This window comes from Nocardia aurantia (assembly GCF_009604425.1).
Lineage (GTDB): Bacteria > Actinomycetota > Actinomycetes > Mycobacteriales > Mycobacteriaceae > Nocardia > Nocardia aurantia.
Genome location: NZ_WEGI01000006.1, coordinates 171,823 through 229,493, shown reverse-complemented (window position 1 = coordinate 229,493; position 57,671 = coordinate 171,823). Strand labels below are relative to the sequence as shown.

At 69.9% G+C, this 57,671-nt stretch carries 42 protein-coding genes (1 of these 42 running past the window's edge); 18 read left to right on the top strand and 24 right to left on the bottom strand.

The window, feature by feature from the left end; translation table 11 throughout:
- Nucleotides 1–456: 456 nt before the first annotated feature.
- From NRB56_RS15115 to NRB56_RS15105, 3 genes are all read right to left on the bottom strand, one after another.
- Complete coding sequence (locus NRB56_RS15115; protein WP_153342584.1) at nt 457–1,581, bottom strand: hypothetical protein; 1,125 nt, start codon at nt 1,579–1,581, stop codon at nt 457–459.
- Between the two features lie 149 nt (nt 1,582–1,730).
- Entirely contained in the window at nt 1,731–2,360 is a 630-nt protein-coding gene (locus tag NRB56_RS15110; protein ID WP_153342582.1) for a hypothetical protein, read from the bottom strand.
- A 448-nt stretch (nt 2,361–2,808) separates the two neighbouring features.
- On the bottom strand, nt 2,809–3,648 hold the full coding sequence (locus tag NRB56_RS15105; protein WP_153342580.1) for an SDR family oxidoreductase: 840 nt from the start codon (nt 3,646–3,648) through the stop codon (nt 2,809–2,811).
- An 86-nt stretch (nt 3,649–3,734) separates the two neighbouring features.
- Between NRB56_RS15105 and NRB56_RS15100 the strand changes: the two genes are divergently transcribed.
- Nucleotides 3,735–4,208, top strand: a complete 474-nt coding sequence (locus NRB56_RS15100; RefSeq protein WP_319943027.1) for a MarR family winged helix-turn-helix transcriptional regulator — start codon at nt 3,735–3,737, stop codon at nt 4,206–4,208.
- A gap of 90 nt (nt 4,209–4,298) precedes the next feature.
- Here the strand turns inward: NRB56_RS15100 and NRB56_RS15095 are convergent, their stop codons facing one another.
- Nucleotides 4,299–5,060: a 3-hydroxyacyl-CoA dehydrogenase gene (locus NRB56_RS15095; RefSeq protein ID WP_153343046.1), complete on the bottom strand. Its 762-nt coding sequence runs from the start codon at nt 5,058–5,060 to the stop codon at nt 4,299–4,301.
- A 456-nt stretch (nt 5,061–5,516) separates the two neighbouring features.
- Here NRB56_RS15095 and NRB56_RS15090 point away from each other — a divergent pair, with 456 nt between their 5' ends.
- The gene (locus NRB56_RS15090) at nt 5,517–7,145 is read left to right on the top strand and encodes an alpha/beta fold hydrolase (RefSeq protein WP_153342579.1); all 1,629 of its coding nucleotides are present in this window, start codon (nt 5,517–5,519) and stop codon (nt 7,143–7,145) included.
- A gap of 245 nt (nt 7,146–7,390) precedes the next feature.
- Nucleotides 7,391–8,518 (top strand): NDMA-dependent alcohol dehydrogenase, encoded by a 1,128-nt coding sequence (locus NRB56_RS15085; RefSeq protein ID WP_153342577.1) that lies wholly within the window; start codon nt 7,391–7,393, stop codon nt 8,516–8,518.
- A gap of 42 nt (nt 8,519–8,560) precedes the next feature.
- Here the strand turns inward: NRB56_RS15085 and NRB56_RS15080 are convergent, their stop codons facing one another.
- A complete protein-coding gene (locus tag NRB56_RS15080; RefSeq protein WP_319943026.1) occupies nt 8,561–9,541 on the bottom strand; it encodes an aldo/keto reductase in 981 nt (326 codons plus the stop codon).
- Between the two features lie 22 nt (nt 9,542–9,563).
- Entirely contained in the window at nt 9,564–10,580 is a 1,017-nt protein-coding gene (locus tag NRB56_RS15075) for a zinc-dependent alcohol dehydrogenase family protein (RefSeq protein ID WP_153342575.1), read from the bottom strand.
- Nucleotides 10,581–10,761: 181 nt separating this feature from the next.
- Here NRB56_RS15075 and NRB56_RS15070 point away from each other — a divergent pair, with 181 nt between their 5' ends.
- The gene (locus NRB56_RS15070) at nt 10,762–11,601 is read left to right on the top strand and encodes an LLM class F420-dependent oxidoreductase (RefSeq protein ID WP_153342573.1); all 840 of its coding nucleotides are present in this window, start codon (nt 10,762–10,764) and stop codon (nt 11,599–11,601) included.
- A gap of 43 nt (nt 11,602–11,644) precedes the next feature.
- Here the strand turns inward: NRB56_RS15070 and NRB56_RS15065 are convergent, their stop codons facing one another.
- Entirely contained in the window at nt 11,645–12,937 is a 1,293-nt protein-coding gene (locus NRB56_RS15065; protein ID WP_153342571.1) for a sensor histidine kinase, read from the bottom strand.
- Nucleotides 12,938–12,994: 57 nt separating this feature from the next.
- A complete protein-coding gene (locus tag NRB56_RS15060) occupies nt 12,995–13,456 on the bottom strand; it encodes a hypothetical protein (RefSeq protein ID WP_153342569.1) in 462 nt (153 codons plus the stop codon).
- A 240-nt stretch (nt 13,457–13,696) separates the two neighbouring features.
- On the opposite strand from NRB56_RS15060, the gene NRB56_RS15055 reads away from it, so the two are divergent.
- A complete protein-coding gene (locus tag NRB56_RS15055) occupies nt 13,697–15,538 on the top strand; it encodes an AMP-dependent synthetase/ligase (protein ID WP_319943025.1) in 1,842 nt (613 codons plus the stop codon).
- 196 nt (nt 15,539–15,734) lie between these two features.
- Nucleotides 15,735–16,412: a PAS and ANTAR domain-containing protein gene (locus NRB56_RS15050; RefSeq protein WP_153342565.1), complete on the top strand. Its 678-nt coding sequence runs from the start codon at nt 15,735–15,737 to the stop codon at nt 16,410–16,412.
- 12 nt (nt 16,413–16,424) lie between these two features.
- Here the strand turns inward: NRB56_RS15050 and NRB56_RS15045 are convergent, their stop codons facing one another.
- Nucleotides 16,425–17,273 carry an enoyl-CoA hydratase/isomerase family protein gene (locus tag NRB56_RS15045; protein ID WP_153342563.1) on the bottom strand — a complete coding sequence of 283 codons (849 nt, stop codon included), beginning with the start codon at nt 17,271–17,273 and terminating at the stop codon, nt 16,425–16,427.
- Nucleotides 17,274–17,349: 76 nt separating this feature from the next.
- On the opposite strand from NRB56_RS15045, the gene NRB56_RS15040 reads away from it, so the two are divergent.
- Complete coding sequence (locus NRB56_RS15040; protein ID WP_153342562.1) at nt 17,350–17,808, top strand: winged helix-turn-helix transcriptional regulator; 459 nt, start codon at nt 17,350–17,352, stop codon at nt 17,806–17,808.
- A 145-nt stretch (nt 17,809–17,953) separates the two neighbouring features.
- On the top strand, nt 17,954–19,945 hold the full coding sequence (gene ligA, locus NRB56_RS15035) for an NAD-dependent DNA ligase LigA (protein ID WP_319943024.1): 1,992 nt from the start codon (nt 17,954–17,956) through the stop codon (nt 19,943–19,945).
- Between the two features lie 58 nt (nt 19,946–20,003).
- Here ligA and NRB56_RS15030 read toward each other — a convergent pair whose 3' ends face one another.
- From NRB56_RS15030 to NRB56_RS14985, 10 genes are all read right to left on the bottom strand, one after another.
- A complete protein-coding gene (locus tag NRB56_RS15030) occupies nt 20,004–20,441 on the bottom strand; it encodes a roadblock/LC7 domain-containing protein (RefSeq protein WP_153342560.1) in 438 nt (145 codons plus the stop codon).
- Between the two features lie 388 nt (nt 20,442–20,829).
- The gene (locus NRB56_RS15025; RefSeq protein WP_153342558.1) at nt 20,830–22,254 is read right to left on the bottom strand and encodes a FadR/GntR family transcriptional regulator; all 1,425 of its coding nucleotides are present in this window, start codon (nt 22,252–22,254) and stop codon (nt 20,830–20,832) included.
- A gap of 165 nt (nt 22,255–22,419) precedes the next feature.
- Nucleotides 22,420–23,400, bottom strand: coding sequence for a TauD/TfdA dioxygenase family protein (locus tag NRB56_RS15020; RefSeq protein ID WP_153342556.1), 981 nt, complete (start codon nt 23,398–23,400; stop codon nt 22,420–22,422).
- Between the two features lie 182 nt (nt 23,401–23,582).
- A complete protein-coding gene (locus tag NRB56_RS15015) occupies nt 23,583–24,461 on the bottom strand; it encodes a mycofactocin-coupled SDR family oxidoreductase (protein WP_153342554.1) in 879 nt (292 codons plus the stop codon).
- 44 nt (nt 24,462–24,505) lie between these two features.
- On the bottom strand, nt 24,506–25,723 hold the full coding sequence (locus tag NRB56_RS15010; RefSeq protein ID WP_153342552.1) for a cytochrome P450: 1,218 nt from the start codon (nt 25,721–25,723) through the stop codon (nt 24,506–24,508).
- Between the two features lie 84 nt (nt 25,724–25,807).
- Nucleotides 25,808–26,713 carry an SDR family oxidoreductase gene (locus tag NRB56_RS15005; RefSeq protein WP_153342550.1) on the bottom strand — a complete coding sequence of 302 codons (906 nt, stop codon included), beginning with the start codon at nt 26,711–26,713 and terminating at the stop codon, nt 25,808–25,810.
- Nucleotides 26,706–27,833 (bottom strand): spirocyclase AveC family protein, encoded by a 1,128-nt coding sequence (locus tag NRB56_RS15000; protein WP_153342548.1) that lies wholly within the window; start codon nt 27,831–27,833, stop codon nt 26,706–26,708. Before NRB56_RS15000 ends, NRB56_RS15005 begins: the two co-directional genes overlap by 8 nt.
- 4 nt (nt 27,834–27,837) lie before the next feature.
- A complete protein-coding gene (locus NRB56_RS14995; protein ID WP_153342546.1) occupies nt 27,838–28,953 on the bottom strand; it encodes an ABC transporter substrate-binding protein in 1,116 nt (371 codons plus the stop codon).
- Between the two features lie 102 nt (nt 28,954–29,055).
- A complete protein-coding gene (locus NRB56_RS14990) occupies nt 29,056–29,886 on the bottom strand; it encodes a CbbQ/NirQ/NorQ/GpvN family protein (protein ID WP_153342544.1) in 831 nt (276 codons plus the stop codon).
- 184 nt (nt 29,887–30,070) lie between these two features.
- Nucleotides 30,071–31,729, bottom strand: a complete 1,659-nt coding sequence (locus NRB56_RS14985; RefSeq protein ID WP_153342542.1) for a nitric oxide reductase activation protein NorD — start codon at nt 31,727–31,729, stop codon at nt 30,071–30,073.
- A gap of 263 nt (nt 31,730–31,992) precedes the next feature.
- Here NRB56_RS14985 and NRB56_RS14980 point away from each other — a divergent pair, with 263 nt between their 5' ends.
- From NRB56_RS14980 to NRB56_RS14970, 3 genes are all read left to right on the top strand, one after another.
- Entirely contained in the window at nt 31,993–33,273 is a 1,281-nt protein-coding gene (locus tag NRB56_RS14980) for an amidohydrolase family protein (protein ID WP_153342541.1), read from the top strand.
- Nucleotides 33,274–33,292: 19 nt separating this feature from the next.
- Nucleotides 33,293–34,585 carry a TetR/AcrR family transcriptional regulator gene (locus tag NRB56_RS14975; protein WP_153342539.1) on the top strand — a complete coding sequence of 431 codons (1,293 nt, stop codon included), beginning with the start codon at nt 33,293–33,295 and terminating at the stop codon, nt 34,583–34,585.
- A gap of 156 nt (nt 34,586–34,741) precedes the next feature.
- On the top strand, nt 34,742–35,587 hold the full coding sequence (locus tag NRB56_RS14970; RefSeq protein WP_153342538.1) for an MBL fold metallo-hydrolase: 846 nt from the start codon (nt 34,742–34,744) through the stop codon (nt 35,585–35,587).
- A 54-nt stretch (nt 35,588–35,641) separates the two neighbouring features.
- Here NRB56_RS14970 and NRB56_RS14965 read toward each other — a convergent pair whose 3' ends face one another.
- From NRB56_RS14965 to NRB56_RS14950, 4 genes are read right to left on the bottom strand one after another with little or no spacing between them, the layout of a single operon-like run.
- Nucleotides 35,642–36,460 (bottom strand): carbohydrate ABC transporter permease, encoded by an 819-nt coding sequence (locus tag NRB56_RS14965; RefSeq protein ID WP_153342536.1) that lies wholly within the window; start codon nt 36,458–36,460, stop codon nt 35,642–35,644.
- A gap of 30 nt (nt 36,461–36,490) precedes the next feature.
- Nucleotides 36,491–37,432 carry a carbohydrate ABC transporter permease gene (locus NRB56_RS14960; protein ID WP_319943023.1) on the bottom strand — a complete coding sequence of 314 codons (942 nt, stop codon included), beginning with the start codon at nt 37,430–37,432 and terminating at the stop codon, nt 36,491–36,493.
- A 17-nt stretch (nt 37,433–37,449) separates the two neighbouring features.
- Nucleotides 37,450–38,829, bottom strand: a complete 1,380-nt coding sequence (locus NRB56_RS14955) for an ABC transporter substrate-binding protein (RefSeq protein ID WP_153342534.1) — start codon at nt 38,827–38,829, stop codon at nt 37,450–37,452.
- A 34-nt stretch (nt 38,830–38,863) separates the two neighbouring features.
- Entirely contained in the window at nt 38,864–39,988 is a 1,125-nt protein-coding gene (locus tag NRB56_RS14950) for an ABC transporter ATP-binding protein (RefSeq protein WP_153342532.1), read from the bottom strand.
- Nucleotides 39,989–40,316: 328 nt separating this feature from the next.
- Here NRB56_RS14950 and NRB56_RS14945 point away from each other — a divergent pair, with 328 nt between their 5' ends.
- From NRB56_RS14945 to NRB56_RS14935, 3 genes are all read left to right on the top strand, one after another.
- Complete coding sequence (locus tag NRB56_RS14945) at nt 40,317–41,264, top strand: LysR family transcriptional regulator (protein WP_153342529.1); 948 nt, start codon at nt 40,317–40,319, stop codon at nt 41,262–41,264.
- 163 nt (nt 41,265–41,427) lie between these two features.
- Entirely contained in the window at nt 41,428–43,002 is a 1,575-nt protein-coding gene (locus NRB56_RS14940) for a PfaD family polyunsaturated fatty acid/polyketide biosynthesis protein (protein ID WP_319943022.1), read from the top strand.
- A complete protein-coding gene (locus NRB56_RS14935) occupies nt 43,002–44,762 on the top strand; it encodes an AMP-dependent synthetase/ligase (protein WP_153343039.1) in 1,761 nt (586 codons plus the stop codon). Before NRB56_RS14940 ends, NRB56_RS14935 begins: the two co-directional genes overlap by 1 nt.
- Before the next feature lie 4 nt (nt 44,763–44,766).
- Here NRB56_RS14935 and NRB56_RS14930 read toward each other — a convergent pair whose 3' ends face one another.
- On the bottom strand, nt 44,767–45,297 hold the full coding sequence (locus NRB56_RS14930) for a PaaI family thioesterase (RefSeq protein ID WP_153342525.1): 531 nt from the start codon (nt 45,295–45,297) through the stop codon (nt 44,767–44,769).
- 259 nt (nt 45,298–45,556) lie between these two features.
- Here NRB56_RS14930 and NRB56_RS14925 point away from each other — a divergent pair, with 259 nt between their 5' ends.
- The 4 genes from NRB56_RS14925 to NRB56_RS14910 form a co-directional block, all read left to right on the top strand.
- Nucleotides 45,557–46,759: an NAD(P)/FAD-dependent oxidoreductase gene (locus NRB56_RS14925; RefSeq protein WP_153342523.1), complete on the top strand. Its 1,203-nt coding sequence runs from the start codon at nt 45,557–45,559 to the stop codon at nt 46,757–46,759.
- A gap of 13 nt (nt 46,760–46,772) precedes the next feature.
- Nucleotides 46,773–47,387 (top strand): GDSL-type esterase/lipase family protein, encoded by a 615-nt coding sequence (locus tag NRB56_RS14920; RefSeq protein WP_153342522.1) that lies wholly within the window; start codon nt 46,773–46,775, stop codon nt 47,385–47,387.
- A gap of 84 nt (nt 47,388–47,471) precedes the next feature.
- Nucleotides 47,472–54,932, top strand: coding sequence for a type I polyketide synthase (locus tag NRB56_RS14915; RefSeq protein ID WP_153342520.1), 7,461 nt, complete (start codon nt 47,472–47,474; stop codon nt 54,930–54,932).
- 1,268 nt (nt 54,933–56,200) lie between these two features.
- Nucleotides 56,201–57,671, top strand: partial view of a beta-hydroxydecanoyl-ACP dehydratase gene (locus tag NRB56_RS14910; protein WP_319943021.1) — the 5' portion only. It continues 422 nt past the right edge of the window; the window shows 1,471 of its 1,893 coding nt (coding positions 1–1,471); it begins with the start codon at nt 56,201–56,203; its stop codon lies beyond the right edge, outside the window.

The following is a 57,671-nucleotide window of genomic DNA, read 5'->3' as shown; positions in this document are numbered from 1 at the left end:
GCTTGGTGCGTGGGGGATTCGGGTCGATCTGGTCACGGTGGCGGGCTCGGTCGGCGCTTGGTGCGTGGGGGATTCGGGTCGATCTAGCCATGGTGGCGGGCTCGGTCGGCACCTGGTGTGCGAGGGATCGGGTCGATTCGGCCGCGGTGGCGGGCTCGGTTGGCGCCTGGTGTGCGGGGATTCGGGTCGATGTGGCCGCGGTGGCAGGCTCGGTCGGCACCTTGTGCGCGTGGGATTCAGGTCGATTCGGCCGCGGTGGCGGGCTCGGTTGGCGCCTTGTGCGTGGGGAATTCGGGTCGATCTGGCCGCAGTGGCAGGCCCGGTCGGCACCTGGTGTGCGAGGGAATCAGGTCGATTCGGCCGCGATAGCCGGAGATGGATCGTGGCTCGATCCAGAAGCGGACACGAGCTGGGCGGTCGCGGCCACGCGGCAGGTCGCCAGTGGCCGGATCATCGTCACCCGGCGGACAATTGCCGCCGGGTTCGCTCGGCGCGCTGCTCCAGGCCGGCCAATCGCTGTCGGCTGCGGCGCAGCGTCTCGCGGGCGGTGCGTTCGGCGGCAGCGGTGAAACGCCGCCGATCCTCCGCCCTGGTCAGTTCGGCACGGAGGTCGGTGATCCGGGATTCTGCCCCGGCCAGTTCGGCGGCGGCCGCGTCGTGCACGGATTCGGCGGAAGTGACAGCGGCACGGGCGGTTTCGATATCGGCGGCCAATCGTTCGAGCTCCCGCCGCGCTTCTTCCTGTGGATCAGGCCGGGACGCCCGCTCCTTGCGGCCGCGTCTCGCTGGCCTCGCCGTCGTCTCGGCCTTCGCGACCCCGGTGGCCTCCGCGACGCCGGCGGGTTCCGTGATCCCGGTGGCCTTCGTGACCCCGGTGGTCTCGGTGGCCCCGGTGGTCTCGGTGGCCCCGGTGGCCTTCGCAACCCCGGTGGCCCTCGCAACCCCGGTGGCCTTCGTGATCCCGGCTGGTTGCGCGGCCTCGGCGTCCCCCGCAACCCCGGCCCCCGCGCCCTCGGCGGCCTTCGCGGCCTTGGTGGCCCCCGTGCCCCCGGCGGCCCCGGCGGGTTCCGCGGGGATGGCGGCGTCGGCGGGGACGGCGGTGAGACCCGCCGGGCCGAACCCCTCGTAGCTCGCTGCGGCGGTGAGTGTCCCGCTGCGGACTCGCTCCGCGACCTCGGGGTCGGCGAGGGCCGCGTTCAGCGTGCTGCTGACATCCCGTAACACGGCTTCGCTCGATCGCGGCCCGGCCGCTGAGGCGAGCTCGGCGGCCTTGCGGGTGAGCGCGTTGATCACCTGTTGCCGCTGGGTGGTGAGGGTGCGTAACCGCTCACCCGACAGCCGTCGCTGCGCGTCGCGCAACGCGTCTCCCAGTTGCAGCAGCGCGCCGACCGCGTCGCTGTCCGCGCGGGCCAGCAGATTCACCGCCCAGGCCGCCACGGTCGGCCGCCGCAATTCGCCGATCGCCGCCGCCAGCGTCCTGTCCCCGGCGTCCCGTGCCTGCTTCGCTCGCTCGGTGCGCGTGGCGACGAACTCCGCGGGCGGTATCCCGTAGAGCTCGGCCGCGACCTCGTCGAGCGTCATGATGCCCTCAGCGTACGACCACCGCTCGGACGGTGGTGCCGACCAGTTGCCACCGGTCGGCTTCGCCGGAGCGACGGACGTGTCCTGCGGTCGGCGTCCCCGGTCACCGTGCCCGTACCTCGGCCGGTCCCGAGGCCGGGTCGGGGGTGCTACTCCAGGAGGGGGAGCCGGCCGGCGCCGGTGATCATGTCCAGGAGACAAGTCGGCCGGTGTCGGTGATCATGCTCACCGCGCGCACCGACGACGTGTCCGCGCCAGGCGTCCGGCGACAACGACTCGGCCCGCCCGCGCGCTGATCCGGCATTGCCATCCCCACGCCACGCCACCGGCATCGCCATCGCCACGGGCACCGGCATCGCCATCGCTACGGGCACCGGCATCGCCACCGGCATCGCCACAGCCACCGGCATAGCCACAGCCACCCGCCACCGGCAGCGGCACCGCCACGCCACCGGCATCGCCACAGCCACAGCCACAGCCACCGCCACCCGGCAGCGGCAGCGGCACCGCCACGCCACCGGCACTGGCACCGGCACTGGCACCGGCAGCGCCATCGCCACTGGCATCGCCACGCCACCGCCGCCACCGCCACGCCACCGCCAGCGGCACCGCCACACTACCGGCATCGCCATCGCCACGGGCGCCGGCGCCGGCATCGCCACGCCACCGGCATCGCCATCGCTACGGGCACCGGCATCGCCACCGGCACCGGCATCGCCCCGCCACGCCACCGCCACCGGCATCGCCACAGCCACCGGCAGCGGCAGCGGCACCGCCACGCCACCGGCATCGCCATCGCTACGGGCACCGCCATCGCCATCGCCACCGGCACCGGCATCGCCCCGCCACCGGCATCGCCACAGCCACCGGCATAGCCACAGCCACAGCCACCCGCCACCGGCAGCGGCACCGCCACGCCACCGGCACTGGCACCGGCACCGGCACCGGCAGCGCCATCGCCACTGGCATCGCCACGCCACCGCCGCCACCGCCACGCCGCCGCCAGCGGCACCGCCACACCACCGGCATCGCCACCGGCACCGGACGACGCGTCTACTGCGGCCGAACATGATGCGGCGCAGTCGGTCTCATCGCGGCGGCGGGCGGGGTGGATCCTGTGCCCGCAACCCGGTTCGGCGCACGAAAGTGCCGGGGCCGGAGATCGATTCGGGCAGCGCGCCCGAACGGCATTGCCGTGGAATCGGTCTCCGGTGAGTGATCGGTCGATCAGGCCAGGAAGGAATCCCGGTGTGCTCGAACCCATTCGGCGAATGGGCGTGGCGGGTGGCCGGTGATCCGCTCGACGGCGTTGGTCACGAGTGGGGCGGTGGTGACCGCGGTGGCGGCGATGTCGAGCAGGACCTCGAGGACGGGCTCGGGTAGGGCGGGCGGCCGCGCGGCGAGAGCGGCGGTGCGGTCGAGTTCGTCGATCGGGATCGGGCGGCCGATCGCGTCGGCGACGACGGCGACCGCGTCCCGGAGGCGGAGGATCGCCGGGCCGGTGAGGACGTGCCAGCGGGCCCGATGGGTTTCGCCGGTCAGCAGGGCGGCGGCGACCTCGGCGACGTCTTCGATGTGGATCGGGTTGATCTGCGAGTCCGGGTAGGCGATGCCGAGGCGTTGCCGTTCCCGGATCTGCGGGGCCCAGTCACGACGCGCGTTGGTGGCCAGCCAGCTCGGATACAGGATGGTGGCGGGCACGCCGCACCGCTGTACCCGCTCCTCGGCGGCGCGGTGGACGAGGCCGATCATGCGGTCGTGCTCGCCGGCCTCGAAGGAGGCCGGCGACGACAGCAAGACGAGGTGCCGCACGCCGTGATCCCGTGCGGCGGCGAGGAAGCGCTCGGAATTTCCCCTGGTGGGGTACAGGAATACGGTGTCGACGCCGGTGAGCGCGGCATCGGCCGTGTGAGGGTCGTCGATGTCCAGTTCCACGAGTTCCACGCCCGGTACCGGCGGGCCGTCGAGGCGGCGGGCGGCACCCCGCACCTCGTGCCCGGCGGCGGTCAGCAGCCCGGCGACCCGGGCGCCGATGTTGCCACGGACGCCGGTTACGAGAATGGCCATGTCACTCCTGCCGGGACGAATCGGCCGGGCCGACTCTGAGCACAACAAAATAACTTTGTAAACAAAGGTATTTGGAGGGTGGTGCGGTGTCAACCAATGCCGGGATCCGGAAGGACGGCGACGACGACCTGGATCGGTCGGTCCGGGATCTGCTGTTGCTGATGCCGCAGATCATGGGCCGGGTCAAGCGCCTGCCGGTGCCCCCGGACCTGCGGGACATGGAGTTGACGCCGCGGCATCTGTCGCTGTTGTCGCTGCTGCTGTTCGACGGGTCGATGACGGTCAACGAGCTGGCCGGCCGGCTGGGTGTGGCGCCGACGACGGCGAGCCTGATGATCGGCGACCTCAGTCGCAAGGGCATTCTCACCCGGCAGGAGAACGACGCCGATCGGCGGCAGAAGATCATCGGCATCGCCGAGGGGCACCGCGGGGCGATCGAGACGTGGCTCGCGCCCGGCGCCCGGGCATGGCATCGGGTGCTGGCACCGCTCAGCGCCGCGGAACGTCGCCTGTTCGTCGACACCATGGTGGCGTATCACGAAGCGACCCAAGACGTTTGATCGCCGGGCCGGGAACGGGACGGGCGGCCGTGGGATGTCCACGGCCGCCCGTCCGGTAGCGGCGGAGTAGGGGCCGCGAGGCCCGGTCCGTCAGCGCGGGGCCATGCGGATGGCGCCGTCGAGGCGGATGGTCTCGCCGTTGAGCATCGGGTTCTCCACGATGTGGCGGGCCAGGGCGCCGTATTCGACCGGGTCGCCGAGCCGGGACGGGTGCGGCACCTGGGCGCCGAGCGAGGCGACGGCCTCGTCGGGCAGGGACGCGAACAGCGGGGTGTGGAACAGGCCCGGCGCGATGGTGACCACGCGGATCTTCAGGCTCGCGAGATCGCGCGCGACCGGCAGGGTCAGGCCGACGATGCCGCCCTTGGACGCGGAGTACGCGGCCTGGCCGATCTGGCCGTCGAAGGCCGCGACCGACGCGGTGTTGATGATCACGCCGCGCTCCTCGCCCACCGGCTCGGTCGCCGAAATGCGCTCGGCGGCAAGGCGGATGACGTTGAACGTGCCGATCAGGTTGACGTTCACCACGCGGGTGAAGTCCGCCAGCGGGAACGCGCCCTGCTTGCCGACGGTCTTGATCGCGTTGCCGATGCCGGCGCAGTTGACCGCGATGCGCAGCGGGCCCAGCTCGGCGGCGGCGTCGAGCGCCGCGGTGATCTGCTCCTCGTTGGTCACGTCGGCGGGGGTGAAGATCACGCCGTCGCCCAGTTCCTTCGCGATCGTCTCGCCCGCCGAGGACGGCAGGTCGACGATCGCCACCTTCACGCCATGGGTGTGCAGCTCGCGAACGGTGGCCAGGCCCAGGCCCGAGGCGCCACCGGTCACCAGTGCGACCGCGCCGTTGAGTTCCATGGTCATTTCCTCCTCTGTGTGATCGGCCGGTGAGAGTTCGCCCGCCGCGGAGGCCACTCGCTCATCGACCGGCTGCCTGGGAGATTAGCGGCTACTTAGCGATCGTTAGATACACTGTGATCCATCTCTCTGTTCCCGGAAATCCGGGACACCGGGCCCGGCGGCGGGGGTTGTGCCGGGCGTCCCCGGGCTCGTGCCGGGCGGCAGGGGTCGTACCGGCGATCGGGGCATCGCGACCGCGATCGCAGCGGATCCGATGAACACTGTCCGGTTTGAAAATGGTTATGTAGCAAGATCGTTCGCGCCATTGGGCCCGTACGGACATCGGGAACACGGTACGATCATCCGTACGCGGGGTGCTCGAATTCGCTCGGTACTCTGCCCCGCGCTATCTGCCTTTCGTCGCGAATCCATTCTGTGGCAACGGAATACCTGCATTTTCGAAAGGACGAGATCATGTCCGAATACCGTCCGCTGCGCCTGCTCGCCCCCGATCAGGAGGTCGACGCCCGCGCCATCGTGCACGATCTGCTCACCGGCGACCCCACCGGAGTTCCTGCCTATCTGGCCGAGGACATCGCGGCTCTCCGCTCCCAGAGCCGGTTCGGTGCGGTGCTGATACCGGGCGCCGAGGGTGTCCTGCTGGATGCCATGGCCGCCTGGCCCCTCGTCGCGGGCCCGCATCCGGTGGTGGTGCTGCCCGCCGGCCTCGATCCCGCGGGCTGGAAGATGTACTCCGGGGCGCTGATCCGGCTGCTGCTGCGCGGATACGCGGTCGTCGCCTACACCGAACGCGGACTGCCGGGCTCGGAAGGCGAACTGACCGTGGCCGGTCCGGAGGATGTCGCCGACGCCCGGTGCGTGATCGACTGGGCGCTGGCACATCCCGAACTCGACGCGGATCCCGAGCGGATCGGCATGGTGGGGCTTTCCTACGGCTCCGGCATCAGCCAGTTGGTCGCTCAGGTCGATGATCGGGTGAAAGCCGTTGTCGCCCTGAGTACCTGGGCCGATCTCGCGGAATCGCTGCTGTACGACGACACCCGGCACATCCTGGCGGCCCGGACGCTGGCCTCGATCAGCGAGCATCCCAGCGCCGAATTGACGGCGGTGCTGGCCGATTTCGAGGCGAACACGAATCTGCCGGCGGTGCGCGCCTACGCGCGACCGAGATCGCCCGCCGCGGTGCCGGTCGGGCAGCGGCGGCCGGTGCCGACCTTCTTCACCAGCTACTGGCACGAGACGATCTTCCCGCAGAACCAATTGCTGGACTATTTCAGCGAATTCCCCGGTCCCAAGCGCCTCGACCTCGCGGTCGGTGACCACGGCGCGGTCGAGATCCCGGGCATGATCCTCGGCGTCTACACCCGGACCAGCGAAGCGGCCTACGACTGGCTGGACCGCTTCGTGCGCGGCATCGACAACGGGATCGACCGCGACGGCGTGGTGCACACCGAGACCATGTACAGCTTCACGATGGCCACGGCGCCGGATCTGGCATCCTGGGCCCAGCCGTCGCGCACCTACCACTTGGCGGCCCCCGCCGGCGGATCCGTCGACGGCACACTGGTTCTCCAGCCGCCGGGCGAACTCCGGCAGGCCATCCGCGCGGGCGATCCACACGTCCAGGCCGCGCAGCAACTGGTCTTCGACGGCTTCCTGGAACGGCTGCTGATGCCGGTCCGGCAGAAGTTCGCCGAGGTGGACCGGGCCACCGCCGCGGTCTGGGCCACCCCGAACCCGTTCCTGAAACCCCAGCACATCGCCGGTTTCCCCGAATTCCACGTCACCGTCACCCCGTCCACCGACGTGGCCACGGTCGTCGCGTACCTCTTCGACCTCAACCCGCTCACCGGTAACCTCCGCATCGTCACGCACGCGGCCACCACGGTGCACAATTCCGGGCCCGGGCAGCCCGCCACGATCGCCCTGCGGCTCCAGGCCACCGACTACCGAATACCGCTCGGCCACAAGCTCGTCGCGATCCTCGCCACCGAGGACCCGCTCTACGCGACCGAGACCGCACCCGACAGCACAGTGACACTGCAGGGCCCGGGCCGCCTGGAGATTCCCATCGCTCCCTGAGGCATGCCTCGCCGGAACCCGACCGCGACGGGTTCCGGTCGCCCGTGATCCGCTGCCGGTGGGCCGTGTTCGAACGGGTCGCCGGTGAACCGGCGCCGAGCGCGAAAATCTGTTCCCGGTGAGTGGAATCGGATCGCCGCAACCGATCTGCGCCGGACCGTACCAGCGTAATATCTGGGTGCGCGCAGCCCTGCACCCTGTGGAGATACCGGTGGTAGCGGTCGGTGCCGGAAAGAGAGCAGACGATGAAGTCCAAGGGCGCACTCATCTGGGAATTCGATCAGCCGTGGCAGATCGAGGAGATCGAGATCGGCGATCCCCGCCGGCACGAGGTGAAAGTCCAGCTGGAAGCATCCGGCATGTGCCACTCCGATCATCATCTGGTCACCGGTGGCATCCCGATGGCGGGTTTCCCGGTGCTCGGCGGCCACGAGGGCGCCGGGATCGTCGTGGAGATCGGGGAGGGTGTCGAGGACATCGCCGTCGGCGACCACGTGGTGCTGTCGTTCATCCCCTCCTGCGGAAAGTGCCCCTCCTGCCAGGCCGGGCTGCGCAACCTGTGCGACCTCGGAGCGCTGCTGCTGGCCGGAACCTCGGTGTCGGACGGATCGCACCGGGTCACGGCCCGCGGTCAGGACGTCTACCCGATGACCCTGCTGGGCACCTTCGCCCCGTACACCGTGGTGCACGAGAGTTCGGTGGTGAAGATCGACCCGTCCATTCCGTTCGAGGTCGCCTGCCTGGTCGGCTGCGGTGTGACCACGGGCTACGGCTCGGCGGTCCGCTCCGCCGACATCAGGCCCGGGGAGGACGTCGCGATCATCGGCCTCGGCGGGGTCGGCATCTCCGCCCTGCAGGGCGCGGTGCATGCCGGCGCCCGGCACATCTTCGCCGTCGACCCGGTGCCGTGGAAGCGGGAACAGGCCCTGAAATTCGGTGCGACCCATGCCTTCACGACGATCGAGGAGGCGACCGGCGCGGCCGCGGAGATCACGGCGGGCGGTATGGCGAAGAAGGTGATCGTCACCGTCGGGCACGCGCGCGGCGAGGATGTCGACAGCTGGCTCGGTATCACCGCCAAGGGTGGCACCTGCGTCGTCACCGCCATGGGCAGCCTGATGGACAATCAGGCCACGCTCAACCTGTCGATGCTGACGCTGATGCAGAAGAACCTGCAGGGCACCATCTTCGGCGGCGGCAACCCGCACTACGACATTCCGCACCTGCTGTCGATGTACCGGGTCGGCAAGCTCAACCTCGACGACATGGTGACCCGGCAGTACCGCCTCGACCAGATCAACGACGGTTACCGGGACATGTTGGAGGGCCGCAACATTCGCGGCATCATCCGCTACACCGACGCCGACCGCTGAGCCGGGCCGGCGGCGCCCGCCGGGGCGCCGCCGGCCACCGGATCAGCGTTCGATCATGCGCATCTGGGCCTCGTTGTGGTGATCACCCGCGGGCGGCGTGAGGCTGTCCAGGCGAGTGAGTTGCTCGGGGGTGAGGGTGAGGTCGGCGGCGGCGGCGTTCTCCTCCAGGCGGGACACGCGTTTGGTGCCCGGGATGGGCACGATGTCGTCGCCGCGGGACAGCAGCCAGGCGAGCGCGATCTGCGCGGGGGTGACGCCGGCATCGGTGGCGATCTGCCGGACCTCTTCGGCGAGACGGAGATTGGTGGTGAAGTTGTCGCCGGTGAAGCGGGGATTGGACTTACGGTTGTCGGTCGCGTCGAAGTCGTCGGTCGAATGGATCGTGCCGGTGAGGAATCCGCGGCCCAGCGGGGAGTAGGCGACGAAGCCGATGCCGAGTTCCCGTAGCACGGGCAGGGTTTCGGGTTCGGGGTCGCGGGTCCACAGCGAGTATTCCGATTGCAGCGCGGTGATCGGGTGGATCGCGTGGGCGCGGCGGATGGTGTTCGGGCCCGCCTCCGACAGGCCGATGTGGCGGATCTTGCCGGCGGCGACCAGGTCCGCGAGGGCGCCGACGGTGTCCTCGATCGGGGTGGCCGGGTCGACGCGGTGCTGGTAGTAGAGGTCGATGTAGTCGGTGCCCAGCCGGCTCAGGGAGCCGTCGACGGCCGCGCGGACACTCGCCGGGCTGCTGTCGAGGACGCCGGCGTCGCGGCCGGTGTGGGAGATCATGCCGAATTTGGTGGCGAGCACCGCCTCGTCGCGCCGGCCGCGCAGCGCCCGGCCGACCAGCTCCTCGTTGCGGTACGGGCCGTAGACCTCGGCGGTGTCGATCAGCGTGACACCCAGATCGAGGGCGCGGTGAATGGTGCGGACCGATTCGGCGTCGTCGCTGCCGGCGCCGGTGTAGGCGAACGACATTCCCATCGTGCCGAGCCCGAGGCGGGAAACCTCCAGTCGGCCACCGAGTTTCACATTCTTCACGGCGAAGGGATCCTTTCTCGGGTCAGGGGAGCAGGAGGGTCTTGATCGCGCGGCGTTCGTCCATGGCACGGTAGCCCTCGGCGACCCGGTCGAGGGGGAGCGTGAGGTCGAACACCTTGCCGGGGTCGATGCGGCCGCCGAGGACCCTCTCGATGAGGTCGGGCAGGAACCGCCGCACCGGCGCCGCGCCGCCGCGCAGCGCGATGTGGGAGCGGAACAGTTCCGTGGCCGGGAAGTCCGCGCCGTGCGGGACGCCGACGAAACCGACGCGGCCACCGGCGCGGGCGGCGTGCCGGGCCTGGGCGAGGGATTCGCCGGTGCCGACGCATTCCAGCACCGCGTCGGCGCCGACGCCGCCGGTCAGGTCCTTGATCATCGCGACGCCGTCGTCGCCGCGTTCGGTGACCAGGTCGGTGGCGCCGAAGTCCAGGGCCAGTTTCTGCCGGGACTCGTGGCGGCTCATGGCGATGACGCGTTCGGCGCCGAGTTCCTTCGCGGCCAGGACCGCGCACAGTCCGACGGCGCCGTCGCCGACCACGACCGCGGTGTCGCCGGGCCGCACGTCGGCGGCGACGGCGGCGTACCAGCCGGTGCCCATCACATCCGACAGGGCCAGCAGCGCCGGAATCATTGCGCTGTCGGGATGCTCGGGCAGCGCGATGAGCGTGCCGTCGGCCAGCGGAATGCGGACGGCCTCGGCCTGGCAGGTGTTGAAGAAGCCGCCGTGCACACAGGTGGACTGGTACCCGTAGCGGCAGTTGGGACAGGTGTTGTCCGAGTAGGCGAACCCGCCGACGACGAATTGACCCGGTCGTACGGTGGTGACGGCGTCGCCGACCTCCTCGACGACACCGACGTATTCGTGGCCCATCGTCAGCGGCCCGGTGACGTCGTTGATGCCGCGGTAGTTCCACAGGTCGGAGCCGCAGACGCAGGTCGCGACGGTGCGGATGATCGCGTCGGTGGGCTGTTCGAGGCGTGGATCGGGACGGTCCTCGAAGCGGATGTCGCCGGGGGCGTGCAGAACGGTGCCTCGCATATATCTCCTGTTCGAGGGCTCGGTGCGCTGTGTCCAGCAAACCGCGTGCTCGCCGGACGGGGGAGTCCCTGTTGTTCCGGGTACCGGCAGAACCCCCCGACCAGCGGCGACACGCTGCCGTAGCGGGCGGGCGGCGGTGTGTGGCCCGGCCCGGCGAGGCGCCGCCGCCTAGGCTGTGCGGATGCGCTTCGGTTTCAAGACATCGCCGCAGAATACGACATGGGCGGACATGCTGGCCGTGTGGCGGGAGGCCGACGGGATCGAGATCTTCGAATCCGGTTGGAATTTCGACCACTTCTACCCGATCTTCTCCGATCCGACCGGCCCCTGTATGGAGGGGTGGGTGACCCTGACCGCGCTGGCGCAGGCCACGAGCCGGTTGCGGCTGGGGACGCTGGTCACGGGCGTCCACTACCGGCATCCGGCGGTGCTGGCGAATATGGCGTCCACCCTGGACATCGTCTCGGGCGGCCGGCTCGAGCTGGGGATCGGCGCGGGCTGGAACGAGGAGGAGTCCGGCGCCTACGGCATCGAACTCGGCAGCCTGCGCGACCGCAGCGATCGGTTCGAGGAGGCGTGCGAGGTGCTCGTCGGACTGCTGAGCGAGCCGACCACCACTTTCGAGGGCCGGTTCTATCAGCTGACCGAGGCCCGCAACGAGCCGAAGGGGCCGCAGCGGCCGCATCCGCCGATCTGCATCGGTGGCAGCGGTGAGAAGCGGACCCTGCGCACGGCGGCCCGGTTCGCGCAGCACTGGAACTTCGTGGGCGGCACCGCGGCCGAGTTCGCGCGCAAACGCGATGTGCTGCACCAGCATTGCGCCGATGTGGGCCGTGACCCGGCGGAGATCACACTGTCCAGCCACATCCGGTTGGGCGAGGACGGCGAGATCGGCCCGGCGCTGGAACAGATCGCGGCGCTGGGGGCCGAGGGCCTGGATCTGGCGATTGTCTATCTGGCGCCGCCGCACAGCCCGGACGTGCTCGCCCCGCTCGCCGAGGGCCTGGCGACCCTGGCCTGACCGGTCAGGCGGGCGGAGCTCGAGGTCTGACCCCGGCCGCGGGTCAGGGCGTCGCGAGGGGGTGGTCGCCCGGGGTCGCGGGCAGGGTCGCGTGCACGCACCAGTCGTCGCCCTCGGGGCCGTACCGCAGTTCGCCGCCCAGGGCGTCGAGGCGTTCGCGCAGTCCGCGCAGGCCGGTGCCGGACGACAGGGCCGCCGGGGCGGGTGGCGCACCGTGGCCGCGGCTGCGGACGGTGAGGCGCAGGTCGGCCTCGGTCCACGTGATGCCCAGCGCCACCGACGCGTTCCGGCCCGCGTGTTTGGTCGCGTTGGTCAGCGATTCCTGGACCGTGCGGTACGCCGCCAGGTCGGCCTCCGGCGGTAGCGGCCGGGCCCGGCCGCTGACCTCGCTGCGTACTCGCAGCCCGGCTCGGCGCGCGGTGTCGAGCAGGTGCTCGACCTCGGCGAACCGGACCGGCGGCGGTTCCGCGTCGGACGACCGCAACAGGCCCAGCATCGAGTGCAATTCGGTCATGGCCTGGGCGCCCGCCTGCTCGATGACCTGCAACGCCCGGCCCACCCGGGGGTCCGCGCCGGTGGCCAGGGCGCGTGCGGCGCCGGCGTGCAGGATCATGCCGGCGACCGCGCCCGAGACGCTGTCGTGCAGTTCCCGCGCCAGCCGCAACCGCTGTTCGGCGAGGGCCTGTTCCGCGGCGGCCAGCAGTCGTTCCCGTTCGGCGCGAGCGTGCTGCTCGCGGGAGTGGACGAGCCGGCCGAGGCCCCACGCGACGGCGAGGATGATCGCCCAGAGGGTGAGGGCGGGCGCGAAACCGCCCACGCCGTGTTCGGCCGCGGATTGTTCGGAGCGATAGCTGAACAGGGTCAGCGGCAGGGCCGAGGCGACGAAGACCAGGCGGGCGGCCGGGCCCGGCACCCGCCGCGCCACCACATACGTCGCGACCAGCAGATAGGCGAACGGATAGTATTGCGGCACAAGCAGATTGACGCCGGTGTAGAGCCAGGTCGCCACCCACACCGTGAGCGGGAACCGATTCCGCAGCAGCAGGGCGCCGCACAGGACGACGGTGAGCACCGGCAGCAGCCAGCCCGCCACGCGGCCGCCGCCGGTCAGATCGCGGTGTGCCCCACCCCAGACCGCCATGTCCACGCCGCCGGCCACCGCGACCAGCAGCACATCGGCGAGCCGCCGGAGCAGGAGCACGGGCCGCGACGGCGCCGATGGTCGCGGCTCGGTCGCGGCCGGGCGATTTCGGTCGCGGGCGGCGCGAATTCGCGTGCGTGCCGAATCGCGCTGCGGCGCGGGCTCGTTCGCGGCCGCCGGCTCGTGCCCCCTCATGTTCCCGAGTGTCCCACGGGCCGGGCCGGGGTTCGCGGCTTCGGAGAAGGCGGCCGCTCAGTCGTTGCCGAACAGGTGCAGCAGCCACCGGATGGGGTCGTTGACGAAGGATACGGGCGATCCGGCAGGCGGTGGTGGCGGTGCGTCGGCGAGCACCAGGCGCAGGGCGGCGATGACCTCCGCCCGGGTGGGCTCCGGAGAGGGGACGCCGCCCTCGTTCCGCCCGGGTACGATCGGCATGTCGCGCGCCGGGGCGGCCGACGCCGAAACCAGTTGCAGCAGAACAAGTTCCGGAGCTTCGGGAATCACATGAATGTGGGCGATGTCGATCACCTCGGCGACGCCCTCCGCCGCGGCGAACACGCCGGCCCGCAGGGCCGGGAAGTCGTTCGCGAGTTGCCGATTCAGCGGCGGATCGACGAGAGCGTATTCCGGGTCGACCAGGGTGGCCGCGCCGAGCCGCTGTCCGGTGGCCCCACCCTCGCCGACCGCGTACACCGCAACGGTGGTCTGCGTCATGGACAGCAGTGTCCCACGGAACGCGGGTTGTTCTCGGCCGGTTCGGCTTTCCGTGGCGCCCCGGTACGGACGGCGCGATCGCGAATGTTGCCGATTCAGTGCCGAATGCGCTGATCCGGCCACGCCGCAGCCGGGTTAAGTTAACATGGATTCTACAAGATCGGATCGGCAGTGGAGTGGACGATGTTGCACCGGCGCGGTCCGTTGGTCACTTTCGGGCATGCGTCCGGTGCGGTGGTCGTGACTCTCCCGGAAGCGTTCCGGGCGACGGTGTCGATGCGGCCGGACGCGATCGCGCTGAGCGATCAGGCCGGGGACATCGTGGTGAGCTGGGCCGAATACGACGACGAAGTGCGCCGTCTCGCAGCGGGTCTCGCGGCGCTGCTGCGGGAATGGGGTGAGACGATCGGGTTGCTGCTGACCAATCGCATCGAGTTCCATCTCGTCGACACCGCGGCACTGCATCTCGGCGCGACGCCCTTCTCGATCTACGCGACCCTGCCCGCCGCCCGGATCGCCGACATCTGCGCGAACGCCGGGAACCGGATCCTCGTCACCGAGCGGCGATTCCTGGATGTGGTGCGGGACACCGGGATCGCGTTCGCGCACGTGATCTGTGTCGACGGGCCCGCGGCGGGGACCCTCGACCTCGCCGACGTGATGCGGAATCCACTGCCGCGCTTCGATTTCGACGCGACCTGGCGTCAGGTGCGGCCGGAGGATCTGGCGACGATCGTCTACACGTCGGGCACCACGGGCGCTCCCAAGGGGGTCGAGCTGACCCATGCCAACATCCTCGCGCAATTGGCCGGGCTCGCCGAGGAGTTGCCGACCGGGGGCACGGATCGCATCATCTCCTATCTGCCCGCCGCGCACATCGCCGACCGGGTCACCGCGCACTACGCGAACATCGCGCGCGGCATGCGGGTGGTGCCGATCGCCGATCCACACCGATTCGCGGAGGCGCTGGTCGCGGTGCGCCCCACGGTGGTGTTCGGGGTGCCGCGGGTGTGGCACAAGGCACAGGCCGCGATCGAGGGGGCCGTGGCCACCGATCCGCGCCGGGCGCGGCGCCGGCTGGCCCGATGGGCGCTCGGGGTCGGCGTCCGGACCGCGCGCGCCGAACGGGGCTCCGGGTGCGGGCCGCTGCTGCGGCTGCACCATCGGATCGCGGAAGCCCTTGTGCTGGGCCGCATCCGGCGCCGGATCGGGCTGGACGCGGTGCGGTTCGCGGCATCCGGCGCCGCGCCGATCTCCGCGGAGGTCCTGGAGTTCTTCCACGGGCTGGGGATCCGGCTGACCGAGGTGTGGGGGCTGTCGGAGGCGGCCGGGGTCAGCACCTCCACCACGGTGACCGATCCCGCGCTCGGTTCCGTCGGAAAGGTCGTTCCCGGAACGGAACTCGCGCTGGCCGCCGACGGCGAGATCCTGCTGCGCGGGCCGATGGTGATGCGCGGCTACCACCGGGACCGGGAGCGGACCGCCGCGGCGTTCACTCCCGGCGGCTGGCTGCTGACCGGCGATCTCGGGAGGCTGGATTCGGAGGGCAATCTGCGGATCATCGGCCGCAAGTCCGAGATGATCATCAACGACTCCGGCAAGAACATCGCGCCCGCGCTCATCGAGAACGCCGTGCGGGCGGCGTCGTTCCTGATCGGTTCCGTGGTGGTCGTCGGCGAGGGCCGGCCCTATCTGGTCGCGCTGATCACGCTTGACGGTGACGCCATCGGCAGCGACGCCCGGACCCAGGGCGTGATCGCCGCGGACGTCGCGGACCTCGTGCACCGGGCCGGCATCCGGGACCGCATCGTCGCCGCGGTCCGGGCCGCCAACGCCACCGTCTCGCGGCCGGAACAGATCAAACGGTTCGTCCTGCTCGATCATCTCTGGCTGCCCGGTGACGACGAGCTGACCCCGAAGATGTCGGTGCGCCGCGCGGTGGTCGAACGCAACTACGCCGCCGTGATCGAGGACCTCTACGCCGACGTGCCGACCGGTGATTTCCTGGAACCGACTGTGACGCAACAACTTCGCCGCCGGATCGGCGGGCGGCGGGCCCCGGCCCGCTCGGCCGGCCGGTGAGCGGCCGACAGCGGCGGCGGACCGCGACGGCAGTACCGGCGGGACCGGCCGGGCACTGTGCATAGAATGCTCCCTGAACATCGGCGACCTGCGCTTATCCAGTGCCGGTGCTCGACCGGCCGGTGTTCGCCGGCCCGTCGGTGGCAGACTCGACCGGTACGTCCACGCCCCGCCCCGCAGCCGGAGAATGAGCACGATGACCATACCGAACCCGCCCGAGACCCCCGCGCACGTCACGGCGGACAGTGACGCCGACAGCGGGCCGGTCGTCGGCGCGTTCACCTTCTGGTTCGCCACCCGGCGATGGGAATGGTCGCCCGAGGTGTACCGGATGCACGGCTACACCCCCGGCGACGTCGAGCCGTCGACGACGCTGCTGCTGTCGCACGTCCACCCCGACGATCGCGCCCGGGTCGCGGACCTGATCACCGCGACGGTCGAGCACGGTGAACCGTTCTCCAGCCGCCACCGCATGGTGGACACCGCCGGGGAGGAACGCGCCGTGATGGTCGTCACCGACCAGCTCCACCACGAGGACGACACCGCGGTCGGGGTCAGCGGTTACCACATCGACCTTACGGACACCCTGCTCGACACCGGCCTCGCCGACACCACCGACGAGAACCGGGCGATCATCGAACATCGCGCCGTCATCGAACAGGCCAAGGGCGTGATCATGCGGACCTACGGCATCACCGCCGATCAGGCCTTCCGGGTGCTCGCGTGGCGATCGCAGGAGACCAACGTCAAACTCCGCGACTTCGCGGCGCAACTGGTCGCCGAGCTGCCCACCGTCCCGCCGCCGCCGGCCACCACCGCCTTCGACCACCTCCTGCTCACCGCGCACGATCGCGTTCCGCCGCACGAGGATTGAGCGAGGTCCGGCCTACGGCTGCCGGGACCCGGCGGGCGCCGGGCCCCGCGTCCGTTCGATCAGTCGCTCCAATTCGAGCTCGCCGGAGCGGGTCTGCGCACCGGCCGCCAGAACCGCCGAAAAGCGTTGCCGGGCATCGTCTCCGGTGAACAATGGCAGCAGCAGTTCGGTCTCGCGGGCCAGCCCCTCGTCGAGTGGGAGTTCCGACGCGGCCCGGATCGCGCGCAGGGCCGCCACCACCGCGTCCGGTGGCTGCTCGGCGATGCGGCGGGCCAGATCGCCGACGAACTCGTCGAGTTCGGCGGCGGGCAGCGCGCGGTCGATCCAGCCGTATCGTTCGGCGGTGCGCGCGTCGTAGAGTCCGCCGCCCAGAACGACTTCCAGCGTGCGCGAGCGGCCGAGCAACCGTGGCAGCAGTTGGGTTCCGCTGCCGCCCGGGAAGATTCCGAGCGCCACCTCGGGCTGGCCGAACCACGCGTGATCTGTTGCGGCGTAACGCATGTCGAGCGACAGCAGGAATTCAGCGCCGCCGCCCCGGACCCGGCCCGCGATCTTCGCGATGGTGGGCCGGGGCAGGTCTCGGTAGCGCGCGAACAGGGTGGGGGCCGGGCCCCGCGCGTAGGCGGCCAGCGCCTCGGGATCCGTCACCAGCCGCATATCGCCGTGGGAGAGAAAGAATTCCGGGTCCGCGCTGGTGAACACGACAACCCGGGTGTCCGGGTCGTCGCGGATGTCGTGGTACAGCCGGTCCAGATCGGCGATCAGAATCTCGTCGAGCAGGTTGACCGGGGGATGGTCGATCGTGACGGTGGTGACGCCCCGCGCGGTGCCGACGGTCAGCGCGGCGTAGCGGTCGCTCATGGCCCTCCTGAGTTCTCTTGTAGAACTCAGACCCTAGCTGACTTCTCATGGAGAACTCAACCGGTAGAATCGCGGCATGGAGTGGACGTCGGTGGGCCTGGACAACTGTCCGCTGGTCCGGGCCCTGGAGGTCGTCGGCAGCCGCTGGACGTTGCTCGTGTTGCGCGAGATGTTCAACGACGTACGGCGTTTCGAGGACATGCAGCAGCATCTCGGAGTGTCCACCTCGGTGCTGAGCCGGCGACTCGCCGAGATGGTCGAGGAGGGGCTGGCCGAGCGACGGCCGTACCGGGTGGACGGCCGCCGGGAACAGCTGGAATACCTGCCCACGGCCAAGGCGTGGGAGCTGTATCCGGTGGTGGTGGGCCTGATGCAGTGGGGCGATCGGCACCTGGCCGATCCGGACGGTCACGCGGTCCGGCTGGTCGACCGCGACTCCGGGGCCGATGTGATCGCGGCGCTCGTACCGGCCGGTACCCGGACATGTGCCCCCGCCGACATCGCCGTCGTACCGGCGGGAGCCCCCTCTCCCTGAGCCCGTTCGGGCGATGCCGGGGCCGCGGCCGTCCGGGTGTCGGGGCCATCCGCGGTTCGGCGAACAGTGCCCTGGCGCGGCCTCGCCGACGGTGACGACCGGTCTGTTCCCCGAGTGTCGGTGGGGCTGGGTAGCGTCTGGTCCTGTGGAAACTGGGGAACGGATTCGAGAGCTCGCGGAGCGCATCGTGGCGCTGCGCGACGCCTACTATCAGGGCTCGCCGCTGGTCGCGGATGCCGAGTACGACGCGGTCGAGGACGAGTTGCGGGCGCTGATCGCGGCGCATCCGGATCTCGCGCCCGATCCGAATCCGCTGGAGCAGGTCGGCGCGCCGGCGGTGTTGCACGCGCCGATCCGGCATTCGCGGCCGATGCTGTCGCTGGAGAAGGCGACCAAGCCCGAGCAGGTCGCCGCGTTCTTCGATCGTTTCCCCGGTCAGCCGGTGGTCGTGATGCCCAAGCTGGACGGTCTGTCACTGGCACTGGTGTACGAGGACGGCCGGCTGGTGCGCGCGGTGACCCGGGGCGACGGCACCACCGGCGACGACGTGACGATGCTGGTCCGCGCCCTGGTCGACGGCGTTCCGGAGCGGATCGAGGTGCCCGGTCGGGTGGAGGTGCGCGGCGAGGCGGTGATGCTGCGCTCGACGTTCCTCGCGTACAACATCGCGCATCCGGACAAGCCGCTGATCAACCCGCGCAACGCGGCGGCGGGCACGCTGCGGGCCAAGGATCCGGCCACGGTGGCCGAACGCCGGTTGCAGTTCCACGGTTTCGACCTGGACACCTCCGCCGGCGGCGCCGCGGTCGATCTGGGCGAGGGGTTGCGCGCGCTGGGCGTCGCGGGGGCGGAGATGCGGGTGTGCGCCGACGCCGAGCAGGCGCAGGCGGCGATCACCACGATCGAGGCGGGCCGCAACGAGCTGGACTACGACATCGACGGCGCCGTGCTACGGCTGGCCGACCGCGACGCCTACGCCGCGGCGGGCACCCGGTCGAACAGTCCACGCGGCGCGCTGGCGTTCAAGTTCGCCGCCGAGGAGAAGACCACGCTGCTGGTGGACGTGGTGTGGGATGTCGGCAAGACGGGCAAGATCGTCCCGGTGGCGTGGCTGGAGCCGGTGTTCGTGGGCGGCACCACGGTCACGAAGGCGACGCTGGCCAATCAGGAGGTGATCCGCGCCCGCGACATCCTGGTCGGCGACACGGTGCTGGTGCGCCGCGCCGGCGACGTGATCCCGTTCGTGGCGGGCGTGCTCGACGCCTCCCGGCGCACCGGCGAGGAGCGCGAGATCGTCCCGCCGACGGCGTGTCCCTCGTGCGGGCAACCCGTGACCGAATCGGGCAACAGCCGGGAGTTGTTCTGCACCAACGCTTCCTGTCCCGCGCAGACGGTCCGGCGGCTGATCCACTGGGCCTCGCGCGCGGCCGCGGACATCGATGCGATCGGCCCGGTGTGGATCGAAAGGCTCGCGGAGGCGGGCATTCTGGAGAATCCGTCGGATTTCTACACGCTGACCCAGGAGCGCCTGCTCGAATTCGATCGCATCGGCGAGGTCTCGGCCGCGCGCATGATCGAGTCGATCGATACCAGCCGCGCGGTGGGCCTGCGCCGGGCGCTGATCGGTCTCGCGATCCCGATGGCCTCCGACGGTACGGCCGCGCGGCTGGCCCGGTCCGGATTCGGTTCCCTGGAGGAGGTCGCCGACGCGGGGGAGGAACGCCTCGTCGCCGTCGAGGACATCGGCCCGAAGGTGGCCGCGTCGCTCATCGAGCACCTCACCCGCCTGCGGCCGGAACTGGAACGGCTGCGGGCCGCCGGGGTGTCGCTGGACGTGCGTGCCGAGGATCTGCCGCCGGTGGTCGCCGCCGGTGCGCCGCTGGCGGGCAAGACGGTGGTGATCACCGGCGCGCTCACCGATCCGCGTTCCGGCGAGAAGGTCGCCCGGCCGACCTTCCAGCGGCTGTGCGAGAAGGCCGGCGCGACAACGGCTTCCTCGGTCTCGGCGAACACCGATCTGCTGATCACCGGCGCCGGAGTCGGCGACAGCAAACTCACCAAGGCGGAGAAGCTCGGTGTCGAGGTCGTCGACCAGGGCGAGATCTGGCGTCTGCTGATCGACGCCAAGATCGTCTAGGCGCCGTCCCGGCGTCCGCCGCCGTACCGGTTCGGCGCGGGTCCGGATTACGCCGATGCTAGGGGCGTGCCACCGGCGGCAGCTGCTGCGCCCACCGCTGACGGGTGCGGCTGCCCAGTTCGTTGCCCACCCGGAGGGCCAGTTCGTTCATCCGGTGGGCGATCAGGTTCACGTCGGCGTCGGGCGTGGTGGAGACCCCGAGCAGCGCGCCGTCGCCGACCGCGGTGATAAAGATCATGCCGTCCTCGTACTCGGTCATGTTCTGCCGCACGCTGGTGAGATTGCCCGCGAATTCGCCCAGCGCCTTGCCCAGCGAACGCAGCCCGGACGCGGCGGCGGCGAAGCGTTCCGCGTTGTCGAGGGTGATCTCGCCGATGTGCGCGATACGAAGTCCGTCGTCGGACAACAGGACCGCGAAACGGACGTCCGGTATGTCGAGTCCTTCCAGCATCCAGGCCGGCTTGTCGGCGTTGATCGCGCTCTCGAATGTGCTCATCAGGATGTGATCCCTTCGGTCGCTCGGCCTTTCCCGAAACTCCGAAATCGGGCACGACAGTGTGCCTTCGAATGCTGGAGTCCCCACTCGATATTTGAGCACGCGCCGTGCCCCGCCGGTAACTTGCTGTCCGATTCCTGCCGATTGTCCACGTATTCGCAGATGGGACCCGCGGCCGTGGTATCGGAGGCACCGGCGCCGGGAAAGTCCCGGAAACCGACCGCTGTGATTGCTCTCTTTGCCGCGGCGGGCGCGATTGTCATCCGTCCCAAAGCCGTGGCAGAGGTTTGCCTTACGGTGAATAGTGGCATTCGAATTCGTCCATTCGGTAAATTCCCGATCGAAACTCCAGCGGCCGGCACACACCGGGAATACGGTGGCATGCCGGTCAGCCGGTGCGGCCGCCGAGGTGCCGCCGCATGCGATGCCAGGCGAGGGCGGTGTCGCCCCGCCGGATGGCGTCGAGGATGCGGTGATGGGTGCGCGCGACCTCGTCGCGGGGCTCGTGCGGGCCGTCGGCCGGATGCCGGTGCGACAATTCCGTCACGATCGAAAGGAACAGCGTCAGAACCGGATTGCCCGCCACAGCGGCCAGTTCGGTGTGGAACGGGCGCGGCGGGCCCGAACACGGCTCGCCGGCCGCGGCGCCGAGCCGGTCGGGCAGTTCGCCGCCGGCTTCGGCGAGCCGCGCGGTCACCTTACCGACGACGCCGAGTTCCAGTGCGTCGCGCACGATCCGGAAATCGCCGGTGGTGACCCGTTCGTACTCCAACAGCAGTGCGATCGTGTCGACGCTGGCCTGCGGTTCGGGTTCGGTGACGATCAGCCCGCCGCCGGGGCCGGGCCGCATGCGGGCCACCGAGTGATATTCCAGCAGCCGCACGGCTTCCCGGAGCGCCGGGCGGCTGATGCCGTAGCGCGCGACGAGGTCGGTCTCCGAACCGAGTACGTCGCCGACCGGCCAGCCGCGCGCCGCGATGTCGTCGTGGATCCGGCTCGCGAGGACCTCGGCCAGCTTGCCGGTCGGCGCTGTGGCGCAATCGAATCCGGCGCCCGGTAGCGGCGGGCGGCGGTGCGCCCGGCGCGGCTCGACCCAGTCGGCGAGGTGCTCGAGGTGCGCGGTCAGCGCGACCTGCGCGCGGGCCCCGTCACCGGCGATCACCGCCTCGCCGATCGCGCGATGGGTGGTGTGCGAATCCTGCCGGGCCGCATCCAGTTCCGCGGCCGTCCGCCGGCTCGAGGCGTGCGCGTACCGGGTGGTGAGCCGGGTGAGCACGTCGATGAACAAGTGCAGCAACGGATTTCCGGACAACCGGCCGATCAGCGCGTGGACCGGGTCGTGCGCCCAGCACTCCGGGCCGTCGAGATGCGCGTGCTCCGCCCGCAGCGCGGCGCGCAGCGTGCCGATCCCGTCCTCGGTGATGCGGTCGGCCGCCAGATGCGCGGCGACCGGTTCCAGCAGCGACCGTGCCTCGATCAGATCCGTGCTGCCGGTGCCGACGTATTCGAGATAGATCACCATGGCGTGGGTGGCCGGTTCGGCGTCCGGGGCGCATACGAACAGGCCGCCGCCCGGCCCGCGCCGCATCCGGGCGACCTGATGGTGTTCGACGAGCCGCACGGCCTCGCGCAGCACGGGCCGGCCCACCCCGTAACGGGCGCGCAGTTCGCTCTCCGATCCCAGCGATTCGCCGACCGGCCAGCCCCGGCCGATCACGGATTCCTCGATCCGCCGGGCGATCTGGGTGGCGAGCCGGCCGGCGCCGGTCGCGATCTCGCCGTCGGCGGGATCGAACTCGACGGCGCTCGCCATGCGCGGACTCCTCGCGGATATTCGGGAACTCGATGCGGTCCGTCCGCGACCGAACCGGTACACGTCCCGGAAGCGAACAGTATCAAGGTTACTCATACCTGACCTGGGCATCGAGCGCGGCCGTGCGATCCGCGAGATCCGGGCGGGCCGGTTCCGCGCCGCCGGTCAGGCGGCGAACACCTCGAGCCGCGGCGAGGGTAGGATCGCACTGTAATGCGAGGCGTCGCCCTGGATCACCCGGCTGTGGGCGCCGTTGACGTCGACCGGGACGTCGCCGGCGAGGGTGATGCGATGCAGTTCGCGCTTCCGGTCGCCGAAATCCGCGATCCCGTAGTGCTGGGTGGCGCGGTTGTCCCAGATCGCGACATCACCGAGCCGCCAATTCCAGCGGAAAGTGTTCTCCAATTTGATGATCCGGTTCTGCAGCAACTGGTACAGGGTGTGGAATTCGGCGGTCGTGAGGCCGCGGAAATCCTTCGCGAAATGGCCGAGCAGCAGGGCGCGTTCACCGGTTTCCGGATGCACCCGCACGACGGGGTGCAGGGTCTGGTATTCGGTGCTGGTGAATTCCCGGTAGTGGTCGGTCTTTCCCTGATTGATCGCGTCGGAGGGGTCGGCCTGCCCGACGTAGTCGTACAGATTGCTGTGCGTGGCCCACAATTCCTCGGTCAGCGCGCGCAGCGATTTCGGCAGCTGCTCGTACGCCGCCACCGTCGACGCCCACGTGGTGGCCCCACCGTATTCGGGCAGGGTCACCGCCCGCAGGATCGACGCCTTCGGGATGCGGTCCACGAAGGTCACATCGGTGTGCCAGCTGTTCGCCGCACCGTCGATCGTCAGCAGCTGGGTGCCACGCGAGGTGACGGTCGGATGGGGCGTGGTCGGCGTTCCCAGCAGCTCGGCGAACGCGTATTGCGACTCGTCGTCGAGGTGATGCTGCTCGGTGAAGACCACCACCTTGTTGATCGCCAGCGCCAGCCGGATCGCCTCGACCTGTTCGGCGGGCACGTCGCCACCGAGTTGCACGCCGCCGATCCGCGCGCCGATGTGCTGCCCGAGCTTCTCGACGGTGATACCGGCCTCGCGATAGCCCCGCTCCGCGCTCGCCTCGCGATCCGCGCGATGTTCGATCTGTGCCAATGTCATGGTCGGTACTCCTCGTTCGTGTCCGGTCACGCGAATTCGACCACCCGCGGCCGTATTTCCCGGCCCGAGCGGCACGCCGCGGCGGATTCGACCGTAGGGACAGCGGATAGTGCGCGGAAGTAAAGAATTCACGGAGAGTCGAACGGTCATCGGAGTGGTGATCGAAGCAGGCGGAATTCCAGCTACCTGCCCGGGCCGTTGGGCCACTTGAGCAGTGAGCCACCGTCGACGCGGATCTGCTGGCCGGTGATGTAGCGGCTCTTGTCGCCGGCCAGGAACACCGCGAGGTTCGCGATGTCCTCCGGTTCGACATAGGGGATGGGCATGGCCTGGAAGATGGTGAACAACGGTTCGGCGTCCTCGCGGGTGGCCTGTTTGCCCGCGGCGGTGAGGTCGGGCCGGAACATGCTGTACATGCCGTCGTTCTGCAAGAGGTCGGTGTTGACATTGGTCGGGTGGATCGCGTTGATGCGGATCATCCGCGGCGCCAGATGCAGGCTCATCTCCTCGACGTATTCGATGACGACGCGTTTGCTCCAGCCGTATCCGGCCCCACCGGGCCCCATGTTCGGATTGTCGGTGGTGCCGCGGATCATGCCGGCGGTCGAGCCGGTGACGATGATCGAGGACCCGTCGGGCAGATGCGGCACCGACACCGCGACGGTGTTCAGGACGCCCAGCAGATCGACATCACTCGCGTCGACGAACTGCATCGGATCCGGTTTGCCCATCGCCATCGGGAGAATGCCCGCGTTGGCGACGACGATATCGATCTTGCCGAATTCGGTGACGCCCGCCGCGACGGCGTCCCGGAGTTCGTGGCGTTCACGGACATCCGCGATGCGGGCGACGATCCGGCCGCCGAGTTCGCCTACGGCGCGGGCGGTTTCGTCGAGGTCCTCCGGAGTCGCGAGGGGATACGGATTCGACTCGATCTGCCGACAGATGTCGACGGCGATGATGTCCGCGCCCTCGCGCGCCATGGCCACGGCGTGCGCGCGGCCCTGGCCACGAGCGGCGCCGGTGATGAACGCGACCTTGCCGGTCAGGCTCCCTGTCATATGTCCTCCGTCGATTCGAAGCCGGTAGCGGGTGTGTGTTCGGATCAGGTTGCCGGAGTGTCGAATACGACCGGCAGCGCGGCGGGCGAGCGGAACACCTGACCGCGGATGTGCACATCCTCGGCCGCCGGATCCAGCCGCAGATTCGGTAGCCGGTCGATCAGCAGATTCATCGCGGCCCGCATTTCCATGCGGGCCAGATGCATTCCCAGACAGACATGGACACCGTGGCCCCACCCGACATGGGATGTGCTCGACCGGAAGAGGTCGAACTCGTTCGGTCGCGGGTGCCGGTCCTCCTGCCGGTTGGCCGCGCCGAGCATGGGCATGACCGAACATCCCGCCGGGATCGGCACACCCGCCAATTCGGTATCGCGGGTCGTCACCCGGGTGATCGTGAGCAGCGGGGCGTCCCACCGGACCGCCTCCTCGATCGCCTGCGGCAGCAGGGACCGATCGGCCTTGACCGCTTCGAATTGCTGGGGGTGGGACAGCAAGGCGTACAACAGATTTCCCAGTGCGCGGTAGGTGGTCTCGATACCGGCCGGCAACAGCAACCGGAGGAACGAGTAGATCTCCTCGTCGGTCAGTTGCTCGCCGTCGATCCGCGCCCGCGCCAGGCTGCTGATCAGATCGTCGCGCGGTTCCGCGCGGCGGGCCTCGAGAATCGGCCGGAAATAGTCGACCAGGGCCGCCGAGGCCGCCTTGCCGCGTTCGGGATTCATGGTGAAACTGAGCAGGGAGATCGACCACCGCTGGAATTGCGGGAAATCCTCCCGGGGCAGGCCCAGCAGACCGGCGATGATCTGGGTCGGATAGGGAAAGGTGAATTGCCTGACCAGATCCGCCTTTCCCTGCGGCGCGAAACCGTCTATCAGTTCGCCGCCGACCCTGCCGACCAGATCGTCCTCCCAGCGGGCCAGGGCCTTCGCCGAGAACGCCTTGGACACCAGCGCGCGATGGCGGCCGTGCCGCGGCTCGTCCATGCCGAGCATGACCTGTTTGCCGAGGACGTCGCCGAATGCGCTGATGACGATCGCCGACGAGAAGGTCTCGTTGTCGCGCAGCATCGTGATGATATCCTCGTGCCGGTACACGATGAACACCGGTTTACCCTCCTCGCCCGGCATGCCGGAGAGGTCGATGCGCTGCACCGGCTCGTCGCGATTCTGCCGCGCCAATTCCGGATAGGGGTCCCGCACATTTCCCGACACCGCGTCGTCGAAGGCGCCGAAATCCGCGAGATCATCGAACAGTTGCATATCTGATTACTCCTTCGGTCGATCGGAGCGGCCGCGAGTTCGCCGCCGATCGGTATGGGCGGCTCGGGGGCGGCGGCCGAGGTGTCAGGTATCGGTGGCGTTCTCCTGGGTGGCGGGTTCCGCGGAGCGCAGGGCGCCGTGCCGCGGCAGGCCCATCGCCGTCCGGGACAGCTGGTGCATCCCGGACGGCGGCAGAAGCCGGTTGGCGAGCAACAGCATTCGGGCGTCGGGACCGACGGGGCGGCGGCGGAACGGAGCCCGGTGGTCGAGCGCCTTGGTGAGGCCGGCGGCGAAGCGGGCGGGCGGGCGGGCGAACCGGATGGCGAATCGGCCGCGTCGGTCGGTCGATTCGTGCAGGCGCGCATAGGGTCCGGCGAAGTCGCGATCGTCGGTGGTGCCCGCGTCGGTGATGATGTCGGTGTCGTAGGTGCCGGTCACCAGGATGGAGACGCCGAGCCCGAACGGCGCGATCTCCCCGGCCAGCGATTCGCCCCAGCGCTCGAGCGCGCCCTTGGCCGCGGAATACGGTGCGATGCCGGGCATTCCACGTACGCCACCGGCGCTGGAGACCAGGACGATCCGGCCGCGTCCGGCCGTGCGCATCGCGGGCAGCAAGGCCTGGGTGAGCGCCACCGGGCCGAGCACGTGGGTCGCGAACATCCTCTCCCACAACGCGAGTGACGTTTCCTCCACCATGCCGGCCGCCGAGATGCCCGCATTGTGGACGACCGCGTACGGCGCGCCGACTCGTTCGAGGACCGTCTTCGCGGCCGCGGCGATCGACGCAGGGTCGGTGAGGTCCAGCGGGACGCCGATCAGCCGCGGATCATCCGGTGCCGCACCGGTTTCGGCGCGTAGCCGATCCAGGCCGGTTTCGGGGGACCGCATGGCCGCCACGACGGTCCAGCCAAGGGCGTGGAGATGTGCCGCCGAGGCCAGGCCCAGCCCGCGCGAGGCGCCGGTGATGACGACGCTGCGTGTCTCAGCCATGGTTCGCCGCCGGTCCGCAGCGACCACCGCCGGCCGGGAGACTCACGTCGGGACGGCCGTGCGGCTGTCCGCTCATCCAGGTGGACCAGATACCGGCCGAATACGGCCCCGGCTGCCCGTTGCGCTCGTAGACCCCCTGCGGGTCGTACACCTTGGCCTCCGGATAGGGCCAGGGGCAGGCGACCGAGGTGGCCGCGCCACTGATCTTGATGAGCTGGAAGCCGAAACCGTAGGCGAGATAGGCGATGTTGACGATCACGAACATCACCGCGAACATGCCGAGCGCGGGCCGTCCGGGGAAAAGCCGTGCGCGGCGGGCGAGTTTCTCGGCGACGGTGCGGCCGGTGTCGTCGCGGTACACCAGGACGCCGGCCGGGATCATCACCAGGCACACCAGCGTCGATTCCCACAGCAGCGGGAATTGCCAAGGGCGGCCGGGGAATATCGATCCGAACGGGATGACCTGCGAATAGATGTACATACCGGTGCGCACCAGGGTGACCTCGAGGATCATGTCCACCACGAAGCCGAAAACCAGCAGCAGAACCGCCAGCGAGATCAGCGGATGCCGCCAGGCGAACGAATCCGCCGGGCGGGCGGCCTGGATCCGCCGCAGTACCGGATTCGCCAGGAAATACGGGCCGAAATAGAAGGAGGCGTAACCGATCACCAGGAAGGGTTCGACCGTCGGCGACAACGACACCAGCGGCCAGTCCTCCGGCCAGTGCGCCAGATCGGGGTTGTAGACCGCGTACGGCGACCAGTTCATGATCGGGTCCTGCCACACGATCAGCGTGGTGACGACGCCCATCAGCAGGTAGGGGTGGCCCGGGTGGCGGCGGATCCCCCACCCGAGCAGCGCGATCAACTGGATCATCATCACGACGGTGAGGATCTGCAGCAGCGCCACCCAGTGCTGGTATCCGAACAGCGGATCGACCGGGCGCGGTGCGGGACCGTCCGGGAATCCGGGGGTGCGGATCCGCGCCGACACCGCGCCGATCCGCGCGTAGTGGGCGATCACGAGCAGCACGGCGACGGCGAGCGCGATCCACACCACCGGCCACACCGACCGGCGCGGTCCGGATTCGGTGGCGACCTTCACGGGTCCGGTGGTCATCCGCTCACTCCTGACCGAAACGGTCGACGAGATGTGAAGTGACGCCGTCGGTGTCGAGCGTGCGGGCCACCAGATAGCCGGCGCCCATCCAGGCCCGTCGCGTCCACTTGCCGAGTGAGATCCGGGTGCCGGGCGCGCCGGAGGCGGCGGGCAGCATCTTGACCCGTTCGAGGGCCTCCTTGACGCCGCGCGGGCTGAGCGGATGCGCGTCGGCGAAGGCCCGGACCAGGGTGGTCGCGACATCGCGGTTCACCACCGGCACACAGTATTCGGGCCGCCGGCCGTCGTATCGGCGGGCGTAGCGGTCGAGGAAATCCTGTCCGATCGGGTTACCCTCGTCGTATTGATCGACGCCGATCCAGCCCGTGAAGGCGTTCCACATGACCGGGTTGACCCAGGCGTTCTGGAACGCGGTGGTGGTGAACCGCGGCGGATCCCAGCCTGCCGCCGCCAGCGCCGGATTGATGAACACGATGCCGAATCCGAAGCCGAGATGGACGATCGCCTCGGCCTTCGCCTCGTGCAGGGTGCGCACCGCGGCGGTGATGTCCTGCGCCGTCTGCGCGATGACGGACTCGGCCACGATCCGGATTCCCTTGCGGCGGGCGGCATCCCGGAGATTGCGCAGGTAGCTCTCGCCGATCAGGCTCTGCTCGGACAGCACGCCGATCTCGGTGATCCCGCGTTTGGCGATCAGGTCGACGAGGAAGATCGGCTCGTCGGTCATCGACCCCTGCGGGAACGCGAACGTCCACTCGCCGAGCCAGTCGTCGGTGCCGGTGACGCTGATCGCCGGTACCCGGAACCGTTCCTCGATCGCCTCCCGGGTGGGCACGGCGTTGTCGGTGATGTTGGGGCCGAAGACCACCAGGCAGCCCTCGTCGACGAGTTCGCCGTAGGCATCGATGACCGCCTTGACGCTGCCCTTGGGCAGCCCCTCCACCTCCCGGTAGATCATCCGCACGCGCCGGTCCAGCACGCCCTGCTCGTGGGCCTCCTCGAAGACGAGGTCGAAGCAGCGGGTGAAGTCGTCCCGCATCTCCTGCGGAAAACCCGGTGGCAGTGTGAAATCCATCAGGTAGCCGACCTTGATCGGCTCGGCGGCGCTTTCGTAGGACATGTGACCTCCCGGAAGATGTTCGGGGCCCGCCGGACTCGGGCCCGGTGAGAACGAATATTTGTTTTTCGATGGGGACAGTGGTCCGCCGGCCGTCGATCGGGCTCAGCCGGCGGGGGTCTCCAGGTACACGTCGATCATCTCGATCAGGCCGCGGGTGATCGCCGGATCGTCGGTGAGCGGGCCGGCGACGGCCGCCACCGCGGCTTCGCGGGGATCCAGTCCCTCGGCGATCAGGCGGCCGGCGGCGACGAGCACGCGGGTGGAGGAGACCTCGCGCAGCCCGCCGGTCTGCAACCGGCGGATCGCCGCGCCCAGCCGCACGAGCATCGCCGCGGTGGACTCGTCGACGCCGGCCTCGCGGGCGACGATGCGCTGCTCCACTTCCGGTGCCGGAAAGCCGAACTCGATCGCCACCATCCGCTGCCGGGTGGAATCCTTCAGGTCCTTCAGCACGCTCTGGTAGCCGGGGTTGTAGGACGCGACCAAGCCGAAACCCGGCGCGGCGGGCACGGTGATCCCGAGCCGCTCGATCGGTAGTTCGCGCCGATGGTCGGCCAGCGGGTGCAGGACGACGGTGGTGTCCTGCCGCGCCTCGACCACCTCGTCGAGGTAGCAGATGGCGCCCTCGCGCACCGCCCGGGTGAGCGGGCCGTCCACCCACTCGGTGTCGCCGCCGCGCAACAGGAATCGGCCGACGAGATCGGCGGTGGTGAGATCGTCGTGACAGGCGACGGTGATCAGCGGCCGCCCGAGTTCGTGGGCCATCGCCGCCACGAACCGGGTCTTGCCGCAGCCGGTCGGGCCCTTCAGGACGATCGAGAGTCCTTGGCGATGAGCGGCTTTGAACACCGCCTCCTCGTTGGCCACCGGGACGTACCAGGGCCGCCCGGTCGCGGCGGGCTGGGCTCGTCGCGCGGCGGCGGAGGACGTCATACGCGGACCGCTCGTGCGGGAGTGCCGGAAGTTGCGCCGGCCTCGATGCCAGACATCGCTTCTCCTTCAATGCATCCCGGATCGCAGATCCCCGACCCGGGCCGACCACAGCGTAGCGTGGAACAGATATTTGATACAACCGTTCGCGGTGGTGGAAATCCGCCGGTCCGGCCGGGGCGGCCGGTCATGCCGGGCGCCGGCGGCGAATGTCCGCGCGGTCCAGGGCGAGTCGCAACAGCGGCCCGGCGAGCCGGCCCAGCTGCTCGGGGTGCCCGATCGTCGCGTGGGCCGCGGCGCCGAACACCTGCCGCAACTCCGTGGCATCGGTGGCGGCTCCCACGGTCAGGCACAGGCAGCCGATACCCGCGGAACCTGCCTCCGCGAGCGCTTTCCGCGCGTCGGCGGCGCCGTGGGCGCGCTCGTACCCGTGGTCGTAGGCCAGGCCGTCCGACAGCACGACGAGCACTCGCCGCGGTGTGCCCGACCGCTCCCGCAGCGTCGCCGTGCCGTGCCGGATCGCCGCCCCGAGCCTCGAATAGGCGCCCGGCCGCAGACCGTACAGCCGGGCCATGGCCGTGGCGTCGAGCCGATCCTCGAAGCGTTTCACCGGTGTCAGGTGCACCGCCGCGCGGCCCCGCGAGGAATACGCGAACACGGCGACCCGATTGCCCAGTTCGTGCAGGGCGGTGGCGAGCGCCGCGGCCGCCTCGCGCTGCTGTTCGTGCACGGTGCGCCCGCCGGTGCCGGCCTCGGCGGCCGATCCCGACACGTCCAGCAGGATGAGCACCGAAAGATCGTGGCGCCGACGGAGATTCGCTACATACACGGCATCGTCGGGAGTCGAGCCGGTGGCCGTCTCGATCCGCGTCGCGACGACGGCGTCCACATCGATGTCGTCGCCGTCGCGCCGGCGGCGCAGGCGCGTGGAGCCCAGGCCGAGCCGGGCCAGCGAGCGGCGCATCGCCCGGTCGCCGGACGGGGGCGCCCCGGGTTCGGTTCCCGTGGGCTCGGTTTCGATCACCGTGCACCAGTCCGGCCGATAACGCCCACGGCGGCTGTCCCATTCGGGGTAGCGCGTGCCCGTCGCACCGGCATCGCCCGCCGCGTCGTCCGCGGTCGCCGCCGCGGACCGCACCGCACCGGCGCCGCGGGTCGCCGAGCGGCGGGCGTGTGTCGGCGCGTCCGCGCCGGGCGGGCCGCCGCGACCGGTCCGTCTCGTAGCGCTCGTCAGCCGCGACAGCAACCGGCCGAGGGCGCCGCCGCCACCCACCGGGCTGGAGAACGGATCGGCCGCATCGCGTTCGGCGTCCGCGTCCTGGTCCGAGTCGGGAAGTTCCGCGGTGGATCGCCGCCGGGGCGGATGGGCGGGGCCGTCGGCCGTCCGCCCGGCCGCCCGGTGGACGGCCAGCAGCTCGGACGGCCGGATCACGCCGAAGCAGGCGGGTGGGCTCGCGATATGCGACCGGCCGGCGGCTATCGCCAGCGAATCGAGCGGCGTTGCGGCAGTGCAGGGTTCGAGTACGAGCCGCATCGAGCCGGGCAGCAATCGCGCGTTGGCGAGCAGCGCGCGCCGGCCCTCGACCGCCAGATACCGTTCGGTGAGCCGGCGCCGCCGGGCGAGCCGGCGGACGATCTCGGGTTCCAGCCCGCCGCCGGCCAGCAACGACGCCTGCACGGCCAGTGCTTCGAGCCGGACCCGCGGTGCGGCCGTGGCGTCGAGGTACACCGTCCGGCCGTCGGTCCGAGCCGGCGTGCCCGGGGGCAGTGCGGTGACCGTCAGCGGCCGGCCCGCCAGCGCCGAGGCCAGCAGCGCGAGCCGGTCCAGCGCGTGGTCGTCTGCCATCGAGACTCCTTGCCGCCGAGCGCGATCGGTATTGACCAAAAATATGTTCCAAAGTAGAGTCCGGGATCACCGGCGGTCAATCGCCGATGTGTCGGTCGACCGGTCTCATGGAGCAAGGAAGATCGTGGATTTCTCCTCCCCGCCGGAGACCGCGACCGGGGGTCCCGGCGTCCTGCGGCGGCTCGGCGAACTCGACGTGCGGCTCGCGTGCCTGGAAGTGCTGTGCGGCCGGTCGCCCCGGTCCACGAGACAAGGAGTACGGCATGGACATGAACGACCTGGTGCTGGTGTCGGTCGACGATCATCTCGTCGAACCGCCCGGCATGTTCCGCGACCACATCCCCGCGAAGTACCGGGATCGGGCGCCGAAGGTCGTGCAGCGCGCGGACGGTACCGACGCGTGGGTGTTCGAGGGGCAGGAGGCCACCAATGTGGGTCTCAACGCCGTCGCCGGTCGCCCGCCGGACGAATACGGCGCGGAGCCCACCAAATTCAGCGAGATCCGCGAGGGCTGCTACGACATCGACGCGCGGATCCGGGACATGAACGCCAATGGCGTCGCCGCCTCGATGAATTTCCCGTCCTATCCGCAGTTCTGCGGGCAGTACTTCGCCCGCGCGCAGGACAGGGATCTCGGCCTCGCGGTGTTGCGCGCCTACAACGACTGGCACGTGGACGAATGGTGCGGCGCGTATCCGGGCCGGATGATCCCGCTCGGCCTGCCGCCCATCTGGGATCCGCAGTTGATGGCCGACGAGGTCCGGCGGCTGGCGAGGAAGGGCTGCCATTCGGTGTCCTTCTCGGAGAATCCGACCAAACTGAACTATCCGTCGCTGCACGATCCGCACTGGGATCCGTTCTGGACGGCGTGCAGCGACGAGAACACGGTGGTGAATCTGCACATCGGCTCGTCGTCGTCGGTGGTCATCACCTCCGTGGACGCACCGATCGACACCATGATCACCCTGCAGCCGATGAGTATCGTCAACGCCGCCGCGGATCTGATCTGGTCGCCGACGCTGCGCAAATTCCCGGACCTCACCTTCGCCCTGTCCGAGGGCGGTATCGGCTGGGTGCCCTATTTCCTGGAGCGGATCGACCGGGTGTACAAGACGCATCGGGCCTGGACCCACCAGAACTTCGGCGACCGGCTGCCCAGCGAGGTGTTCCTCGAGCGCATCGCGTTGTGTTTCATCGACGACGAATTCGGGGTGCGGAGCCGGGACGAGCTGAACCTCGACATGATCTCGTGGGAATGCGATTACCCGCATTCCGATTCGACCTGGCCGCAGGCGCCGGAAACCCTCGACGTCTATCTCGCGGGCCTGTCCGACGACGAGATCGATCGGATCACCCATCGGAATGCCGCGCGGCTGTATTCGTTCGATCTGTTCGGGCACAACACCCGCGAGCAATCGACGGTCGGCGCGCTGCGGGCCCGGGCCACCGATGTCGATCTCGGCTTCCGTTCGTCGGAGCGGTTGCGCAAGACCGGCACGGACACGGTCACCGTGCTGAATCTGGTCGCGAATCTGCCGAGCTGAGCCGGGTGTGGCCCGTGGGATGCCACGCCGTACCGAGATCCTGCGGACCGCCGATGCGGTGATCGCGTCCTCGGGCCTGCGCGCCTCGCTGCAACAGATCGCCGACGCGGCGGGAATTCTCCCGGGGAGTCTGTACCACCATTTCGAATCCAAGGAAGCAATTCTCGTCGAATTGGTCCGCCGGTACCGGGACGCACTCGATCGCGTCGGCGCCGTGGCCCTGGAACGGCTCGGCGAGCGCGGGGCGCGGCCGCCGCTGGACCGGATCCTCGAGCTGGGGCGGGAGATCGCGCGCTGCGCGGTGGAACACCGTGCCGCACTCCAGATGTCGTTCTACGAGGGTCCGGGTACGGATCCCGAGCTGATCGCGCTGACCGGGCGGCGGTGGACCACCGCGCACGAGGCGATGGTGCAGACGCTGGCGGCCGGCCGCCGGACCGGGGACATCCGCCCGGAGATGGAGTTGCCGGTGCTGGCCGACCGGTTCTGCCAGAGCATGCTGCACGTCGGCCTGGATGTGATCCGGCACAAGGCATCCAGCGATCAGGTGGCCACCGCGATCGGCACCGTCCTGTTGTACGGGCTGGCCGCCGAGTCACCCGCGGCGGCGGCGCTGGACGGTTCCGCGGCCTTCGCGGCCGCCGAACGGGTGATCGCCACGTGGACCGACGACGCGGCGGCCGCCAGCGACCGGGCCGCTCATGTCCGGGCCGTCGCCAGGGCCGAATTCGGCCGTCGCGGTTACGAAATGACCACCGTCCGGGACATCGCCGCGGCCGCGGGACTCACACTCGGCACCGCCTACCGGCTGATCGGCTCCAAGGACGAGTTGCTGATGTCGATCATGCTGTCGTTCGGCAAGAAGGTGGGCGCCGGATGGACGGCCGTGCTGCGGTCGGATTCGACCCCGCTGGCGAAGCTGGACGCCCTCGGCTGGGTGAACATCAATGCGCTGGACCGGTTTCCGGACGAATTCAGGATCCAGCTGGCCTGGCTGCGGCAGTCACCGCCGGACATCGCCGACCCCGGCTGGTCCTTCACCACCCGGGTCCGCCAGATGAAATCCCTGCTGTCCGAAGGCCGGCGGTCCGGCGAGCTCCGCATCGGCGGCCCGCCCGCGGAGATGATGGCGCGCTGCGTGATCGGGCTGCAGTGGATTCCGGAGAACATCCTGCGTGACCTCGGCGTACCGGCGGGGGCGACACACGTCCGCGACACCGTGCTGCGCGGTGTCGCCGTGCGCCGGCCCCGACCCGTCACGGAAGGTTCAACCAACGCGCCGAATTCACCGAATTCCCGGTGCGGTGAATAACGATAGGCACTGACTATCGAGTATGTGGAACATTTTCACCCAGTACTGTTTCCGTCTCATTGCGATCGAAAATCACTCAAGATGACATGACCCGTATTCGCGTGCCCCGGGCGGGCGGATCCGGGAATTCTGGGGATTCGTGGAACGGAGACAAGGATGCAAATCACCGTGCTCGGCTGCCGGGCGGGCATGCCGTCCGAAGGACAGCCAAGTTCCGGCTATCTGGTGGACACCGGGGACAGTCGTATCCTGCTGGATTGCGGGCCGGGAATCGCCACCGCGCTCTCGGCCGTTCTGACCTCCGCGGAGCTCGACGCGATCGTGATCAGTCATCTGCACATCGATCACGTGTACGACCTACTGCCGCTGGGCAAGTCGCTGCTTGCGCCGATCGCGCTGGCCGGATATCCGGGCGCCGCGTCGTTCTTCGGCCCGGGGCCGCACGAATTGCCGCGCGTGCCACTGTATCTGCCGGCCGGGTCGGGCCCGCTGCTGGAACGCTGGTCGTCCCTGCTGACCACGACCACGCTGCCGATGCTGGACCGGGTATTCGACGCGGCGTTCGACGTGCGCGAATATCGGCCCGACGACATCGTGACCGTCGGTGTCAGCACGATCGAATTCGTGGAATTGCGGCACGCCAAACCCAATTGCGGCGTCCGGGTCTGCGCGCCGGGCGGATCGCTCGCCTACACCGGCGACACCGGTCCCACCGACGCGCTGGTGCGATTGGCGGAGAACATCGGCCTGTTCGTGTCGGAGGCGACCCTCGAGGTGTCCGATCCCGGTGCGCACGGGCATCTGTGCGCCGCGGACGCCGCCCGCGCGGCCCAGGCGGGCGGGGCCGGACAGCTGCTGCTGACCCATTTCCCGACCACCGACGAGATCTGGCTGAAGGCGCGGCTGGCCGAGGCCGCCGCGGAATTCCCGGGTCCGATCCATCTGGCCCGGCCGAACGCGGTGTTCCAGGCCGGCGAGCCGGTCGTGGCGGTCCGGGGCTGATCGATCGCCGATTGCCGCGGTGTCGGGCCCGCGGCAATCGGCGTTTCCGAGGGACTAGCGGATACCCGATCGGACGAACGCGCTGACGATCTGCCGCTGCAACACCAGATACAACGCGAACACCGGCAGGCAGGCCAGGCCCGCCGCGGCCATCAGCGCGGACCAGTCGGTGCCCTCCGGGGAGAAGAATCCCTCCAGGCCCAGCTGGATCACCGAGCGACTCTGCCGCAGCACCATGGCCGGCCAGAAGTACTCGTTCCACGAGGTGATGAACAGCAGGATGGCCAGGGATGCCAAGGGGGCCCGCAGATTCGGCACCACGACCGTCCACAGGGTGGCCCACGAGGACCGGCCGTCCATGGTCGCCGCCTCCAGAAGTTCCCGCGGGAACGCCTGGAGATGCTGGCGCAGCATCATCACCCCGAGCACCGAGCACAGCATCGGCACGATCACCCCGGCGAGCGTGTTCAGCAGGCCCAGTTGCACGATCACGATGTAGTTGGGCAGCATCGTCACCTGGAACGGGACCAGCCAGGTGCCGACGAACAGCAGATAGGCCAGCTGCTGTCCGCGAAAACGCCAGCGGGTCAACGCATATGCGGCGAAGAGGCTGGTCAGCAGCTGGCCTGCGGCGGTGAGGCCCGCCACCGCGAAGGTGTTCAGCAGCAGGCCGCCGATGTCGATGATGTGCGCCGCGTCCCGATAGCCCTGGATCGACAGCGGCCACGGGAACAGCGAGGCGTCGCCCACGTCGGCCGGGCGGCGGAACGAGGTGGCGTACATCCAGTAGATGGGGAAGATGCAGGCGATGCCGAGCAGGCCGAGCACCACGTGCCCGGTCCACTGCCGTCGCGGCCGCCGGGTTTCGGTCATGTCGGATCGTCCTCCGGATATCTCTCGAATTCAGTTGTCGTGCACGCCGAACCGGTCGGACAGGCGCACCAGCACCAGCGCCAGGACACCGAAGCCGAGGAAGAACAGCACGCCGGCGGCGGCCGCGCTGCCCGCCGCGAAGCCCTGGAACGCGGTCTCCCAGAGGAAGTAGTAGATGTTCGTGGTGGCCCCGCTCGGCCCGCCCTGGGTCAGGTTGTCGATCACCGGGAACGACCACTGCGCGGACAGCAGGATCGTCATCAGCGCCAGGAACAACAGCGTCGGCGACAGCAGGGGCAGCGTGATCCAGCGGGTGGTCTGGCCGCGGCTCGCGCCGTCGAGCGCGGCCGCCTCGGTGTAGTCGTCGTTGATCCCGGCGATCCCGGCGGTCACGATGAGGCAGGCGAATCCGAGCACGTGCCAGCCGGTGATCACGATGATCGCCAGCTGGGCCGGTCCGGTTCGCTGCAACCAGTTCAGGTCGATGCCCAGCAGCCGGTCGACCGCGCCGTAGCGGGGATCGAGCAGCCACTGCCACACCACCGCGCCGGCCACCGGCGGCACCAGCATCGGGGCGAACACCAGCGCGCGGTACAGCGCGGCCGTGCGGCCGCGCAGCCGCCGGGTGACCAGGCCGACGAAGGTCGGCACGATGATCGTGAACGGCACCATGCCGAGAATGAAAACCACTGTGAGCCAGAGGCTCCGGCCCAGCGCCGGTGAAGTCAGCAGCCGGCGGTAGTTGTCGAGCCCGGCGGGCCGGGCGGCACTGGTGGGCAACATGTCCCAGTGATAGAAGGACAGCTGCACGGTCTGCGCCAGCGGGCGATAGGTCCAGAAGATCACGCACGCCAGGGCCGGCAGCAGATACAGGTACGGCGGAGCGGCCCGCAGCACCCGGCGCCAACGGGCCGGGCGCACCGAAAGCGCCCGGCCCTCGTGCGGAAGTGCCTGCGTCGCAGGCACTTCCACGAAGAATCCGGTGGCCGTCACTTGGCCGGCATCAGGGCCTGGGCCTGCTGCTGGGCCGCGGTCAGGGTCGCGGCCGGATCGGCGTTCTGGAACACCGACTTCTCCACCGCCTCCAGCATGCCGTTGCGGATCTGCACGTAGTTGTCACCGGGGAAGGCGAGCCAGGGGTGCAGGCGCTTCAGCTGATCCAGATTCGGCCGCACCAGGGGATTCTGGGCGACCCAGGGGGCCAGGGACCCGTTCGGATCGTCCACCAGGGCGGTGCGCAGCGGCAGGTAGCCGATCTTGCGGGCGATGATCGAGTACGCCTCGTCGCTGGTGAGATATTTGATCAGCTCCCAGCCGGCGCGTTGCTGTGCCGGGTCGCTCGCGGTGACGAACAGGGCCGCACCGGAATTGGTCGGCGCGGTGGGCTTGGCGCCGAACCGCGGCATGGTCGCGGCGGCCAGATCCCAATGGCCGTCGGCCGCACCCTTGGCGAACGTGCCCTGCAGCGAACTGCTTTCGAGGAACATGCCGATGTTGCCGGCGGCGAACTGCGGGAAGGCCTGCGTCTGGGTCAGCTGCGGCATCACGCCCGAACCGACCAGATCCCGCGCCATGGCGACGGACTCGACGGCGGGGGCGTCGGCGAAGGTGAGCTTGCTGCCGTCGCCCGAGAGCACGCTGCCGCCGTTCGACGCGACCAGCGCCTGATAGCACCAGTCACCGGAAACCTTGGTGAGGCAGTCGATGTAGACGCCGTCCTTGCCGGTCTGGCTCTTGATCGCCTGCGCGGCGGTCTTCACCTGATCCCAGGTGGCCGGCGGCTTGGCGGGATCCAGCCCGGCCGCGCGGAAGATCGAGGCGTTGTAATAGAGCACCGGGGTGGAGAACACGAACGGGACGCCGTAGGTCTTGCCGTGCCAGTCGCCCAGCGGCTTCGCCGTGTCGGCGAACGGATGAGCGCCACCGAAGTTGGCCTGCACCGCATCCCGGCCGACGAGGTCGTCGAGCGCGTGCGCGTGCAGCTTGTCGACCATGAAATCCAGGTCGCCGAAGATCTCCTGGGCGACCGTCGGCGGGTTGCCGGCGGCGACCTCGCTCTGCAGGCTGCTCATGGAGTTGTTGACGCCGTTCGCCGATGCGCCGCCGGGCTTCTGGGCGGTGACGGTGATGTTCGGGTGCTGCTTGCGGAAGTTGTCGAGCAGCTCGTTGAAGGTGTCGGTCCAGGGACCTGCGGTGGACAGGTTGTAGCTCTCGAAGGTGATCGAGACCTTCTGGTCGGGCGCGAGTTCGGGGACGGTGGCGACCGTGCTCGTGCTCGGGCCGCCCGACGGCGTGCCCACACTACAGGCGGTCAGGCTGAGCAGGGTCACGGCGGCCGCGGCGACGCGGGCCGGCCAATGCCGGATCATCTCGGGTACTCCTTGTTTCGCGGGGTTGATCCAATTAGGCTGGGGCAGTTTCGAATTCGGACTCGACGGCGGCCGGTTGCGGGGTGTCCCGCCAGGCCAGCCGGCGGCCGGTGGTGGCGTCGAAGAGATGTACGGCGGCGAGCGGGACGGCGAGGCCGGTGCTCGCGCCGGGGGTCAGGTTCAGCGGGCGGGGGCCGCGCAGCGCCAGGCGGGTGCCGCCGGCATCCAGATGGGCGACCTCCTCGTGGCCCATGTTCTCGACCAGTTCCACGGTGGCCCGGATCGGCGCGGTCGCGGCGTCGGCCCGGACCAGGCTCTCCGGCCGGATGCCGAGAACGACCTCGCGCGCGGGGGTTTCGCCGGGCCACAGCGGCAGTTCGATTCCGGGCGCGCGGACCAGCAGCCGGCCGTCGACGGTCTCGATCGTGGCGTCGACCAGGTTCATCGCCGGCGAGCCGAGGAAGCCCGCGACGAATACCGAGGCCGGCCGGTCGTACACCTCCGCGGGCGCCCCGACCTGTTCCAGCCGGCCGCGGTTGAGCACCGCGACGCGGGTGGCCATGGTCAGCGCCTCGATCTGGTCGTGCGTGACGTAGACGAAGGTGGTGCCGAGCCGGCGATGCAGGTCGGAGAGGTTCGCGCGGGTCGAGGTGCGCAGCTGCGCATCCAGATTGGACAGCGGCTCGTCCATCAGGAACGCCCCCGGGTCACGGACCAGGGCGCGGCCGAGCGCCACGCGCTGGCGCTGCCCGCCGGACAGCTCGCGCGGCTTGCGGTCGAGCAGCTGCCCGAGGTCGAGGGCGCCCGCGACCTCCGTCACCCGCTGCCGGATGTCGGCGCGCGACCGGCGCCGGGCGCGCAGCGGGAAGCCGATGTTGCGGGCCACCGACAGATGCGGGTACAGGGCGTAGCTCTGGAACACCATGGCCAGATCGCGTTCGCCGGGCGGCACGTCGGTGACGTCCCGATCGTCGATGAGCAACCGGCCCGCGCTCGGCTCGACCAGGCCCGCGATCATGCGCAGCAGCGTGGATTTGCCACACCCACTCGGGCCGAGCAGGACGAGGAACTCTCCGTCGGTGATATCCAGATCGATTCCGTCGACCGCCGTGACATCGCCGTATTGCTTGGTCACGCCGTGCAACTGGATACGACTCATGCCAGAACTCACCTTCGACAGGGCGGGCCGCCCGAAATATGGTGTAACAGCGGACCGGCTCAGTCGAACATTCATCCGTGTACTGCAAATGAACTGGGCCGAAACGGTTTCCGGTGCTCGGAGCCGTCCCGGGCGGTCTGAACGGGCACGATTCGCGGAATCAATCGACAATCCCGAAATCGTAATTGTCCGAGGGCGGTTCACGGCCGATGAACAACCGGTGCCCTTGGTCAGATATATACCTGCGCGCCATCGGATGGCGAACTGGGTTCACCGTCGGTTAGTCGGAGCGGATAGGCTGATCTCACCTCACGGACGGGACCTGACGATGGAATTACGACTCTTGGTATCCTTCCTCGCCGTTGCGGAAGAACTGCATTTCGGACGTGCGGCAGCACGCCTGCACCTGGCCCAACCCTCACTCAGTCAGCAACTTCAGCGCCTCGAACGCAGCCTCGGCGTCCGGCTCGTGGATCGCACCTCGCATCAGGTCGGGCTCACCCCGGCCGGCGAGGTGCTGCGCGAGCATGCCCGGACCATCATCACCCAGACCGAAGAAGCCCGGACGGCGGTGCGGGAAGTAGCGCTCGGCCGTGCCGGAGTGCTCCGCATCGGCTACAACTTCCCTGCGGGACAACGGATTCTGCCCGCGGCACTGGCCCGGATGAACACCATACTACCCAACGTCAACGTCAACCTGGTCGACAAGCGCACCGGCCCGCAGCTCACCGCGCTGGCCGACGGCGAGCTCGACATCGCCCTGGTGTACGGCCGCCCGGCCTCGGCCACGTTCCAGTTCCGGCCGCTGCTGCAGGTGCCGCTGGTGGCGGTCGTCGGCCGCGGGCACAGCTGGGCGCGCCGGTCCCGTACCTCGTTCAGTGAGCTGGCCACCCAGTCCTGCATCCTGTTCGAGCGCCAGCAGAGCCCCGCGATGTACGACGCGCTGTTCATCGCGGCGGAGCGCAGCGGCATCAAACTGAGCGTCGATCACCTGCTCGACGATCCCAACGCCATGGGGATCATGGTCTCGGTGAAGCCGGTGGTGGGGTTCACCTCCTCGCTGCACGCCGGATTCGCCTCGGCCAACCCGGGTTACGTGCAGACCGTCACCGTCGCGCTGCACGATCCGGTCCCCATCGTCGAACTGTGCGCGGTGTGGCGCGCCGACGACAACCGGCCACTGGTCCGTTCCTTCCTCGGCTGCATCGAGTCGGCCAAACCGCTCGACAGCCTGCCCCGCCCGGACACGATGCCGACACAGGTGTCGGCACAATAGATTTCGGATCATCCGAACGCGCACCGCACTCGCGAATCGCTTCGCGGGTGCGGCGCCGCGGTGTGCGCGTGCGCCCGGATCGGCCATCGCACAACCGAATCGGACGATGGTTTTACCGATCCGCCGTATTGACCCCGCCCGATTTCGCCGAAGACTTGGTGACGTGACCATCCCCATTGCATCGCCCGTACTGGCCAGGGACGACGAGTCGATCTATCAGGCGCTGTCCGTGCTGGACAGGCCGGTGTTCGTGGTGCGCGACGAGCGTGGTGTCGCGGTGACGACGGATCCGGGGGCGGCGCGCGGCCTCCGGGTACTCGCCTCGGTGCCCGCGCTGCGACCGGAATCGTTGGGGGACAGCGAATTTCGCAAGGCCCACGGTGTGCGGTACGCGTATCACGCCGGCGCCATGGCGAACGGCATCGCCTCGTCCCGGCTCGTGGTCGCGATGGCGCGGGCCGGCTTCCTGGCGTCGTTCGGCGCGGGTGGTGTGCTGCCCGCCCGGATCGACGAGGCGCTGGCGACGATCCGGCGCGAGGCGCCGGGTGCGCCGTTCGCGTGCAACGTGATCCACAGCCCGAGCGAGCCCGCGCTCGAGCGGTCCATCGTGGACGCCTGCCTGCGGCACGAGGTGCGCTGCGTCGAGGCGTCGGCGTTCATGGATCTGACGCCGCAGATCGTGCGGTACCGGCTCGCCGGGCTGCACCGGGAGCCGAGCGGCCGGGTGGTGGCGCGTAATCGCGTGATCGCCAAGGTTTCCCGCGGCGAGGTCGCCGAGCTGTTCCTGCGGCCGGCACCGGCCGGCCTGGTCCGCGATCTGCGCGCATCGGGTGAGATCACCGCCGAGCAGGCCGAACTGGCCGCCACGATCCCGATGGCCGACGACATCACCGGTGAGGCCGATTCCGGCGGCCACACCGACCGCCGGCCGCTGGTGGTGCTGCTGCCGTCCCTGCTCGCGCTGCGCGACCGGGTGCGCCGGGAATGCGGTTACGCGCAGCAGGTCCGGGTCGGCGCCGCGGGTGGCATCGGCACGCCCGCCGCGGCGGTCGCGGCGCTCACGATGGGCGCCGCCTACGTGGTCACCGGCTCGATCAATCACGCCTCCGTGGAGGCCGCGCAGTCCGACGCGGCGAAGCGGCTGCTGGCCGCCGCCGGGGTCGCCGACACCGTGATGGCGCCCTCGTCGGACATGTTCGAACTCGGGGTCGACGTCCAGGTCCTGCAGCGCGGCACCATGTTCGCGAGCCGGGCCCGGCGGCTGTACGACACCTACCGCCGTTACGACGGCGTCCACGCGATCCCCGCGGCGGAGCGCGCGGAGATCGAGCAGCGGATCCTCCAGCGCTCGTTCGACGATGTATGGGCCGACTGCGTGCGGTACTTCAGTGAACGGGACCCGGAACAGATCGAACGGGCCACCGGCAACCCGAAACGGCGGATGGCCCTGATCTTCCGCTGGTACCTCGGCCGCTCCTCGGGCTGGAGCATGGCCGCGACGCCCGAGCGCGCGGCGGATTACCAGATCTGGTGCGGGCCCGCGATGGGCGCCTTCAACGACTGGGTGGCGGGGACCTACCTCGCCGCTCCGGGCCACCGGCACGTCGCCGAACTCGCGCTGCAGATGATGCGCGGCACCGCGTTCGCCTCGCGGGTGGGCCACTTGCGCGCGGCCGGTGTCCGGCTGCCGGCCCGATGCTCGACCTACGTTCCGGTTCCGCTGACCCAGGGAGCATGATGACCCGGCAGGAATACCATGTCGCGCCGCTGGTGACGATGGCCGACGCCGACGGCCTGGCGAACGTGGTGTACGAGTCGGCCGAAACCCGTTCCGGCGCAGCCGTATTCAGTCGCCGGACGGCCGAGGGCTGGCAGGATGTCGGCTTCGGGGAGTTCGCGGCGCTCGTGCTCGGTCTCGCGCGGGGGCTGGCGGCCGAGGGGATCGGCGCCGGCGACCGCGTGCTGATCCTCGGTGCGACGAGCTACGAGTGGTCGGCGGCGGACTTCGCCGTGCTCAGCCTGGGCGCGGTGACGGTCCCGGTCTACCCCACCTCCTCGGCGGAACAGGTGCGCCACATCGTCGCCGATTCCCGCCCCCGCGCGTGTTTCACGGAGTCGGCCGAGCAGCGCGACCTTATCGAGGAGGTCGCGGGACCGGCGGTGCGCGGGCGGTCCTGGCTGCTCGGCGAATCGTTCGACGAGCTCGCCGCGACGGGCCGCGCGGTCGGCGCGGACGAGATCACCCGGCGCCGGCTCGCGGTGCGGGCGGACGATCTCGCCACCATCGTGTACACCAGCGGCACCACCGGAATGCCCAAGGGCTGCATGCTGACCCACCGCAACATCTTCGCCGCCGCGGCCAACGTGGTCGAGTTGCTGCACACGGTGTTCCGGCGCAGCCCCGACGATCCCGCCTCGACGCTGATGTTCCTGCCGCTCGCGCACGTGTACGGCCGGGTCGCGCTGTTCGGTTGCGTCTGGGCCGGTGTCCGCACCGGGCTGGTCGCCGCGCCCGCGGAGCTGCCCGCGCAGCTCCCGGCGTTCCGGCCGACCTTCCTGATCGGCGTGCCGTACGTGCTGGAGAAGATCCGCAAGGCCGCGCGGCAGGTGATCGGCGGCGCGGACTACGACGTGGCGGAGGCGGCGGTGATCGCCGCGGGCCGCGCCGACCGGCACGGCGCCGCGAGCACGGCCGGCGGCGCGGTCGAGGAGAACTTCCTCCGCCGGTTGCGTGGAATGCTCGGCGGCCGGCTCGAATACGTGATCGCCGGCGGCGCCTCGCTGGAACCGTCGACCGCGGATTTCTTCGCCGGACTCGGTGTGGAAATCATCGGCGCGTACGGCCTCACGGAGGCGTCCTCGACGGTCAGCATGAGCGCGCCGAAGGCCAACCGGCCGGACTCGGTCGGCCGTCCGGTGCCCGGCACCACGATCGCGATCGCCGACGACGGGGAGATCCTCGTGCGCGGCGCGCAGGTCTTTCCCGGGTACTGGCCCGACGGCGGGCACGCGGACATCGACTGGCTGGCGACCGGGGATCTCGGCCGCCTCGACGAGGACGGATTCCTCTTCATCACCGGCCGGCGCAAGGAGATCATCGTCACCAACAGCGGTAAGAACGTGGCGCCCGCGCCGCTGGAGGACCGGGTGCGCCTGCACCCGCTGGTCAGCAACTGCATGGTCGTCGGCGAAGGTCGTTCGTACATCACGGCTCTGATCACCGTGGATCCGATGATCCTGAGCCGCTGGGCCGCGGACAACGACGTCGATCTCACCGGCGGCGTGCCGGCCGAGGATCCGCGCCTGATCGCGGAGATCGCGACGGCCGTCGACGCGGCGAATCTGCTTGTCTCGCGCGCGGAGTCGATCCGCCGGTTCGCGATCCTGCCCGCCGACTTCTCCGTGGCGCGCGGGCATATGACGGCGTCACTTCGCTTGCGCCGCAAGGCGATCGAGGAGGACTTCGACGCGGTCGTCGAAGCCCTCTATCGGAGCTGACCCGCTATGCGGCGGCCAGCCGGCAGAAGTACTGCAAATCCACCTTCGCGACGAGCGCGCCGGAGTCGTCGCGCAGCAACGCTTTTCCGGTGAGATCGAACTGGTCCTCGGTCCGGCGCGCGACGACGTCGGCCAGGACCGGGGAGGCGACGGTGCCGGTGGCGCGGATCCGCCCGTGCGCCGCGCGCAGGAAGGTGGCCCGGGTGTCGCGCAGCACGAAGGTCCGCAGGTGCAGGATCCGGGGCGCGATGGCGCCGGAGAACGCACCGGCGCAGGCGACCTCGGCGGCGAGGAACAGGGCGCCCGCGTGCACGGTGCCCAGATGGTTCAGCTTGTCCGGCTCCGCCGGTATCTCGGCGACCGCCGAGTCCGGGCCCAATTCCGTCATGCGCACCCCCGCCAGATTGACGAACGGCACCAGGGTGTCGACGGTCCGGCGTATCTGTTCGTAATCCGGTATCTGCGCGCCGGCCATCTCCACCAACCGAGCCTGTGCTGCGGCGATTTTCGAGGCCGGTTCATTTTCTGTCGGCATGTATTGATTACCGCACGGCGGTTGTACTCCGCGATGAACGGCGGCTGAACTCGGATATTCGGGCGCGCAACCGTTTTCGGAATACTTTGCCATTGCCTGTGATCGTCGTCCGATCGGATTTCAGAATTGCGGGTGTCGATCCGGGTGGTCGCGTCAATATACTCGTTATCGGCGTGGTTGCCGGTCATCACGGTTTCCGGCTCACGGCACTTTCACAGCGATCGACCGCTCGAGTGATTGATTTCTAGGAGGCGCCCGGATGTATGACGCGATCGTGGTAGGCGCGCGCTGCGCGGGTTCACCGGTCGGGATGCTGCTGGCGAGGCGGGGTCACCGGGTTCTGGTGGTGGACCGCGCGACATTCCCCAGCGACACCGTCTCGACCCACTACATCCAGCAGCGCGGCCTGGCCCGGCTGTCCGCCTGGGGCCTGCTGGACAAGCTGGTCGCCACCGGCGCGCCGGCGATCAAGCATATGACGGTGTCCTACAAGGACATCGTGATCGCGGGCTTCGCCGACGCCATCGGCGGGATCGACGCCACCTACGCGCCCCGGCGCACCGTCCTCGACCCCATCCTGGTCGAGGGTGCGCGCGCGGCCGGCGCCGAGGTGCGCGAGGGCTACACCGTGCACGAGCTGATCTTCGAGGACGGCCGGGTGGCCGGCATCCGCGGTTCGGAGGCCGGCGGCGAGATCCGGGAGGAGCGGGCCCGCATCGTGATCGGCGCGGACGGCACCAACTCGTTCGTCGCCAACGCCGTCGAGGCCGAGTTCTACACCCGGGTGCCGGCCGAATGTTTCGTCTACTACACGTATTACAGCGGATTGCGGACCGACTTCCACAGCCGCATCGGTGATCAGCAGCAGATCGGCATCTGGCCCACCCACGACGACCTGACGCTGGTCGCCGTGATGCGAAAGCTGGACGCCTATCAGGACTTCCGCGCCGACGTCGAGGGCAACTTCGTGAACATCGCGCGGGACATCGTGCCCGAGTTCGCCGAGGAGCTGACCACACACGGCAAGCGCGAGAGCCGATTCCAGCCGATGCGGTACCCGGACAACTACTACCGGCAGTCCCACGGCGACGGCTGGGCCCTGGTCGGTGACGCGGGCTACCACAAGGATCCGCTGACCGGGCTGGGCATCTCCGACGCGTTCGAGTACGCGGAACTGCTGGCCGATCGGGTGCACGAGGGCCTGTCCGGACGCCCGATGGACGAGGCGCTGGCGGAGTACCAGCGGATCCGGGACGAGAAGTCGCACTCCGGTTTCGAATTCACCACGTCGATCTCGAAGCTGGAACTCACGCCGCAATTGCTCGCGGTTTTCCAGGCGCTCGGTTCGAACGCGGACGCGGCCAAGGATTTCTTCGCGATGATCGGTGGCGGAATGACCGGCGAGGAGTTCTTCGCGCCGGAGCGCATCGCGAAACTCCTCGGCGCCGGAGCGTCGGCGTAGCCGGCGGAGTCCGATGTCGGAAAACAGTCTGACAGTCGTCGGGGACAGTTGTGCGGAGGGCCGCGGCGGCATTGTGCGCGCCGACGGCTCCTTCGCCGGGTTCGTGGTGCAGATCACGAAAAGTCTCGGTATCTCCGGCCCACTGGTGAATCTCGGATCCTTCGGCGCCACAACGCAGGACGTGGTGAAGCGGCAATTACCGGTCGCGCTGGCCAACCCCGCGCCGCTGATGGGTGTGATCGTCGGCGGGAACGATCTGGTCACCGATTACGACCCCGAGCGATTCCGGCGCAACCTCCGGCAGATCTACGCGAGCCTCGTGGGCCCGGAACGGCTGGTGTTCACCACGAACTGGCCGAACATCCCCGACAAACTACCCGGCCTGGAAGAGTCGTTCCGAGCGGTGTTGCGGGCGCGGTTCGCCGAGGCCAACGCCTATCTCGACACCCTCGTCGACGAGTTCGATCTCGTATGCCTCGACCTGGTGAACGCGCCGATCTGCGCGGATCCCGTCATGTGGTGCCCGGACGGGATGCATCCGAGCCCGGCCGGGCATCAGCTCATCGGCACGGCGCTGGCGGATCTCATCGACGAGGTCCGCACGCTGCGCGTCGCACAGCCCCGATAGATCAGAACATCCTCGCTGATCAACGGCGATCAGAGCAGACATTTTCGCAATGCCCGGATCGGCAGCTCCAGACAGAGGTAGCACATGAACGACCAGAGCCCGCACCGGCAGGAGCCGGCGAACGCGTGGCGGCTAGCGGACAATCCGATCGCGATCGTCGGAATGAGCGGCCTGTTCCCGATGGCGCGCAACTTCCGGGATTTCTGGCAGAACGTCGTCGACGCGGCCGACTGCATGTCCGACGTTCCGCCGTCGCGCTGGGACCTCGACGAGTACTACGACGCGGACCCGACCGTGCCCGACAAAACCTATTGCCGGCGAGGCGGTTTCGTGCCGGAGGTGCCGTTCAGCGTCACCGAGTTCGGGCTGCCGCCGAATCAGCTCGAGGTCACCACGGTCGTGCAGTTGCTGAGCCTGGTCGTCGCGCGCAACGTGCTCGCCGACGCGGGCGCCACCGGATCGCCGTGGTATCGGCCCGAACGCACCGGCGTGGTGCTGGGGGTGGCCGGGCCGACGACGTTGTCGCACCCGCTGGCGGCCCGGCTGTCCACCCCGGTGCTCGAGGAGGTCGTCCGCAGCTGCGGGCTGACCGCGGCCGACGCCGAGCAGATCGCCGACCGGTACGCCGCGGCCTTCCCGGACTGGGAGGAGAATTCCTTCCCGGGCCTGCTGGGCAACGTGATCGCGGGCCGCGTCGCCAATCGTCTCGACCTCGGCGGGATGAACTGCACGGTCGACGCCGCGTGCGCGAGCTCGCTGTCGGCGGTGCACATGGCCATCAGCGAACTGGTCTCCGGCCGGGCCGACATGATGATCACCGGTGGCTGCGACACCGAGAACTCGATCTTCGGCTACATGTGCTTCAGCAAGGTCGGGGCGCTGTCCCGCTCCGGAAACATCAAGCCCCTCGACGACGGTGCCGACGGCACGCTGGTCGGCGAGGGTATCGGCATGCTCGCACTCAAGCGGCTGGCCGACGCCGAACGCGACGGTGACCGCGTGTACGCGGTGATCCGCGGCATCGGCTCCTCCAGCGACGGACGGTTCAAGAGCATCTACGCACCGCGCGCCGAGGGCCAGCAGGCCGCCCTGCGCCGCGCCTACGCGGACGCCGACTGCTCGCCCGCCTCGATCGCGCTGTTCGAGGCGCACGCCACCGGCACCCGGGTCGGCGACCAGACGGAGCTCACCGCGCTGAACGCGTTGCTGCGCGCGGAGACCGACGAGACCGGCTACGCGGCCATCGGCAGCGTGAAGTCGCAGATCGGCCACACCAAGGGCGCCGCCGGCGCCGCGAGCCTGATGAAACTCGCACTCGCGTTGCACCACAAGGTACTTCCGCCGACGATCAACGTCACCAAGCCGAACGCCGCCCTCGACGCCGCCTCGCCGCTGTACGTCAACACGCGCACCCGGCCGTGGATTCGCGACCCGCGGCGGCCGCAGCGCCGGGCCGCGGCGTCGGCGATGGGCTTCGGCGGCACCAACTTCCACGCGGTGCTGGAGGAGACCACGCCCGGCCGCGACCACCTGCGGACGATGCACCGCACCGCGCACGTGCACCTGTGGCACGCCGCCACCCCGGCCGAACTGGCCGAACTGCTGGGCTCCGGCGCGGAACCCAACGGGGACAACGGAATTCCGGCCGAGCACGCCCGCGTCGGATTCGTCTCGCGGGACGAGCGGGAGGCGGTGACGCTGCGCGAGCTGGCGGCCGCCGAACTGGCCCGCGTCGCCGACGCCGACGACTGGTCACACCCCAAGGGTGTCTTCTTCCGCCGCCACGCGCTGCCGGATCTGAAGGTGGGCGCGCTGTTCGCCGGCCAGGGCAGTCAGTACGTGGACATGGGCCTGGCCGCGGTGCTGAACAACCCGACCGTCGCCACCGCCTTCGACGAGGCCAACGCCGTCTTCACCGACGCGGCCCGGCCGCCCGCGGCCGTGGTGTTCCCGCCGCCGGTGTTCGACCCGGAGGTGCGCAACGCGCAGGAGAACATGCTGCGGCGCACCGAGTACGCGCAGCCCGCGATCGGCGCACTGTCGGTGGGCCAGTACCGATTCCTGGCCGAACGCGGCCTGGAATGCGCCGGATTCATGGGCCACAGCTTCGGCGAGCTGACCGCTTTGTGGGCGGCCGGTTCGCTGGCGGCGGAAGACTTCTTCACCCTGGCCAGGGCGCGCGGCGAGGCGATGGCCGTCGACGCGCGGGATGCCGATCCCGGCACGATGGCCGCGGTGCAGGCCACCCGCGAACAGGTGACCGAGATCCTCGGCGCGCACCCAGACGTGAGCGTGTGCAATCACAATGCGCCGGAACAGGTGGTGGTCGGCGGCGGGACCGACGCCGTCGGCGCGCTCGTCGCGGACTGCCGCGAGCGCGGGCTGACCGTGCGGGAGCTGCCGGTGGCCGGGGCATTCCACACCGGTTACGTCGCGCACGCGGTCGAGCCGTTCCGGGCGGCCGTGGAAGGCATCGACATTCGGGCCCCCCGGCAGCGCGTCTACGCGAATTCCGAAGGCGCGGAATACGGTTCGGACGTAGCGGCGAACCGTAGCGCGCTGACCGGACAGCTGCTGCGGTCCGTCGAGTTCGTGCACGGGCTGCAGGCGATGCACGCGGACGGGTGCAACGTCTTCGTCGAGTTCGGGCCGAAGGGCACGCTGACCCAGTTCGTGCGCCGGACCCTCGGCGCCGACGTGATCGCGATCGCCACCGATCAGGGACCGACCGGCGACAGCGACGTGGCGCTGAAGAAGGCCGCGCTGCAACTGGCGGTGCTCGGCGCGCCGATCGCCGATGTGCACCGGCACGACGCCCCGGCGTTCGCCGAGATCGCCGCGGAGGGGATGGTGGTCCAGCTCAACGGCCGCGACTACGTGCCGGACTCGCGCCGGAATCGCTACCGTACGGCGATCGACGCACCGGTGGTGCTGGAGGCGGTCTCGTCCGCCGCTGCCGAGGCGGCGGAGGCGGCTCGGGTGCTCGCCGAAACGTCGGCGGCCGCAACGGTTTCCGCGGCAGTACCGCAATCGGTGGCGGTGGCCGGCCCGCATGGGGATGCGGCGTACGCGGATGCGGCGGTCGGCGGTCACGCGGATGCGGCGGTCGACGGGTACGCGGCCGCAGCGGCCGGCGGATATGCGGACGCAGCGGTTATCGGTCATGCGAACGCAGCGGTCGGCGGGTACGCGGACGCCGTGCCGGGTCGGCACGCGGACGCTGTGGTCGACCGGCACGCTGTTGCCGTGCCGGTACCGTCGGCGGTCACCGTGCCCGATCGGTATGAGGCAGCCATCCAGCCCGCGAACAGCGCGCCGGAACCGGTGTACGCGGGTCCGGGGCTGGACGTGATCACGCAGCAGCACCTCGCCATCCACAGCCGGTACACCGAGGGGCAGCTCGAGGTCGCGCAAGGATTGGTCTCGGTGTTGCGGGAGGCGCAGCTGACCGGTGACACCGACGATCGACTATTGGCGAGCGTCGAGGCCATCAAGGATCAGAGCCTGGCCATCGGGCAGACGCACACTCGGGTCAACGAGATCCTCGCGTCGCTGACCGAGCTCGAATACGGCGGTGGCACTCCGGCTTTCGCGCCGCCGGTTCCGACAGCCCCACAGCCGCACGGCACGAACGGTTTTCACACCGGTCTCCCTGCCGGCAACGGGAACGGGAACGGACACGAAAACGGCCACAACAACGGCCACAACAACGGACACGGCAACGGAAACGGCGCGCACGCGCTGCCGACGGCGCTGTCCGAGAGCCCGGCCGGCAACTCGACCGGGGCACCGGCCGATCGGACGGAAGCTGCTGCCCCGCAGACGCTTCCGGTCCCGGACCCGGTCGCGCCGATTGCTTCAGCCGCGCAGCCGCTTCCGGTCTCGGAGCCGGTCGCGCGGGTTGCTCCGGCCGCGCAGCCGCCGGTGAACGGCGCCGCGACCCTGGACACCGATGCGGTGTGGTCGGTGCTCGTGGACGTGGTGTCGGAGAAGACCGGGTACCCGCCGGAAATGCTTGCGCTGTCGATGGATCTGGAAGCGGATCTCGGTGTCGACTCGATCAAGCGGGTGCAGATCATGGGTGCGCTCGGTGAGCGTGTCGACGGTGTGCCGACCGTCGGTCCCGAGCAGGTTTCGGAGCTGCGGACGCTGAACGACATCGTGGGATTCGTCGCCGCTGCGGCGGGCGCCCAGGCCGCACCGTCGGCGGGATCGGCCGCAGTCGATGCGGATGCCGTCTGGTCGGTGCTGGTGGACGTGGTTTCCGAGAAGACCGGTTATCCGCCGGAGATGCTTGCGCTGTCGATGGATCTGGAAGCGGATCTGGGTGTGGATTCGATCAAGCGGGTGCAGATCATGGGTGCGCTCGGTGAGCGTGTCGACGGTGTGCCGACCGTCGGTCCCGAACAGGTCGCGGAATTGCGGACGCTGAACGACATCGTCGGCTTCGTCGCCACGGCCGCGGGTGCACCGGTCACCGGCGCCCCGGCCGCGCCGTCGGCAGGATCGACCGCAGTCGATGCGGATGCCGTCTGGTCGGTGCTGGTCGAAGTGGTGTCGGAGAAGACCGGTTACCCGCCGGAGATGCTTGCGCTGTCGATGGATCTGGAAGCGGATCTCGGTGTCGACTCGATCAAGCGGGTGCAGATCATGGGTGCCCTCGGTGAGCGCGTCGACAGCGTGCCCGCGGTCGGTCCCGAGCAGGTCGCCGAGTTGCGGACGCTGAACGACATCGTGGGATTCGTCGCGGGCGCGGGCGATGCCGGTGCTCCGGCCGAGTCCTCGGCGGGTGCGGCCGGCGCGGATGCGGTGTGGTCGGTGCTGGTCGAGGTCGTGTCCGAGAAGACCGGGTATCCGCCGGAAATGCTTGCGCTGTCGATGGATCTGGAAGCGGATCTCGGTGTCGACTCGATCAAGCGGGTGCAGATCATGGGTGCGCTCGGTGAGCGTGTCGACGGCGTGCCCGAGGTCGGACCGGAGCAGGTCGCCGAGTTGCGGAAGCTCAACGACATCGTCGGCTTCGTCGCGGGCGACGCGGCGGTCGGCGATTCCGCCGGAAGTGTTGAGCCCGAACAGATCCGGGCAGTCGACAGCGGCGACTCGGATGCGGATGCCGAGCCGGTCCGGTTGCGGATCGAGTCGGTCCGGCTCCCCGGAGTCGACCGCGCCGACAACCCCTACGCCGCCGACCGGGTCGCGCTGATCGTCGACCACGGCGACGAGACCGCGGGTGTGCTCGGCGACGCGCTCACCCGGAACGGATGGACCGTGCACACGGCCACCGTTGCGGCCGAACCGGATTCCGGAGTCGCGAGCTGGGACGGCGCCACGCTGGCCGAGGCCCTCGGCACGGCGCTGGAAAGCGCGGCGCGGCTCGACCTCTGCCTGACCGTCCTGCCCGCCGACGGGCAGTGGCCGGTGGGCGCACGCGCGCTGGCCGACACCATCCTCACCGCGAAGCTGGTCCACGACCGTCTCATCGAGACGGTGGAGGCCGGCACCCGCGCGGCGTTCGTCACCCTCACCCGGATCGACGGCGCGCTCGGCCACCGCGGTGACCGTCCGGCCGGTGTGGCACTGGTCGGCGGCGTCGGTGGACTGGTCAAGACCCTCGCGCAGGAGACGCCCGGCTTGTTCTGCCGCGCACTGGATCTCGCGCCGGAACTGGCCGGTGACGCGCTGATCGACACCGTGCTGGCCGAACTGGACGATGCGGCCGTCGATGCCCGGGAGGTCGCGATCGACGCGTATCGCAACCGCTCGACGGTCCGTCCGCTTCCGGTGGAAACCTTCGATGCCGCTGCGGAACTCACCGTCACCACCGACGACGTGCTCGTCGTCACCGGTGGCGCGCGCGGTGTGACCGCGTGGTGCGTCCGTGAACTGGCGAGCCGGTGCGCCTGCGAGTTCCTGCTGCTCGGGCGCACCGATCTCGAGGACGAGCCGGAATGGGCCGCGGGCGTCGAGGACGGTGGCCTCAAGGCCGCCGCCATCGCGGCGGTGCGGGCCGCGGGGGAGCAGCCGACCCCCAAGCAGATCGACCGGATGGCTCGTAACCAGCTGGCGCAGCGTGAGATTCGGGCCACCGTGGCCGCGGTCGCGGCGACCGGGGCGAAGGTTCGCTACCTCGCGGTCGACATCACCGATCCCGAAGCGACCGGGCAGGCCCTCGCGGCGGATGCCGCGCGGGTCACCGGCATCGTGCACGGGGCCGGTGCGCTAGCCGACGCGCTGCTTCCCGCGAAAACCACCGCCGATATCCGGGCGGTGCTCGCGACCAAACTGGACGGGCTGCACAACGTCGTCGGCGCGCTCCCGGACGCCGCGCTGCGGCACGTCATCGTGTTCGGTTCGGTGGCAGGCGTTTTCGGTAATCCGGGCCAGGCCGACTACGCGGTCGCCAACGAGGCGCTGAACCGGGCGGCGATCAGCTGGCGGCAGCACGGGTTCGCCGGCCACGTCACCGCGGTCAACTGGGGCGCGTGGGACGGCGGCATGGTCACGCCGGAACTGCGGGAGGTGTTCCTCGCCAGAGGCGTTGCGCTGCTGGGGATGGACGCCGGAGCCCGGATGTTCGCCGAGCAGTTCACGACCGGCCGCGCAGATGACGTGTCGGTGCTGATCGGCCCGGCGGCTCCGCTCGCCGTGGCCGCGCAGCCCGCCGCCACCCGCGCGTTCGCCACCCATCGCGACCTGGCGTCGCTGGCGGCGGATCCGGTGATCCTCGATCATCGGGTCGGGCAGTTCCCGGTGTTCCCGACGGCTGCCGGACTCGGGTGGGTGATCAACGCGGTGGAACGGGCCAATCCCGGTCTGCGCGTTATCGAATGCTCCGGATTCGAGGTGCTCAAGGGCATCGTGTACGACGGCCCGGGGGAGCGGGACTGCCGGCTCGAGGTACAGCCGGGCGAGGTGACCGGCGACCGGCTCACGGTGAAGGCCCGGATCACCAGCACCGAACCCGGAAAGACCTTCGCCCCGGCGCATTTCGCGGGTACCTTCGTCCTCGCTCCGGCATCGGCGCCGGCGCCGATGACGCCGGCGTGGCCGGGTTACCCGATCGGCGAGGGACCGGAGAACGGGCTCGACGTCTACCGTGACGCCCACCTGTTCCACGGCCCGCTGTTGCAGGGCGTCCGCCGGATCCTGGAGCGGTCGGATCGGCGCCTGGTCGTGGAATGCGCACTGGCCGACACGCCGATCGGGGAGGGCAATTACGCCGGGACCCTGCACAGTCCGGTGCTCGCCGACGTGGTCATCCAGGCGGGCGCGCTGCTCGGGGTGTGGTTCATGGACTCGGGTTGCCTGCCCCTGGCCATCGGCCGCGTGGAGTACTTCGCCCCGCTGCCGTCGAGCCGTCCCTTCGTGGTCGTGGTCGACGACCTGCGGCCCGACGCGACCGGGAAAGCGGTGACGGTGACGGTAACCGCGTGTGACCCGAACGGCCGTGTACTGCAACGGTTCACGGATCTCTTCGTGGTCGCGACGCCGGAGATGACCGAGAAGTTCGCCGAGGCCGTGCGCCTGCGGGAGCAGCGCGGATGACGACCGTCGACGCGTGGAGAGGAGTTCCGATGACGACACAACTGGACGCACTCGATTTCGACGGCGAGCCGTTCGACGCGCTCGAATGGGGGATCACGGGGGAGCCGGGACGACCACCGGCTCGGCAGACCCCGGCTGGTTCCGGCCTGGCCCAGTCGGTTCCGGCTGCACAGGGTTCGGCTCCGGCCCAGTCGGGCCGGCCCGGGCAGGGTTCGGCTTCGGTCGGTTCGGCTTCGGCCGTGCAGGGTTCGGCGCCGGTCGGGACGGCTTCGGCCGTGCAGGGTTCGGCGCCGGTCGGGTCGGCTTCGGTCGGATCCGTTCCGGCCGTGGACGGTTCGGCCCTTTCTGGGTCGGTTCAGGCCGTGCACGGTTCGGCCCTGGCTGGGTCGGTTCCGGCAGGGCAGGGTTCTGCCATGGTCGGGTCGGTTCCGGCCGCGCAGGGTTCGGGCCTGGTCGGGTCCGTTCAGGCCGGGCAGGGTTCGGCCTCAGCCGGGTCCGTCTCGGCTGCGCAAAGTTCGGCCCTCGCGGGGTCCGGCCCGGCTTCGCCGGGTTCGGCCTTCGCCGACTCCGGTCAGGCTGTGCAGGGTGCTGCCCTGGCCGGGTCGGACGCTGCCTCGCAGGCGTCTCCCCAGGGCCAGTCGGCTCGGGCCGCGCACGGCTCGGACTCGGCTCGGTCGGACTCGGCTGCGCGGGGTTCGGTTCTGGCTCAGCAGGTTTCGACCGAACGGGCGTCGGCTCCGGCCCGGACGGGTTCTGCCTCGCCGGTTCCGGCTCGGCCGGCCACCCCTGGCGCGACTCCGAACACATCCTTACCGGCCGAATGGGCGGCGCCCTCCTCGCCGTCGACCGCTGCCTCGGCCGCCGGCCGGCCGGGCAGGGCGGACCCGGCTGCCGCCCCGCGCGGTGGTGACCCGGTTTCTCAACTGCTGCAAGATGTCCGGGCCGAACTGGTCTCCGCGCATCTGTCCGCGATGGCCGTGCAGGCAGCCTTGCAGCGGCAGGCGCTGAACGCGATGGGCCGGCCCACGCCGGCCATCGCGCCACGGCCGGCTCGCGAGCATCAGCCCGCAGCAGCCATCACGTCCCACGCGGACCGTGAGCATCGGTTCGCAGCGGCCATCGCATCCCAGTCGGAGCGTGAGCACCGGTCCGCAGCGGGCATTGTGTCCCAGTCGGCGCATGAGTTCCGGTCCGCGGCGGGCAGCGCGTCGCACCTCGCGCACGAGTACCCGGGCACCGCTTCCCGGTCGGTGCAGGAACAGCCTCCTGTGCCGGAGACCGCCTCCGGGCGGGCGTACGAGGACCGGCCTGCGGCGATCATGGCCGAGCAGGCATATACGGTCGTGCTCGACTACACGCCGGAGGGTGGTCTCACCGTCTCCGCCACGCCCGGTCGTGACGTGGTGATCGACCCGACGCAGCCGGCGACGAGTATGAGCGCGTTCAAGGCGCTCGCGCGCACCCCGGTCACCGCGCTCGACGGTGCCGCGCTGGCGGCGCTGGTCCGTGGTGAGATCGCGGCGGTGTTCGGGTCCGCCTACGACCAGGAGGGGGTCAACCCCGCGATCCGGCTGACCGAGGGCGTGCACGGCACCCTCACCGAGGTGCTGGACATCGCCCGGCACGCCGGCGCGTGGCGGCGGGGACGGGTGCGGGCCGCCGGCCGGATCGACGGGCCGGATCTCGTCGCCGGTGTCGTCGAGATCGCCTGGCAGACAGCGCAGGTCTTCGCGATGCAGGTCGGTCTGCACCTGTGCATGGCGGAGGCGCGATTCCACGGTGGCGCACCGCTCGAGGCGGACGCGCTCGCGGTGAGCGCGGGACCGGTCGAGGTGGTCGCCGAGGTGGTCCACATCGACCTGATCCCGCGGCCGCGGCTGCGGATCGACGCCGAGTTCCGCCGGGGCGCGACGGTGGTGGCGCGGATCCGCGCGCTGTCGCTGGAGATCCGGGAAGCGCCCGGCCTGCCGGTCGGGCCGGAGGCCGGTGGCGTGATTCCCCGATTCTTCGGCCGCCGCAACGTCTTCGGTGATCGGGCGCTGCTGGGCGAGTTCCACATGACGCACAGCGCGCGCGGTGATCTCGACATCGCGCTCGGCCCGGAGTTCACCCGGTACGCGGGCCGTCGCGCGACCCGCATGCCGAATCACGGTCTGCAGCTGTGTGATCGGGTGATGGCCGTGGAGGGTGAGCGCGGGAAGCTGACCGGCGCCACCGGGCACACCGAATACGATTCGCCCGCAGACGCCTGGTACTACGCCGAATCCGCCAACGCCTCCATGCCCAACGTGGTGTACATGGAGACGTCGTTGCAGTCGGCGCTGTTGCTCGGCTATTTCCTCGGCGCCACCCTGACCGCGCCGCAGGAGGACTACAGCCTGCGCAACCTCGACGGCACGGCCACCGTGTTGCGCGAGGTCGACCTGCGGGACAAGACGATTCAGCAGACCAGCAAGCTGCTGAACACCACCGTGCTGGTGGGCGCCGTCCTGCAGACCTTCTCCTACGAACTCTCGGTGGACGGCGAACCCTTCTACGAGGGTGAGTCGCTGTTCGGATTCTTCAACGCTCGCGCGCTGGCGAACCAGAACGGCCTGGACAACGGCGAATTCGTCCCGGCGTGGCTGGACGCGCAGCCGGACCGGCCCGCCGTCCGCGTCATCGACGTGGCCGCGCGACGGGCGGCAGGTACCGGGTTCCGCTGCGCGACCGGGCATCTGGCGATGCTCGACCGGATCG

Excerpts from the sequence above, each read along its gene's own strand:
- NRB56_RS15115 (WP_153342584.1), bottom strand. The coding sequence starts at position 1,581 with ATGACGCTCGACGAGGTCGCGGCCGAGCTCTACGGGATACCGCCCGCG.
- NRB56_RS15105 (WP_153342580.1), bottom strand. The coding sequence starts at position 3,648 with ATGGCCATTCTCGTAACCGGCGTCCGTGGCAACATCGGCGCCCGGGTC.
- NRB56_RS15095 (WP_153343046.1), bottom strand. The coding sequence starts at position 5,060 with ATGGAACTCAACGGCGCGGTCGCACTGGTGACCGGTGGCGCCTCGGGC.
- NRB56_RS15090 (WP_153342579.1), top strand. The coding sequence starts at position 5,517 with ATGTCCGAATACCGTCCGCTGCGCCTGCTCGCCCCCGATCAGGAGGTC.
- NRB56_RS15085 (WP_153342577.1), top strand. The coding sequence starts at position 7,391 with ATGAAGTCCAAGGGCGCACTCATCTGGGAATTCGATCAGCCGTGGCAG.
- NRB56_RS15075 (WP_153342575.1), bottom strand. The coding sequence starts at position 10,580 with ATGCGAGGCACCGTTCTGCACGCCCCCGGCGACATCCGCTTCGAGGAC.
- NRB56_RS15070 (WP_153342573.1), top strand. The coding sequence starts at position 10,762 with ATGCGCTTCGGTTTCAAGACATCGCCGCAGAATACGACATGGGCGGAC.
- NRB56_RS15065 (WP_153342571.1), bottom strand. The coding sequence starts at position 12,937 with ATGAGGGGGCACGAGCCGGCGGCCGCGAACGAGCCCGCGCCGCAGCGC.
- NRB56_RS15060 (WP_153342569.1), bottom strand. The coding sequence starts at position 13,456 with ATGACGCAGACCACCGTTGCGGTGTACGCGGTCGGCGAGGGTGGGGCC.
- NRB56_RS15050 (WP_153342565.1), top strand. The coding sequence starts at position 15,735 with ATGACCATACCGAACCCGCCCGAGACCCCCGCGCACGTCACGGCGGAC.
- NRB56_RS15045 (WP_153342563.1), bottom strand. The coding sequence starts at position 17,273 with ATGAGCGACCGCTACGCCGCGCTGACCGTCGGCACCGCGCGGGGCGTC.
- NRB56_RS15040 (WP_153342562.1), top strand. The coding sequence starts at position 17,350 with ATGGAGTGGACGTCGGTGGGCCTGGACAACTGTCCGCTGGTCCGGGCC.
- NRB56_RS15030 (WP_153342560.1), bottom strand. The coding sequence starts at position 20,441 with ATGAGCACATTCGAGAGCGCGATCAACGCCGACAAGCCGGCCTGGATG.
- NRB56_RS15025 (WP_153342558.1), bottom strand. The coding sequence starts at position 22,254 with ATGGCGAGCGCCGTCGAGTTCGATCCCGCCGACGGCGAGATCGCGACC.
- NRB56_RS15020 (WP_153342556.1), bottom strand. The coding sequence starts at position 23,400 with ATGACATTGGCACAGATCGAACATCGCGCGGATCGCGAGGCGAGCGCG.
- NRB56_RS15015 (WP_153342554.1), bottom strand. The coding sequence starts at position 24,461 with ATGACAGGGAGCCTGACCGGCAAGGTCGCGTTCATCACCGGCGCCGCT.
- NRB56_RS15010 (WP_153342552.1), bottom strand. The coding sequence starts at position 25,723 with ATGCAACTGTTCGATGATCTCGCGGATTTCGGCGCCTTCGACGACGCG.
- NRB56_RS15005 (WP_153342550.1), bottom strand. The coding sequence starts at position 26,713 with ATGGCTGAGACACGCAGCGTCGTCATCACCGGCGCCTCGCGCGGGCTG.
- NRB56_RS15000 (WP_153342548.1), bottom strand. The coding sequence starts at position 27,833 with ATGACCACCGGACCCGTGAAGGTCGCCACCGAATCCGGACCGCGCCGG.
- NRB56_RS14995 (WP_153342546.1), bottom strand. The coding sequence starts at position 28,953 with ATGTCCTACGAAAGCGCCGCCGAGCCGATCAAGGTCGGCTACCTGATG.
- NRB56_RS14990 (WP_153342544.1), bottom strand. The coding sequence starts at position 29,886 with ATGACGTCCTCCGCCGCCGCGCGACGAGCCCAGCCCGCCGCGACCGGG.
- NRB56_RS14985 (WP_153342542.1), bottom strand. The coding sequence starts at position 31,729 with ATGGCAGACGACCACGCGCTGGACCGGCTCGCGCTGCTGGCCTCGGCG.
- NRB56_RS14980 (WP_153342541.1), top strand. The coding sequence starts at position 31,993 with ATGGACATGAACGACCTGGTGCTGGTGTCGGTCGACGATCATCTCGTC.
- NRB56_RS14975 (WP_153342539.1), top strand. The coding sequence starts at position 33,293 with ATGCCACGCCGTACCGAGATCCTGCGGACCGCCGATGCGGTGATCGCG.
- NRB56_RS14970 (WP_153342538.1), top strand. The coding sequence starts at position 34,742 with ATGCAAATCACCGTGCTCGGCTGCCGGGCGGGCATGCCGTCCGAAGGA.
- NRB56_RS14965 (WP_153342536.1), bottom strand. The coding sequence starts at position 36,460 with ATGACCGAAACCCGGCGGCCGCGACGGCAGTGGACCGGGCACGTGGTG.
- NRB56_RS14955 (WP_153342534.1), bottom strand. The coding sequence starts at position 38,829 with ATGATCCGGCATTGGCCGGCCCGCGTCGCCGCGGCCGCCGTGACCCTG.
- NRB56_RS14950 (WP_153342532.1), bottom strand. The coding sequence starts at position 39,988 with ATGAGTCGTATCCAGTTGCACGGCGTGACCAAGCAATACGGCGATGTC.
- NRB56_RS14945 (WP_153342529.1), top strand. The coding sequence starts at position 40,317 with ATGGAATTACGACTCTTGGTATCCTTCCTCGCCGTTGCGGAAGAACTG.
- NRB56_RS14935 (WP_153343039.1), top strand. The coding sequence starts at position 43,002 with ATGACCCGGCAGGAATACCATGTCGCGCCGCTGGTGACGATGGCCGAC.
- NRB56_RS14930 (WP_153342525.1), bottom strand. The coding sequence starts at position 45,297 with ATGCCGACAGAAAATGAACCGGCCTCGAAAATCGCCGCAGCACAGGCT.
- NRB56_RS14925 (WP_153342523.1), top strand. The coding sequence starts at position 45,557 with ATGTATGACGCGATCGTGGTAGGCGCGCGCTGCGCGGGTTCACCGGTC.
- NRB56_RS14920 (WP_153342522.1), top strand. The coding sequence starts at position 46,773 with ATGTCGGAAAACAGTCTGACAGTCGTCGGGGACAGTTGTGCGGAGGGC.
- NRB56_RS14915 (WP_153342520.1), top strand. The coding sequence starts at position 47,472 with ATGAACGACCAGAGCCCGCACCGGCAGGAGCCGGCGAACGCGTGGCGG.